Genomic DNA, 57671 nt, shown 5'->3' on the forward strand with positions numbered 1-57671 from the left:
GCGGTCAGAAGTGGGGCCGGTTTATCAGGAGATCGACATGGGCGATGGAAAATTAATATTTTTCGTCCGGGGAAATGAACCGAACCAAATGATTCATGCGGAGTATGCCAAAAGGACATGGAAAGGGTGGAAGTGGGGCTACGGTGGAGGCCATTCACTCCCTGATGGGAAAAACCCGTATATCGAGCATCATTGGTCCTCCCAATACTTTTACAGTACGAAGGATACTCCATTTGACTCGCCTTTCCCTATGCTGTTCGGAGCCATCGACGATTCAGCGATTCAATCCATTCATATTGAGAGTGGCTTGACAAGAGATAAGTTCCAAGCCCATGTCATCGAGAATCCGAAGTTTCCCTTTCGTGTATGGTATTTGCTGATTCCCGTGGAACAAGGGGTAAACTTTACACTATCAGCGCGCACGAATGAGAATAAGATCGTTCATGTAAAAGAAGAAAGGAATGAACCCCTTTCTCCCTGACAGACTGATCGTACTTACGCCGCGAAGCCTTGCGTTTTCGTTTCAACATACGACGCAAGGCTCCATGTATTTCATTCTTCCTTTTTATTCGTCCAATTTCTTCTTAAACCCTACTTCTTCTCCGGATGGATACCCGAGCGATTCGTAAAAATGATGAGAGTCCGTACGGTCGGCCTCAGAAACGAGGATGACGTACTTGCAGCGGTTCTCCCTCCCGAACTGCTCCAGTTCATTCATGAGCCGCTTTCCAATTCCCTCTCCGTGATAGCTCTGGGCTACCACCACATTTTCAATCAGCATAAAGGGTCTGCCATCCCCGCACAAATCCCGGCAGATAATCCCCATCGCCGTACCCACTACCCTCTCCTGCTCACACGCGACAGCGACATAGTACTCCGGTCTTTTCGAGATCAGCTCGATCGTCTCTCGCATGGCAGTGATGTCAGATGGCGCGCCCGTAAACTCAACGAACAAATCGGACAGCTGGCTCGCATCTTCTTTCTCTGCTTTTCGGACCGTGACCTCCATGCTCGAAGCCTCCCTTTTTAGCGCGACTGGTATGGTTCTGACCACATCGTACAATCGCTTCGTCCAGGCAGCAAGCTCGAACAGGAGGAGAGCCTACCGCATTACTGCCTCATCATCTCGACAAAGTCGTCCAGCTTTTCGAGCGAAATGATGTTTTGGTTGCAGGTCCTGCTGTCCTGACAAATGTAATTCCCACGTTTGAGATAGGAGCCGTCACCCGAGCTCTTGATTTCGGAGATAAACATCCCCACTTCTTCAAAGCGGTTGCAGATCGCGCACATCCCTTTTTGATTCATCGGGGTAAAGGCCCCCTGAAATCCGACCAGCTTCCCTTGGTATTCCGCGATGAGGAATTTCTTTTGCGTTCCGTCATCCTGCCAGCTCACATAAGAGTGCTCTTGCAGATTCAAGTCATTGACCGACGGTGCTTTCAGCTTCTTCGCTTTCGGGAACAGCTTTTTGAGCGTCTGATCCGTGATCGCGGGAAACGGGATCACATAGGGAGCAAGCTCCGATAAATACCGTTTGACGTCCGCGTTTTCCGAGATGTCCGCGATGGGGTACAGCAGCTGCTTCTGCTCTTCACTCAAGGCTGGGAACAGTCCTGCAACGTTTTCTTTGGCGATGTCCTTGCGAGCCCGGTGGACACTCGCATCGCTGCTGGCAGACAGCCCGTTCAGCAAGATTTTGGTCTGCGCTTTTATATAATTGTATTGATAGCTTTTCAAAAAGGGATTCATTCTTCTCACTCCATTACCGCAAAATCAGATGTTGTTGTTCCTCTTTTAGGCTACACCTTTTGCGGTCGGGTCTAAAGGGAGAAGATGATTCGGAAATGATCTTGGCATACTATTTCGCCGGTCTCGAATAAATCTGTCGCCCCTCATGGGAAAACGTCCCCATTCGTTTCAGACCTGCAGCGGTGTATTCGATCGCGACCGTCTCGTTTCTCGGAGGCGTCAGCAGCTTGTGAGGAAACGGGAATGGCTGCCTGTTCAACATGTCCGCCACGATATGGGTATCGGTGTGGAACAGCTTGCCGGTCTGCCTCAGCTGCTTTAGCTCTTCAGGACGATCCATCTTGTAATGGAGTGTCGTGGTCGGCATGTCCTGCGCATTTATTTTTTGAAAGAAATAGCCGTCCTTCGTCTTTGAAACAGCAAGAAACTGTCCGTCACTCGTCTCCTTCAGAAAGGCGTACTTTTTGGAAACGAAAGCCCCTTTTTTGTCCATCAGCAAATAAAATTCATCCTGATCCTTTTTCCCGGATACGATGAATACGCCCGAATGAAAATTGGATTCCACCTTGTAGTTGCGTGATGGCTTCAATACGACTTTCCCTTCATGCGTGATGAAGTGCGTCATACCGCTTATTTTTACACGGTGCAAGCCTTCGCTGTACCCCATATATTCATCGAAAATCGGCGGGCAGGTTACTTTACCATTCATGTCTTTCAAACCGAGCTTGTAAGAAATGAGTGCCCCGTTGACCACGTTATTTTTTACAAATGGGTAATGTTGGGCATCGTAAGTGACTTTTCCTGTAAATTGGTCGGGAATGCTCCACCATTGTTCCTCACCGGCAAGCGGTTTGGAGGCTTTCGTGCGCGCATTGTAAAAGGTAGACTGTCCTACTTGCGGCTGAAACAAAAACCATTCGCCGTCCAATTGCGAGAAGGAATGATCGTACGAGGCCTTCTCCTGGATGTTCCCTTGCTTGTCGTAAATGACATACTCGCTGAATTTGAACTGAGTACCTGTTTGAAAGAAGCCGTATCCATTTCGAAACGGACTGATATAGCCTGGCCATTCCGAATATGTCTGATGGGACATCACTTTTCCCGCTGGAGAAACGAGTGCGAAAGATGGGAACGGTTTGCGGAATTTATCCCAGTCCTGATTCGGTAGCATGAAAGGAACAAAGAACGGCTCCGTCAAGCCAGGAGGGACTTGAATTTCTCTATCTTTTGGGATGGCGTCACTTTGCGGGGCGCTCTGTTGCTCGGCTTGCACGGCGTGCGGCATAAACAGCAAAGCCAGACACAAAGTGAGAATGGTGTGAAACGGTTTTGCAAGTCTCATCGGTTGCTCCTCTTTCTTCCTATCGTTTGGGGGTTCCTCCTATAGACGATTGGAAGGAGCTGACAGTTACATATATTTTTCCAAAGCTCCTCAAACCAAGCAAAAAGCACTGTGAGCGTCTATGGCTTACAGTGCTTCTATCGTTGTCTTCATCATTTTGTATACACGATTTTCTTGATCGTCTCCACGGAAAGGCAATGGTCGATCGCCAACTGATCGATCGATACGCCGCGCTTGAAAGATGCTTTCATGGCGCGATTGCGGTCGTCAATCATCTTCCTCGTTCCAGAGCGCGTCCCCCATTTCTGGTAGGTGGTCTCCGGTTTGGGAATATAGATGGTCTCGCCTTGCACATATTTCTGGATTTCTTCGATCAGCGCTTCTGGTAAAATCGCGGTTGCATTCACGTATTTCATTTTCGCCAGCCCCTTATTTTGAATGAAAAAAATAAGGTCTGCAAAGCCAAATGAAAGGGATATGCAATACGCTCATGGGCGATAGATTATCTGATTGTCCGCCCCATGCAAAGTATCGCCTCTACCCGTTTCGGCTTTGCATGAGTGGCTGCAGTATCTGGCAAACAAACGTAATTTGCCATAAATTCACCTCCAGAACTCTGTAAGAGAACTGCCTTTTCGCAAGGAATAGGAAACCTAGGCCATGACCAGCCCGGGTTGCGCTACTACCTTCCGTTAGTATAAAACAAACACAGCCATTTTGCATCTTGTTCCTTTTTTCCTATTTCATTTCCATTCCCAGGCTGGATTCCTACCCGAGACAGGCGAGGTCGAAGCAGGACTGTTTGGCCAAGGAAAAGAGCAATTGAAGCATGAAAAAAGCACCCCACGAATGGAGTGCTTTTCCTTTTGCCAATCAGGCGTTTCGGAACGTATTGGTCAGCTGCCCCAGCTTTTCGATCTCCACCGTCACCACATCGCCGTCCTTGAGCCAGACCTGCTGTTCGGCAGGGAAGCCGGTAATCACTCCCTCCGGCGTTCCCGTCAGGATCACGTCCCCAGGGTTCAGGGTCATGTGCTGGGAGATATAGCTGATGATCTCCGGGCACGAGAAGATCATGTCCGATGTGTTGGAGTTTTGGCGCAGCTCCCCGTTGACATAGGTCCGAACCTGGAGCTGATCCGGATCGCCTACTTCCTCCGCACTGACGAGATAGGGGCCGATCGGGCAAAACTTGTCGCACGTCTTGCCCAACAGCCACTGCGAGGTCGTAAATTGCAGATCCCGGGCGGATACATCATTGGCGCTGCAGTATCCGTAGACGTACGATAGCGCCTCTTCTTTTGATACGCTGCTCGCTGTTTGGCCGATCACAATGGCAAGCTCTGCCTCGTAGTCGACCTTCTGGGACGCTGCCGGTATCGGAACGTCCTCCTGATGTCCCGCCAGCGCATTGGCAAACTTGCTGAACAGGATAGGAGTAGCCGGATAGGCCATGTTGCATTCGTCCGCGTGCTTTTTGTAGTTCAGCCCGACGCAGATGATCTTGGAGGGCGCGGGGACTGCAGGAGCAAACGCCAGCTCTTCTTCCGGATGAAACAGGCTATCTTCACCGTACACGGCGTCCGTCAGTCTCGCGAGCAGCTGCCTGCTTTCTACTCCCCCTGCAAGGAGTGCTTCGACAGTTGCAGGAACGCCTCTCCACTCCGAATCCTTTGCAGCTGCTGCCTGCACGTCGAGAATGCCTTTGTTCGTCTTGACGCCAAGAGCGATTCTATCCTGCTTGTGAAATGCAACGGTAATCATGGTCTTCCTCCTACTGGTTAAGGCTTGATAAAGACTGTTTTGATTGACGTGAAAAATTCGATGGCCGCTTGCCCTTGCTCGCGCGAGTGGGAGCTGGACTGCTTCATGCCTCCAAACGGCGCCTGAAGCTCTACACCGGCTGATTCGGCGTTGATTCTCACAAGTCCTGCTTCGATTTCACCCACGAAAGAAAGAATGTTCGCAATGTTTTTGGTGAAAATCGATGCGCTCAAGCCGTATTGCACATCGTTGGCCAATTCAATCGCCTGCTCCAATGTGTCCACCCGGATCAAAGCCAGAACGGGCCCAAAAATCTCTTCTTGGGAAATGACCATATCGCTCGTGACGTCCTCGAAAATCGTAGGTTCCACGAAAAAGCCCCGATCCAAACCGTTTGCCGTGAGGCGGGAGCCGCCGTAAAGGAGCGTGGCCCCTTCCGCTTTGCCTTTTTCGATGTAGGACAGCACGGTTTTCAATTGATTCTCGCTCGCGCATGGCCCCATCCAGGTCGTGCTCTGCATGCCATCACCAATGGATAGCTGAGCCACTCTGGCCAGCAGCTTTTGTTTGAATGCCTCGTACACCCCGCCCTGGATCAGGACGCGGCTCGTGGCGGTGCACTTTTGCCCGGTAGAGCGAAGCCCCCCGCTGATGGTCGCTTCCACGGCAAGATCCAGGTCGGCATCGTCTGCGACAATCACCGGGTTTTTGCCGCCCATCTCCAGCTGATATTTCGCACCTCGAGCAAGCGCCCCGAGCCCGACTCGTTTGCCTACCGTATCTGAGCCGGTAAAGGTAATCCCGTTGATGTCCGGGTGGTCGATGATCCCCTGACCAATGACAGAGCCTGGTCCGGTTACCAGATTGACCACGCCCGCCGGCAGTCCTGCAGCATCCATGCACTCGATGATCTTGGCGGCTGTCACCGCCACCTCCTGCGCTGGCTTGAAGACGACCACGTTCCCATACACGAGAGCGGGAGCCATTTTCCAGATCGGGATGGCGACAGGAAAGTTCCATGGTGTGATGACACCGACGACTCCGAGTGGTGCGCGAGTGGTAAACATCAACCCTTCGCTGTCGGTGGAAGGAATGACGTCTCCGACCTTGCGCATGCCCTCGCCTGCGTAGTAGCGCAGAATCGCGATTCCCCGGGCCGTTTCCCCTTTGGCTTCTGCGAACGTTTTGCCCATTTCCCGGGTCATGGTTTCCGCAATCTCATCGAGACGTTTTTCCATGGCATTGGCCACTTGGTAGAGAAACTCTCCCCTGGCTGGAGCGGACAGCTTGCGCCACGCCTGTTGTGCCTGCTTGGCAGCGGTGACCGCTTTCTCCAAATCACCCGCTCCCGATTTCTGCACGTACCCGACGATGTCTTCCTTGTTCGCGGGATTGATGCTCGCTTCCACGACATTGTCCAAAGACGGGACCCACTCTCCATTCACGTAGTTCAAATACGTTTTCACTTCCGTTTTGACAGTCATGTTCTCTCTCCTTTTTCTTAGAATGTCGGTCCGATGCGCCATATCCCGAAGTCATGCTGCCCCAGAATTTCCGCTTTGGTCATTTTTCCGGAAGCGACGAGCCCTACTTCGTCAAAAAGCCGGCGCCCGACAGACTGGATGGATTCCGTTCCGTCGATGATCGTACCCGCATTGATGTCGATGTTGTCACCCATCTTTTCAAAAATGGCGGAGTTGGTTGCGATTTTGATCACGGGTGCAATCGGTGAGCCTGTGGGCGTCCCCCTGCCAGTGGTAAACAGAACCACCTGCGCTCCCCCCGCTACCATTCCCGTCAGCTGCTCGATGTCATGCCCGGGCGTATCCATCCAGACCAGCCCTTTTTTAGTCGGAGTCTGCGCATAATCGATCAGCTCCTGCAAGGGCCTGCTTCCCGCTTTGTTAGCCGCACCGAGCGATTTTTCTTCCAGGGAGCTGAGACCGCCCTTGATATTTCCCGGACTCGGATTGCCTGTGCGAATATCCACTCCCATCAAAAAGGCGCGGTCTTCCATGGCCTTGATGACTTCGTAGACTCGCTTGGCTACCTTCTCATCGGCTGCCCGATCCGCCAGCAAATGCTCCGCCCCGATCAGCTCCGTCGTCTCCGCCAGGATAGAGGTGCCTCCATAGTCGACGATCAGATCACTGACGACGCCGACTGCCGGATTTGCAGACAGACCCGAGCAAGCGTCGGAGCCTCCGCATTCCGTCCCGATGATCAGCTCGCTGAAATCACACAGTTCCCTGCGCTGCATGGAAGCATCCTGCACCATTTTGGCAGCGATCTTGGCTCCCTGCGCTATCGTGAACAGCGTCCCACCGTGATCCTGAATCGAGACCACTTCCACTGGCTTTCCCGTCTTGGCGATTTCTCCCGCCACGCTCCTCGCCTGATGGGTCTCGCAGCCGAGTCCGAGAACGACCACGCCGTATACGTTGGGGTTCGCCCCCATGCCCACGTACGTGCGAAAGGTTTGCTCGTAATCCACACCGACCTGCGCGCAGCCATGCTGATGGATGAACGATACGGTCCCTTTCACCAGCTCCGTGATTTGCTTGGCCGCCTGTGTGGCGCATGTGATGGTTGGAAGGATCAGCACGTGGTTGCGCACTCCGACCCGCCCGTCCGGACTCCGGTAGCCCCAGAATTTCCCGCTATCTTGCTTCGACAATGCGATCGCCCCTTCCCCGTTTGCCTTCGAGATTGTGGATGTGGACATGCTCCCCTGGCTGAATCGCCTGCGTCGCCACGCCAATCACCTCGCCGTATTTGAGGATGTCCTCCCCCTGTCCGATAGCGGAGACAGCAAATTTGTGGCCAAACTCAATCGAATCGCGCAGCGTAACCCGGGTGGCGCGATCCTCGCAATTGACGGTGACCGTCGCTCCTGCGGGAATCGTTTCAAGAGCTACCGCCACTTTGTCCTGAGGCTTCATCATGACCGTCTTGTACTCACCTTCCACGCCTGTTCCCTCCTCTACAAATCGCCCTTATCTAGCCGTCAATCCGCCGTCGGCCACGTAGTTGCTTCCGGTAATGAACGAAGCCTCGTCACTTGCGAGAAAGCAGACCAGATGGGCAATCTCCTCCGGGGTGCCCATACGCCCGATCGGCTGGCGCTGCTCCATCTGACTTCTGGCAACCTCCGGCTCCGGCTGACCTGCCAATATTTTTTGAATCCAAGGGGAGTCGACTGTACCCGGCGATATGGCGTTCACCCGGATGCCCGCCTCCGCAAAATCCGAAGCGACCGATTTGGTCAGGCCCACGATAGCCGCTTTCGAAGCGCAATAGCCAGCGCGGTTCAGCACGCCGACCATCCCCGCTACAGATGCGATATTGATGATACTGCCACGGTCTTTTTGCATCAGCATTTGCCTGACGGCGTACTTGCACCCGAAAAACGCCCCCTTGGCATTGACGCTCATCATCGCATCCCATTCTGCTTCTGTCTGCTCCAGCACCGTTCCAGCCTTGCCTATGCCCGCATTATTCACCATAATGTCAATTTTCTGATAACGATCGGCAATCTCCTGCAGGACGCTTCGCACTTGCTCCTCCTGGCTGACATCGAGAGAGAAAAACTGTGCTCCGCTCTCCTCCTGTTCCAATGCAGCCGCGACTTCAGGTCCTCTGTGCCCGTCGAGGTCACAAACCGCTACGAATGCCCCCTCTCTTACTAGGCGACGGGCAATCGCTTCCCCGATGCCAGAAGCTGCCCCAGTGACGACAGCTACCTTTCCCGCCAACCGCGTCATACCGGGATGCTCCCAGCGACCTGGCTTTTCACAGGGTTGGACAGTACGCCGATCCCTTCAATCTCGATCTCGACGCGATCCCCATCCAGCAGGGTAAATTCATCCGGCGGCACGATGCAGGTGCCAGTCAGCAAAACCGTTCCATCAAAAATGGTGTTGTCTCGCAGCAAATAGGAAACGAGCTCATCGAGTTTTCGTTTCAGCTGCCCCGTGCTAGCGGAACCTTCGACCACTTTTTCACCCTCCCGGAAAATGCGGCAGACGATCTGGAACGAGTAAGGATCCTCTACCGTTTCGACGAGGCGAATGGCTGGGCCGATCGAGCACGAGCCTTTCCACATTTTCGCTTGCGGCAAATAGAGCGGATTTTCTCCTTCAATATCGCGGCAGCTCATGTCGTTGCCGACCGTGTAGCCGACGATTCGCCCCTCCCGTGAAAGCACCAGTCCCAGCTCGGGCTCGGGGATTTGCCAATTGGAATCGCTTCGCAGGTACAGATCCCTGCCCGGTCCCACCGTACGTGCCGCCGTGGACTTGAAGAAGATCTCCGGACGCTGGGCCTCGTACACTTTATCGTAGAAGGTGGAAGCATCGAGCTTGCCGCCTGTCGCTTCGTAATTGCGTGCGTCCCTGCTGCGTTCGTAGGTCACGCCGCAGGCCCATACCTCAGCTGCTTCCAAAGGTACGACCAGTTCAAGCTCTTCCAGCATTTCGGGGATCGGCTCCCCGCTGGAAATGATGCCCTGGATCCATGCCAGAGGAGTTTTCCCCTCCTCATCCGCCTCCCTGACTAGCTCCATGAAATCGTTTTGCGGCAATCGATAGACGCGAGAATCGTCTGTAACAGCCGCTAAGATAGGCGTACCGCCGCTTTGCAAAAATCGAATGATTCGCATAGGTCATCCTCCACAGTTTTATATTATAGAACCTCGTTCTGTATTCTCGTCGTACATAACGCATAGAAGTATGGCAGCTTCAATGGTTTCTTGCGGCGATTCCGTAGCCCATCTGCTCGGACATCTCATCCGCAGCCCCTTTTAGCAAATGGAGAAATTGCTCCAGCTGCTGATCATCGACACGGGATAGCAACGTGGAAATGCTGACAGCTGCAATCACCTGCGCCTGATGGTTGCGGATCGGTACAGCAATGCAGCGCACCCCCGCTTCGTTCTCCTGATTGTCGACTGCATACCCCTGCTCACGAACTTTTTGCAGCTCTGCCCGCAGCTCTTGTTCGTTGGCAATCGTCTTGGGCGTCTGCGGCACATAGCGATAGTCCTTCAATACATTTTGCAGCTCTTTTTCGCTTTTCCATGCGAGGAGAGCCTTCCCTACACCGCTGGAGTGAACGGGAATCCTCCTGCCGATTCGCGAGTACAGAATCGTCGCCTGCGGTCCCTCTACTTTGTCGATATAGACGCCCTCTTTGTCATCGAGAATCACGAGATGAGTGGTCTGCCCCGTCTTCATCGACAGGTCCACGAGATATCTCTTTGCTACTTTCCGAATATCCAAACCATGGATGACAAAGTTTCCTCGCTCGAATAGTTTCATTCCCAGCCGGTATTTGCCGTTCTCCGGGTTTTGGTCGATATATCCATGCACCTGCAGTGTTTTTAAGAGGGAATGAACCGTGCTTTTGTGCAACTGCATTCGCTCACTGATGTCTGTGATCTTCAATTCCTGCTCTTGTTCGTCAAAGAGATCGAGAATCTTCAGCGCGCGCTCCACAGCTTGAATAATTGGCATTTTATCCATCCTTTTACGTCGTAATTACGGAATGATTTGGTGTTATCTTACCATAGAATTACGACGTTTGAATCATCTTTCGCATCCGCTTTCATTGCCTGCGCGACGCGCTTCGCGAACCAGCTCCACGTACGTTTTGGCCGTTTTTTCCAAAGCTCCAAAGTCGCCTGCTTCGATCAGCTTCCGGTCCAGCAAGGTTCCGCCGATTCCCAGCGCCGCTGCTCCCGCCTGGATGAACGAGGAGGCATTTTGCTCGTCGATTCCGCCGGTCGGGATGATCGGAATGTGTGGGAAGGGAGCTTTGACAGCCTGCAGATAAGCGGGCCCAAAGCTGGCTGCCGGGAACAGCTTCACCAGATCAGCCCCCCACTCGATGGCCGTGATCATTTCCGTAGGTGTCAGGACGCCCGGCACGCAGATCTTGCCGTGACGGGCAGCTACCCGGATCACTTCGTGGTGCAGGCTGGGACTGAACAGAAAGTCCGCTCCACTCTGGATGGCCATCGCTGCCGCTTCTGCATCGATCACCGTACCCGCCCCGACGATGGCTACGCCCCTCAGCTGTCGACTGAGTCTGGCGATGGATGAAAAGGCATCCTCTGAATCCACCGTGATCTCTAGAGCCGTGACCCCTCCCCTCACCAGACTTTCCGCCACGCGGTCGATCTTCTCCGTGGGAATCCTGCGAACCACGGCGATCACACCGCTCTCCACCAGCTTTTCCAGCAGCATTGTTTTCGGTAGCAATTGCTTCTTCCTCCTTTTTCTCCATCTCCGTCCGGGCTACCGCATGACCTCCTCCCGACCGCCCATCACCTGTGACCAGAACGGGTAGCCTTCTACATCCCCCGCTACAGTCAGGGCATAGGCACCGATGCGGTTGCCCAGCCGGACGGCATCCCGATACGACCAGCCTCTGAGGAGCCCCGACAAAAAACCGGCGGCAAAGCCGTCGCCCGCCCCAATCGGATCGACAATCTCCTCGACGGAAAAACCGGATACGTACTCACTCTCAGCCCCCGTCGCATAGTACGCACCGCGTTCCCCCAGCTTGATGACGACTGCTTTTGACCCTTTTTGCAGCAGACGCTCCGCGATCCGCTCCGGACTGTCTTCCCCCGTGAGAAGGCAGCCCTCTTCCCAGCCTGGGAGAACGATGTCACACCTGCTGGCGATATCGGCGAGTACGGCGCGCGCCTCTTCCTTTTTCCAGAGCTTCAGCCGGACATTGGGATCAAACACTACAGTGACTTGATTCCGCTTTGCCTTGTCGATGGCTTGATAAAGCGCCTCCCTGCATGACGGGCTGAGTGCTGGTGTGATTCCCGTCACGTGTAAGAATTTCGCCCCTGCGATCAGCTCCTCGCTGATGTCCTCTGGCCCGAGGCGGCTTGCTGCCGAATCTTTGCGATAGTAATAAACCTTGGGCTCTTTTCCGTGCTGCCTTTCTTTGAAGAACACGGCGGTCGGGTGATCGGGGTCGAATACCACATGGGAGGTGTCCACCCCTTCGCCGCGGATGAAATTGCGGATGAAAAGCCCGAATTCATCATCGCCCAGCCGGCTCACCCAGCTCACCTGATGACCGAGGCGAGCCAGCCCGATGGCGACATTGGATTCCGCACCGCCTATCGTTTTCTCAAACTGGGCGGCGAACCGGAGCGGCCCCACCGATACCGGATGGAAAAGCACCATCGTCTCGCCAAAGGTCACTACGTCCATACGCGTTCCTCTTGGACAGGGAGAGCAGGGACAGCCAGGCCGATTGCGCCTTTTTGCGACGTAGTCAGCTCAGGAGCGTAGCGCGAAATCATATCCAGTCCGATGCGAGCGCGGCGGACTCGCTCCCTGCACAGACTGATGGACGTCTGCTCCAGGTGGGTACCCGATGGATAAATGTTCGGTGAATTGCGCAGGCCGAACTTGATGTATACCGGAGCTGCGACCCGGATGATTTCCGGTATCTCGTAATGGCGGATGAACCCCCCGATGTCGTCTGGGGCCTCTACGTAAATATCAATCGGGATATCGATGGCTTGCCGGATGGCTGCCAGGCGTGCCAGCGTCAGGTCTGTCGGGACGTTGTACGTGCCGGCGCCGATTTGCTCGATCAGCCGGATCGATACGGGATTCGCCTGCGCCATTTGCACGGAAACTTTGACGAGCAGGTCATCCGGGAGCTCTCCCGTTTTCTTGAACTCGTTTACCAGCCACAGCAGCCCTTCATCCGCTACCAGAATGCTGCGGATTCCCATACGGCAGGCACGTTTGACGTCTTCGATGGCATAGACGAGCTGATCCATGCCTTGCGAGCGGAGTCCGGTGATTTTTCCCGCGCTGGCCCATGACATCGGGGTGATATCCCAGGTCCCCCGCGGTCCCACGAACAAGCTCACTTCGAGATTCTCCCGCTGCCCGATGGCCGCCATCTGCCCCAGCTCCTCATCGGTGAGCAGCATGATTCCACTGCCTTGGGAGATCCGGTGAATCGTCACACCGTACGTCTGGCATGCCTCCACTACCGCTTCGAAGGAGGCCGGCCCCTCGACGCTGGGGATTTCGACGCGGTACTGTGCGCCGTCCGGGAATCGCTTGGTCGAGGTAGGCAGATCATGGCAATCACTTGCCGGAAAGCCCAGTTTTTCGATCAACTCACGCGTTTGCTTCAACACCTTTTCCCCCTTTGCTTCCCTGTGTGGGTAAGATGACATCTACTTGATAGTCCATCTGTGCTTCCTCCCAGACGCTGAGCGGCACGACGCCGTTCGCCGCATCCGTATGTCCCGTCATGCGGTTGCTCGCTGCGACCAGCCGCTGCCTAGAGCGGATCGCGGACAGTCTCTTCGCGGCCAATTCGGAACGCTGCGACTGGACATCGACAAATGAAAAGGCGATGTGGCCTTGGCGAAACTGCTCCTCATCCAGGAATTGAATCTGCCTCTCGCGCAGGTCCAGATAGAGCAGATCACCCGTCTGCAGGTACAAGATCCCTCCGCCTTCGGACGCTTCTGGCGTCATGTGACCGATGGCGGCCCCGTATGTCACACCGGAGTAACGTCCGTCGCTGATGAGCGTAGCCAGTCGCTTGAGGTTGCGGTTCGCGTTGATGTGCTGCATCGGCGTAAACATCTCCGGCATGCCGAAAGCCACCGGCCCCTGCCCGGAGATGACGACGGAGATCTTCAATACGCCATGCTCCACCATGCGATCAAACAGCGAATCGTACTCGAGTGCGTGCCAGTCCTCGCAGCGCTCCGGGGCATTTTGCCTGAGCATCGCCAGCAGGTTTTCCTGTGCAAAGCTTTTGCTCTCCTTCAGCTTCTCCAAGAGCTGCGAGTCCAGGAGACTGCGGTTCGCGTCGTCTTCATTTTCGTAGTAGAGGACAAACGCCGCTTTTTTATCGAACTCATCCAGCTGCTTCGAGGTCATCCCGCTGATTTTCACCACGGCGCTCTCAAAGAAATTGCCTGTCAGCACATCCACGCCACTGAACGGCCGGCGCGGAGACGAGAGGATGATCGGATTTTCTTTCACATGCGTCGCAGAGAGGCTCACCTGATTCGCCAAACGCTCCCGCCAGGTCCCCCCTGTGACCGTCGGCGCATCCACGTCCATGGGTACGCCGTTTTGCAAAAGCTCGTGGAACAGCGTCTCCATCCCCCGGCTGTTGCCGCTGCAGCATTGGATCGCGAGGGCAAAAATATCTCGCCCCTGCGTCAGACTGTAATCAAACAGATCTGGAACGGGATGCGCATGATGGATCCGATCCAGCTCCCACAGGCTGAAGCGATAGCCGCCGTACAGCATTGCTGCCACCATGTGCATCATCAGGTTGGTCGAGCCGCCAGAGGCACTGTGGATGCGGATGGCATTGCGGATGTTGGCCGCCATCACATTGGCCGCACCAAAAGCTGGTTCATTGATCATCGCAGCCAAGCTGTCCACTGCCTGATTCACCTGCTCCTGGGTAGGAGGGGCCGTCAGCAGCTCGACTGCGGGGTGAACCAAGCCGAGACCCGCCACCAGATGCCGGGAGCTGTTGCCCGTACCATTGAAGGCGCAGACGCCTCCTTTTCCATCACAGGTGGCAACCGCCAGACGCTGTTCGTACTCTTTATGTGCCTCTTTGCTGATGATTCCGCGATCGACCGCCCGCTCCAGCACCCCTTGAAACGCGGTATTGGAAGAGCACTGCAGGATGTACGCCATGGCATCGCGCAAATCATCGGCAATATCTGGCGCTCCCTTGCCCTCTGCCGACTTTGCCACCTGCTCGAGCTCATCCATGAGCGCGGGCGGGATCGTCCCTCCCTGCAGCACGTGCGCAGGGGCAAAGGTAGCGAAAAAGGGAGCCTCTCCACGGTATTGGCGAATCCGGTCCAGGTGGGCCAGCGCGCTGACCACTCCCAGCGGCTGCTTGTCGCAGCCCTGTATGACGAACGCACCGTGATAGCTGTGCGATTCCAGCTGGTTGATCACCATCTGCGCGACGGCATTGCGGCTCTGCAGGGAATAGCTCATCCCTTGGTTGCTCTGGGCCGTGCCATCGCACATGACCGGAGTGGAAAAATAGAAGGGGACTCCTCCGTTTTGCCAGATCCGTATGGCCGCACGACTCGACGTCTGAAAGTCCATGATATGGGCCGGATGGTCGGGTGATCCGCCGATGATGGCGATGCGCGGCGCATTTTCCTCCAGCCGTATGTAGATTTCGTCCAGCGTCCAGTCTGGAGCAGGGCCCTCGTAGGTGGAGCCGAGTATTTGCTTGGCTCGATCGAGCAGACCCGCTACGCAAATGGGTTCATTCGCTTTTCCCTGAACATTGTCGCGATACGGATTGATCCGGTTGTGGATCGACGGAAAACGTTTGGACATGGGCTCGCAATCTCCTTTTCCTATTGTAAAAGCTTACGTTCCTACCACTCAGCCACGCTGCCATCCTCATGGCGCCACACCGGATTCCTCCAGTCGTGTCCCTTTGCTGCGGCCTGCTCCACCGCCTCCTCGTTGATCTCAATCCCCAGGCCTGGACGGGATGGAATGGCGACATGACCGTCCTGATAGGCAAACACCGAAGGATCTGCGAGGTAATCGAGCAGGTCGCTCCCCTGGTTGTAGTGGATGCCGAGGCTCTGCTCCTGCAGGATGGCGTTTGGCGTGCAGGCATCGACCTGCAAGGAGGCCGCCAGTGCGATCGGCCCGAGCGGACAATGCGGAGCCACCGCCACATCAAACGCTTCTGCCATCGCTGCGATCTTTTTCACCTCGAGAATGCCACCCGCGTGAGACAGGTCGGGCTGGATGATGTCCACATAGCCATCAATCAAAATCTGCTTGAATCCCCAGCGCGTGTACTGCCGCTCTCCTGTTGCAATCGGCGCAGTCGTATAACGGGCAATTTCCCGCAGCGCTTCATTGTTTTCCGGCAGCACAGGCTCCTCTAAAAACATCGGGCGGTACGGATCCAGCTCTCTGGCCAGCTGCTTCGCCATCGCTTTGTGGACGCGGCCGTGAAAGTCGATGCCGATCCCGACATCCTTCCCGACAGCCTCACGCACAGCAGCGATTCGCTCGATGACAGCCTCCACCTTGGAGTGCGCATCGATGTAATTCAGCTCCTCCGTCGCGTTCATTTTGACAGCCGTGTAGCCCGCGTCTACCTTTTCCTTGGCAGCTGCCGCTACATCATGTGGCCGGTCTCCGCCGATCCACGAGTAGACGCGTATTTTCTCCCGCGCCGCTCCTCCGAGCATTTGCCAGACGGGAAGGTTAACATATTTTCCAGTGATGTCCCACAGCGCCTGCTCGATTCCCGACAGGGCACTCGTCAAAATCGGTCCGCCCCGGTAAAAGCCCCCTCTGTACAATGTCTGCCAGTGATCCTCGATCGTCAGCGGAGATTTGCCGATCAAGTATTCGCTGAGCTCCCGGACGCACGCTTCCACCGTCCCCGCTCTGCCTTCCACGATCGGCTCCCCCCAGCCCGCGATTCCTTCATCGGTTTCGATTTTGAGGAACAGCCAGCGGGGCGCCACCCGATACAGCTTGAAAGCCGTCATCTTCATCCTCTCACCCGCCCCTTTCGCTCGAATGGGAAAAACTCATGACCGCAGCCTCGGTCAGCACCTCGACATCCTCCCGTTCTCTCGCCTCAGGGAGCAGGCTTTCCGAGATCCAGATGTCTCGCACATGGAGTGTATTTTCGATGCGCACGAGCCGGACCCGGCCGAGATCAAAGGCGTTGCAGGTTTTGATCGCAGCTTTTACGGCCAGATCTCCCGTTTCCAGAAACATCGGCAGCTTGACGGTGCCTACGACGGTGCTGGTCAAGGCATTCGCGTACCCCTTTACCCAATCGATCTCTTCAAAAACCTGTTTCGTTGTAATATCCGCCAGCCCGATCCCGTTGGCATTTCCATGTGTTTTTTCCGTCAGGCCGAGCACGACCGTCCTAGCAGCTTCCACTCCCCCTGAAGCGTACGGAGTGGCGAAGCGCCCCGTAATATTCGGATCCATCCCATCCCCCGATATGTCCTTGCCGATCTCGTCGACCACCAGTACGTCGAGTGGGTTGAACAGGATTTTCGGCATCAGTGCCTTCGCTTCGAGCAGCAGCTTCGGCTCTTCCTCAGCGAGGCGTTCAGCCGGGATCGCGACAGCTTTCGCAGGGCGATCGAACGCATTTTCAATCGTCCCCACTCCGAAAATAATCGGCGTATGCTCAATCATCACCTTGGCCATCTCTTGCACGTGCTCGGCCATGTACTTGAAGCTGTAGGCATGAGCAGCTTCGGCTCCTCGCTGTTTGCCTAGACCGATCGTAATCATTTTCATCAGTCCGCTCTCGACGGGTCCGCGAAATGCCGTATGCGGCTTGATCCGATTGATGACGATGACCTTGTCGGCATGATGGGCGTTGTGGTCCATGTAGATGGGCAGTCCGTTCGGCAGTCTGCCCACCTCCACGACCTCCATCGTGGAGTGAATGGGCGCTTCGATGAATGCCTCCGTGACCCCCAAGGATTCCAGCACTTCTTTTTGCCCCTCGGCTGTTGCTCCCCCGTGGCTTCCCATGGCAGGTACGATGAACGGCTCGCCGCCAGCCGCTTTGACCATCCTCACGACTTCCCTTGTAATGACGGGTATCTCGGCAACGCCTCTGCTTCCGACCGCGATCGCCACCCGATCTGCCGGAGCGATCCGCGAAAGCACGCCTGCATCGCTAACTGCCTGTCGAACGGCAGCTGCCACATCGGGCAGCTGCGGGGCGTGAAAATGCTGCCTCACCTTGGCCATCCGCGGGATTTCTATACTGCGGAGCAGCTCTTCGATCACCTGCATGCTTTGCCCCCCTTTACTTGCGCACCTTGGCTACCTCGTCGTACATCTCCTTGACCAGATCCTCCCCGATTTCCTTTGCAAACTTGTCGATGACCGGCTTGATCGCTTCTTGCATGCGTGCCTTTTCCTCCGCCGACACTTCATTGACCTCCATGCCTGCGGCCTTCAGTTCATCCTGCGCTTTCTTGTTTTCCGTCAGGTTCAAATCACGCTGGTACTTTCCTGCCTCTACAGCCGCATCCCGCAAAATCTGCTGCTCCTCGGCAGAAAGCTTATCCCAGAACTTTTTGCTGACGAGGAACACAAAAGGGGTATAGACGTGCTTGGTGACACTGAGGTATTTCTGCACCTCGTTGTACTTGTTCGATTTGATCGTAGCGAGCGGGTTCTCCTGGCCGTCGACCGTGTGGCTTTCCAATGCACTGAATACTTCGGAGAATGCCATCGGGGAAGGGTTGGCTCCCAGTGCCTGGAACGCTTCCAGGTGAACCTGGTTTTGCATCGTACGAATCTTCAGGCCTTTGAAGTCTTCCGCTTTTGTCACTGGATGCTTGTCGTTGGTCAAATTGCGGAATCCATTTTCCCAATAGCCGAGGCCGATCAGATTATGGGCAGGCAGCTTTTCCAGCAGCTTTTGACCCAGCGGCCCGTCGAGTACGGCATGCGCCTCTTTTTCTTCATTAAATACAAACGGAAAGTCGAAGATGGCGTATTCCTTGATATCACCCACCAGCGGGGACGTGGACGGAATCGTGATTTCCTGCAGTCCGGCTTGCAGGGCTTCCGTCATTTTCTTGTCGTCTCCGAGCTGTGCGGCGTAATACGGAGTGACTTTCATTTTCCCTCCGCTCTTCTCGCTGACGATCTCTGCAAATTTCTTCAGCCCCTGTCCTTCGGGGTGATCTTCATTCAGGCCGATTCCCGCTTTGATCGTTCTCTCCTGGATACCTGTCGCAGCAGCTGGTGCCGACGTATTCGCTGCATTCCCGCCGCCTGCTCCGCAGCCTGCCAAGACCAGCAGGGCTGGAATGGTACACCCAATCACCCAATTTTGCATCCACTTTTTCATAACCGCTCCCCCTTCTTTCTTTGAGCCTATGGATTACACAAGTGCCGCGTAGCGTTCTGCGGAAATGCTCTCCCTCAGACGAACGCGTTCCATTACTTCCTTGTTGACCAAATACTTGGGAAATTCCCCATGCAGCAGCACATCGGCGACCCCCATCGCAGCCTTCGCTCTCATCTCCGCCGCTGCTTCCTCGGAGTACCATGCCACATGCGGCGTAAGAATGACGTTGTCCATCCCGACTAGCGGACTTTCCGGCGTAATCGGCTCTTGCTCCACCACATCCAATGCCGCTCCGGCAATCTTTCCGGACTGCAGGGCGTAAATCAGCGCCTGTTCGTCAATGACGGGTCCGCGTGACGTATTGATGATGATGGCTTCTTTTTTCATAGCTGCAAATTGCCTTGCCCCCATCATGCCTTTCGTCGAGTCGGTCAGCGGAGCATGGACCGAAACGATATCAGCCCGCTCGCAGAGCTCTTCGAGTGTGGCCAGCTGTACTCCCAGCTCCGCAGCTACCGATTGGGGAACATACGGATCATGAGCGATCACATTCAGCCCGAGCGGTTTTACTTTTTGCGCCAGCGCCTGCGGGATCTTCCCGAAGCCGACCAGCCCGAGCGTCCTGCCTCGCAGCCTCGTGATCGGCTGCGTCACCTTGAAATCCCAATTTCCGTTTTGGACCGCTTGATGGGCAACGACGATTTTGCGCGTCCATGCCAGCAGGAGGGCAAGGGCGTGGTCCGCCACTTCATCCATGCAGTAATCCGGCACATTCGCCACACAGATGCCCTTTTCCGTAGCTGCCTGCAGATCGACCGTATTGACCCCCACCCCGTAGCGGGTAATCACCTGGCATCTTTCCAGGCCCTCGATGACCCTTCGACTGAGCGGCGCGTACTGGTTGATCACCGCGTCAGCGTCCCAGCAGGCAGCGATCACTTCTTCCTCCGTGCGGCACTGGGCAGGTACCAGAGTGATCCGCTCGTTTTCCAGCACCTGCTCCTCATACCGCAAATCCGTGTACTCCCAATCGGTCACGACCACTTTCCATTTCCTGTCCATGTTTTTTCCTCCTTACGTCAGCCATCCGAGCGGAACCGTCACGATTCCCGGGAACAAGATCAGCAGAATGAGAACAATCACTTCGACCAAGAGGAACGGCCATATCCCCTTCATGATGTCTTCCATTCCGATTTTTCCGACGCCGCACGCCACATTGAGCACAGTCCCGACTGGCGGTGTCAGCAAGCCAATGCAATTGTTCAGGATAAACAAAACGCCAAAGTAGATCGGATCGATGCCGGCCTTGTCGATGATCGGCATCAGGACCGGCGTCATGATCAGGATGGTCGGCGTCAAGTCCATCGCGGTGCCCACCAAAAGGATGATCGCATTGATCACAATCAGCAGGAGCAGTGGATTTTCCACCAGCGGTCCCAACAGACTCGTCAGCTGATCAGGAATGTTTGCCACCGTAATCAGCCAGGCGGACACCATCGCAGCCGCTGCGAGAAACATCACGACGCTCGTCGTCTTGGCTGAGGCGACGAGGATGTGATAAAGCTGAGAGATTTTCAACTCCCGATAGACGGCGATTCCGACGAGCAAGGCATAAAAGGCAGCTACCACCGCCGCTTCCGTCGGCGTGAACACCCCTCCGCGAAGACCGGCGATGATGATGATCGGCAAAAGCAGCGCCCAGACCGCGCCCTTCGACGCCGCCCAAATCTCCTTGAGCGACTTGCGCGGATACGCTTCATAGTCACCTTTTCGCGTGATGATCGCCCAAGTCACCATCAGACCGACGCCGATCATGAGACCGGGAACGATGCCAGCCATGAACAGCTTGGTAATGGACACCCCGCTGGTCACACCGAAGATGATCATCGGGATGCTGGGAGGGATGATGGGAGCGATGATTCCACCTGCCGCAATCAAGCCGGTTGAGCGGTTGCGGTCGTAGCCCGCTCGCACCATCATCGGGATCAAAATCGCGCCGAGCGCCGCCGTATCCGCCACGGCTGAACCGGAGAGGCCGGCGAACAGAATACTGCCGAGAATGGCTACATACCCGAGTCCTCCACGGATGTGCCCCACGAGCGCCATGGCAAACGTGATAATGCGCTTGGAGATCCCCCCAGCATTCATCAATTCCCCTGCCAGGATGAAAAAAGGGATCGCCATCAACGGGAAGTTGTCCGCCCCGCTGATCAGGTTTTGTGCGATAATCTGGCTGTCAAAAATGTCCATGTACACCATCAGGGCTACGCCGCTGAAGAGCAGGGCAAACGCGATGGGCATGCCAAGCGCCATGACACCCAGAAGCGAGCCGACAAAGATACCGAGCGTCATTTACCTACCACCGCCCTGCGCGATTTGCTGCCCTTCGGCCGGCACCAGCAATTCTTCTTCGGATTCCTTCATTCGAATAAAGTCGTCGATGGATTCTCTGCCAAACAAAACACGATACAGCTTGGTCAGAATCACAAGCGCCATACAAATGCTCATGACGATTCCGATGCCGTACACATAGCCGAGCGGCAAACCAGTGGCCGGCGCCTTGCTGTCCATATTGATCAGCGTCATTTTCCAGCTGCCATCCAAAACCAGCCAAAGCACGTACAGAACCAGTCCGTTGGTCACGGCGAATACGACTTTCTTCATGATCGGCGATAGCTTTTTGACCAGCATGTCTACACCGAGATGCTCGTTATCCTTCAATGCGCCGATCGCCCCCAAAAAGATCAGCCAGATGAACAGAAAACGCGACATTTCCTCCGACCAGGTAATTCCTGAATTAAACAAATACCGCAACACGACGTTGCCAAATACGAGAACAGCCATGAACGCCAAGGATATCGCCATCACCGCATCCAGTGACGAGTTCAACGCTTTTGAGAGTTTCCCCACGGTCTTTCACCACCATTTGCTTTATTTGCCCTCTGCTTTGATCTTTTCTACCATTTCCTTTGCCCAAGGATAGGTTTGGTAGATTTCTTCATACAGCGGTTGTGCCGCCGTCTCCATCGCTTGCTGGAACGACTCATCCGGTGCCGTAAACTTGATGCCGTGTTCCATGAGAAACTTCTTGTCGTCCTCGTAGCTCTTTTCGAGCAGCTCCCATTCGTAATCGGCTGAAGCCTTCGCCGCTTCCTCGAGGATTTTTTGCTGCTCAGGCGTAAGCTGGCTCCAAAGCTTGCCGTTGATGATGTACAGGTTGGGGCTGAACATGTGCTTGGATTCCAATACATCGGATTGAACCTCATACCAGGCCGAAGCCTTTAGTGTCGCGATCGGGTTGTCTTGCCCATCGACGACTTTTTGCTCGAGGGCCGTGAAGACTTCCGAGATCGGCATCGGAGTGATGTTGGCTCCCAGCAATTGGCCCAGCTTGATGTAGTTGGGGATATTGGGCATCCGGACGCGCAAGCCTTTGAAGTCTTCGAGGCTGGCGATGGTCCTGTTGCTGGAAAACATCCGGAAGCCGTTGGCGCTCCAGGCCAGAGCATGCACGTCGTGCTTCGCTTCCATCTCGTCCGTCATCTCTTTGCCGATAGGGCCTTGCAAGACTTTCTTGGCGTGCTCGAAATCTTTGAATAAAAACGGCCATTCTCCTACTGCCATCTTGGGCACATCCGCCTGCATGATCAGTCCCGGGATCCCCATTTCGATCGTTCCGTTGCGCACCCCGTCGTAAAATTCCTTTTCTGCTCCCAGCTTGCTGTTGTCATAGATTTGCACCTGCAGGGAGCCGTCGGATTTTTCTTCCACGATCTTTTTAAACTTCTCCCTGAGCGCTACGTTCTGCGGATGGTCCGTCGCGAAGTAGTTGGCTACCTTCAGGACATGGGGCTTGCCCGCCGCAGCCCCGCTGCCCGCGCCGGATGCCGTGCTGCCTGTGCTGCTGCCTCCCCCGCACCCTGAAAGAACCACAGTGGCCGTGAGGAGCAGGCCTGAGAGGATTGCTAGACTCTTTTTTTTCACCTTGCATGCCTCCAATCGATATACAGGTTTTCGCTCTTCTTCCAGCGGGCTTACCCTTGAAGCTCAGGGATCAGATCAGGAGGCTGCTCTCCTTTCACAGCCGCCACCAGATTTTGCGCGGCTCTCATCGCCATATCGAAGCGCGTCTGATTTGTCGCGGATCCGATGTGCGGCAGAGTCACTACTTGCGGCATATAGAGCAAAGGATTGTCAGGAGAAACCGGCTCCTCGGCAAACACATCGAGCCCCGCCCCCCAAATGCGTCCCTCCTGCAAGGCCGCGATCAATGCTTCTTCATCAACGGTTTTTCCGCGGGATGTATTGATGAAGATCGCGGATTCCTTCATGAGCGCAAACTGCTCTCTCCCCATGAAGTGGGTGGTCTCTTCGCTGAGCGGGATCATCAAAACGACAAAGTCGGATTGTCGCAACAGGCCTTCCAGCGGGCTGTAGGTTACGCCCAGCCGCTGCTCCGTTTCCGGTTTGGGCCTGCGGTTGTAATAGAGTACCTCCATGCCAAAGCCGTACTTTCCCCTCCTGGCGATCGCTTCGCCGATTCTGCCCATCCCGATGATTCCGAGCGTCTTGTGATGCACATCGACTCCGAAAAAAGACTTGTCGCTGCCCTTCTCCCATTTCCCCTCCTTGACGTGCCGATCCAGCTCAGGCACTCTTCGCGCAGCTGCCAGGATCAGGGCAAAGGCGAGGTCCGCGACCGTCTCATCGAGTACGTACGGCGTATTTGTTCCCATCACTCCCCGGGACATGAGTGCCGAGCATTCCATGTTGTTGTATCCGACCGAAATATTGCTGACCACCTTCAAATGCGGGGCATGGTCGAGCAGCTCTTCATTGATTTGTCCCCCTACTGTCAGCAAGCCTTCTGCGCGGGCGACCTCCTCCAGCAACCGTGACCGGGGGATCGGTTCTTCTCCCTCCCACTTCCGATACTCACAATGCTCTGCGATATACGCCTCCACTTCTGAAGGGATTGATGTGGCGATGTAGACGTATGGTTTCATGCTTTTGCCTCCTCAATCGGGTTCTTGACGATGAACCAGTAGCAGAGAGCCGCGCAGCCGGCAATGATGCCTCCGGAGACGAACGCAAGCAGGTAGGAGCCAGTCGTATCGACGATGATTCCGGCCACTACCGGAGAGAAGGCTCCGCCGAAATAACCCCCGAAGTTCTGAATGGAACCTACGGATGCGACCAGAGCGGGAGGAGCAATATCGCCGGCCAATGCCCACGCGCTTCCCGTGATCGCCGAAATAAAGGCCAGTGCGAGAGTGAGCAGTGTAAGCGTTATCACAATACCTTGAACAAATGGAATGAGGATGACGACGATCGCTGCGCCGATCGCGCAAATGCTGATCAATAGCCGCTTGGCATGAATCGGGGTGCTCCTGCCTTTATCGACCATTATTTTGGTGATGTAGCCTCCAAAGATGTTGCCGAAGATGCCGCCAATCCATGGGATGCTCGCATAGATGCCCAGCTGAGCCAGCGTGATGTGATGGACTTCCACCAGATACAGCGGGAGGAAAATGAGGAAGATGTTCCAAATCCAGATCGTGCAGAAAAATCCGAGAATCATGCCCCACACGCTCCGGTACGTGAACAGCGTTCGCCACTTGATGCTCGTTTGCTGCAAGCCTTGCTCGGATCCGGAGCCATCCGCCTGAATGTACGCCCTCTCCTCCGCTGAAAGCTTGCTGCTTTTGTCGGGATTGCGATAGAAAATGATGAATAAGATTGCGAATACTATGCCGACAATTCCGGTGATGTAGAACAACGATCTCCACCCAAAGCTCACCAGGATCAATACCAGAATGGGAGGCGCAATCGCAGGTCCCCATTTGGAGGAAGAATCCCAGAAGCCCGTCGCCAGGCCCCGCTCCTTTTTCGGAAACCAGCTTGCCGTGATCTTGGCAGCAGTCGGAAAACAAGGAGCTTCTCCGACGCCCAGCAGCAGCCTGGCGGCAATGAAGGAGGACATCTTGCTGACTGCCCCCGTCAGGAACGTGGCGAGACTCCACCAGATGACGGCTACAGAGTATACTTTCTTCGCACCAAAGCGGTCAATCAACCATCCTGAAGGCAGCTGCATGAGCGCATAGGACCAGGAAAATACGGTGCCCAAAAGACCGATGTCCGTCTTTGTGAGACCTAGTTCTTTCATCATTTCCGGAGCGGCGATGGATAGATTGGCACGATCCAGATAGTTGATGATCCCCCCGATCAAAAGCCAAATGACTACAGTCCAGCGGAAGTTCTTCTTCGTTTCCAATGGGAGACTTTCTTTTTGCGGTACCGAAGGCGCACTCATGGGACAACCTCCTTTTGCGGGTTTTGTTTTACATTATCAAACACAGTTTTATAAAAATGACTTAAAAAAACGACGACAAGCTCACTCTCTGAAAGCGTTGTCACATTTTCCGCTTAAAAAAGGAGTCTGCACACTGGTCACCTCCATTTGTTTTATAATATAAAACTACGTTCTGATATTGCTTGTTTTTAAATGCGCACTTCCAAAAGGCGTGCGCCAGAGTAATTTTCATTCAATTCCATCTATTCTGTTAACAACTATACTAGCGGGTGCTCGAAATCATGTCAACGAAAAATATTCCAGATTCTTCCCCTATTAGGCCCACCTGAAAGACAGGAAAATATACCCTACAACATTCGTACAAGGTTCCCTATAATGGTCTGCAAAACGAAACCACTGACTTATGAGGAGAAGCCATGAAGAAGAGTACTCGCAAGGCAGCCATCATCATCGCCATGCTGCTATCCACCTCTATCCCCCGCTGGGAGCATGCTCAAGCCGTTTCAACGGACAATGCCGTCGTACTGGCCACATCGTTGAATGTCCGCAGCGAGCCTGCCCAGAAGTCAACCATCGTTGGATCACTTTCCTACGGCACGATCGTTTCTGTCTCCGGTGACGCATATGGATGGTCTAAAGTAAGCTCGGGCAAGGTCTCCGGCTGGGTCGCCGGCCATTATTTGAAGCAAACGAATGCAGCCCCAAAAGCCAATGTCTCCTCTTCCGGTAACCAGGGATCGAGCAGCAGCACTTCGATCGGAACCGTACAAGCCGATGCCTTGCGCATGCGAAAAGGACCGGGATTGGACCAAGGAATCGTGCGCGTACTGCCTATGAATACAGCTGTGGAAATCATCGGTCAGCAAAATGACTGGCTTCGGATTCGCACTTCATCCGGTGAGATCGGGTGGGTGTCTGGCACTTATATCGGGAAGCAAAAGGCGGGATCGGTTATTTCCGCTTCCAAAGCCATCGGCTCCAAACCATCTGGAAAGCCCTGCTTGAAAGGAAAGCTCATCGTCGTGGATGCCGGACACGGCGGGGGTGACGTCGGTGCCATCGGCAGCAAGTACGGCACATTGGAAAAGACCGTGAACTTGCAAACTGCCAACAAACTGGCTCAAAAGCTTCGTCAGCGCGGAGCCGTGGTCGTCATGACCCGCACCGGAGCCGATGAAAATCCTGCCTTGCACGATCGGGTCGAGATCAGTGAGGCACGGAATGCAGACGCTTTTATCAGCATTCACTACAATTCCTCGCCGAAGAATGTAAACGGTACCTTGACCTTCTTTTATTCAGAGAACAAAGACAAGCCGCTGGCTCAAGCCATCGAAGCCAGGCTCGGCAAAGTCTACGGGACCAAAAGCAACGGCGTTTCCTTTGGAGACTACCACGTGCTGCGGGAAAATGACCAGCCGTCCGTACTCCTCGAGCTCGGTTTTTTGACGGCTGCCAAGGATGAAGGACTCGCGAGGACGGCTGATTATCAGCAGCGCTCGGCAGATGCGATCGTAAAAGGATTGGCGGATTACTTTGGGGAATAGGGAAAACGAAGAGAAAAGAGAGCATGAAACTCCTCACGCTCTCTTTTTTGAATGGGTTTATTTATGGAGTTATGGAGTTACCGTTTCGTTGCTTGCTGGCAGTGCGGCTTGCTGTTCCCCAGCCGCATCGCCGCTCGCGGTTCCATCCTGCTGACCAGCTTCTGTGCTAGTAGTTCCGTCTTGCTGACCTGCTTCTGTGCCCGCAGTTCCGTCCGGCTGACCTGCCTCTGTGCCCGTAGTTCCGTCCGGCTGACCATCCTCGATGATGATGAGGTCTCCCTCCTCCTGGTAGCCTACTTTTGCGTTCAGCTGTTCACCGATAAATCGCAGCGGCAAAAAGACACGCCCGTTCTTCAGCACTGGGGCCGTCTCCAGCTTCACCTTGGTGCCGTTCACGTCAGCTTCGTTGGAATCCAGATAAAGCGTGATCTTGGTTTCTCCCCGCACGACTTCCACCGTACGATTTTCTCCGTCCCATTTCACGTCAGCTTTCAAGGAAGCGCTGATGGCGCGGACTGGAACCAGGGCACGCCCTTTTTCGATGAACGGTGCGACATCCATCGCGACCTCTGCCCCGTTTACATATGTTTTCAGCGATTCGTCCCCTGCTTTTTCGTAGAGTTCTCCCAGTTTTTCATACAACTCGGTATCCCCTGGTTTGTAAAAGCGACCCAGCAGCTCCTTTTGAACTTCCAATGCTTGCGAAAGCTCTGTTTGCTTTTCCAGCTGCTCGGTCAGCGCTTCGTATTTCGCTTTGAGCTCCTCTGTGATCTCCGTCGCATGCTTCAACTGCTGGCGCAGCTCGATCATCTCTTTTTTCGTCCGGACAGCCTCTTTTACAGCTTCCTTTTTGGTCAGCTCCTGCTGAGTGTCAGGATCTGCGGTTGCAGTCCCATCAGGATTCGTTTGAGTGGCTGTATCTGTGTTTCTGCCGCTTCCCTTGCCTGGCTTGTCCACTCCTTTGCCATGACCCCTCGAGCCCGATTGTTGATCGTCTGCATTGCCATCATCGGAATCATCGATGTCGCCAGAAGCGTCGCCTGAGTCATTGGCGTTATCGGAATCGCCGTCAACGCCGCCTTGATCATCATCGTCATCATCTTGTTTATCCTCTTTACCATCGCGGCCTTTTTTATCGCCTTTGCCTTTGCCTTCTCCGCCCTTGCCTTCCCCGCCTTTGCCTTTCCCTGCTTCCTTCACCGGTTTCTCAGCTTGCACCACACCTACGGGTACGCTAGCCAAGATAGCCAAAACGAGACTGGTCGTCAAAAGTTTCTTCACACTGCATCCCTCCATGCTGTCTTAGTTGTAAGGCTTATAATGGATGTATCGGAAATGGCGAAAAATAAATGAATATAAATATTCTTCGATGTGAAATAAAAAAGCCACTCTGCACTTTTTTCCGCTTGCAATCAGGATAGCTGCGAATCCTTTTGATTCAACGGCAGCCCCAGCTCCAGCTTGCCAAACATTTCGCCCAGGTGGTCCATATTGAAGGTAATGTGCATGGACGAAGCCTGTACGTCCCTCCAGTAGCGCTGCAGGGGATTGGCTTCGAACATGCTGCCCGCACCGCTGGAATCCATCATGGTTTTGACTGCTTGATTGCATAGTCTCGCTGTGAATCCGTAATTGCGGCGCAAACGCAAACGTTCATACGTATCGATCGGCTGATCGGCAGCGAGTCTAGCCAACGATTTTTCAAAAAGGGCCTGAGCTGCCTCGAGGGTAGCAGACACTTCAGCCACGCGGATCTGCTGATGGGTAAAATCGGCAACTCTCGCATTTCGCACGGTCGCTTTGCCCTTGATCCCTTCTCTCCACAGCTCGTATGCATCGAGACTGGCGCCGAGCAGAGCGGAGGCGAGACTGACCGGAATCACCGCGTACAAAGGATACTGGTACAAGACATTTCCAGTCAAATGGCTTCCGGGCCCTTCCCCTTTTTGGCACCATGCGACCATATCGATTGTCCGGTGCTCCGGAACGAACGCCCGACTCACTCGCAGATGATTACTCCCCGTTCCTCTCTGTGCGATGGTATTCCACGTCGGGACGATCGTAAAATCCCTTTTCGGGACGAGCAGCATCATGGGTCTCTGCGAATCTATGCCATTTCCTGCTCCTGCAGCTGCATGGGCAAAAATCATCGCCCAGTCGCTATGGTCGATTCCAGACGAAAAGCCCCACTCTCCCTCTACCAAATAGCCTCCGTCTACTCTCGTGACCTGATTGGCAGGCGATCCGCCAAAGGAAGAAGCGATGCAGGCATCCGGCTCCTCGCCCCAGACCTCTCGCTGGGCTTCTTCGGAATAATAGGCCAGCATCCAGGAATGCAGCACCAAGAGCCCGTAGCACCAGCCCGCTGAAGGATCGGCTTTTGCCAGCTCGACAGTCGTCTCGTACATGGTCTGGATCCCCAGCTCCGCACCGCCCCAGCGCTTGGGCATGAGGGCCCGGATCAGTCCGGCATTGCGAAAGGCTTGGATCGTTTCCTTTGGCTGGCAGCGGAGCTCTTCCGTCAGAGCGGCGCGTGACCGAATGGCCGGGACCATCTCGCGGATGAGCTCCATCGCTTTGTCGTGAGTAAGTGGTTGTATGCTTTGGCTTTGCATCATCGATTCCTCCCTGGCATGTGATCTTATGGATCATGGTACACCCAGATGTCAGCTGGATTGAAATACCGGGATATGATATCGGTAATAAGCTCTCCTTATTACGATCTCTCTTTTCCTCACTTGCATGTTATGATGAAAAAACAGCCTATCGCTGCAGATCGAATGTCAGGAGGCCCTTTATGGACGTTCGCCAACTCCGGTACTTTATCGCGGTCGCAGAGCACTTGAATTTTACCGAAGCTGCCCGCGCCCTGTTTGTCGCTCAACCCGCCGTTAGCCAGCAGATCGCTCATTTGGAAAAAAGCCTCGGTGTCCAGCTGTTTATCCGAAGCAAGCATTCGGTGGAATTGACGCATGCCGGAGCCATATTTCTCAAGGATGCCCGGGAAATTGTGAAGCGATTGGAAGAGTCGATAGAGACGGTCCAGCTGGCCGAGGAAGGCAAGGTAGGTAATATCAAGATCGGTCTGCTGAGTGTCTCCGTGCGCACCTTCCTCCCATTGGTCGTAAGAGCGTTCCGTAAAAAGCATCCCTCTATCCGCATCCACTTTGCCTTTTATAACGTCGGGGAAATGAACCATAAGCTGGAAAAGGATGAAATTGACCTCGCGTTTACCCTCTCTCACGGATTGGGCAAGCTAGGCAGCATCGCATCAAAAAAACTGTGGACGCAGCGCTACTGTGTCATCTTGCCCCATGATCACCCGCTGGCAGCCAGCCCCTCCCTGCGGCTCGAACAGCTGGCCCAGGAGCCCTTTGTCATGCTGGACCGTGCTCAATCTCCCCAAGGCTATGATCACATCCTGTCGCTCTGCGCGAAGAGGGGGTTCTCCCCTGATATCGTCAGTCATGCTTCCCGGATCGATGCCGTCATGCTCATGGTCGATGCAGGTATCGGCATTACCGTTCAAACCAAGCATGTGCACTTGTATGCCACTCCTACTCTCCGATTAATTGAGCTGGAAGGGGAGGAATACGAGGTGGATGTCGTCACATCCTGGAAGGAGCAAACAACCAATCGCTCCGTTGCCTTGTTCCTGGAGGAAGTCGAGTTGTGGTTGGGGAATACTGTAGGTGCTTTATAAAGGGTACGAATATTATGAGTACGATACAATCAAAAAGGAGACAATCACACATGGAGCTGTCCATTTCCAATGAGTCGACCCCATCGGACAAAGCCTATGTCCGGCAAAAGATGTATGAGTTCAACTCGGCCCATTTTCCCGCCGAGCTGAAAGGGAGATATCAGGAGGTCAATCTGTTTGTAAAAGATGCCGAGGGTCAATTGTTCGGCGGCATCCTGACCGAAATCGCCTGGAACTGGATGGAGGTCCACTATCTGTATGTGAGCGAAGAGCTCCGCAAAGCAGGCTATGGCTCCAAGCTGATGGCAGAAGCGGAAAGAATCGCCCGCGAGAACAAGTGCGATTTCATCAAGCTCGATACGTTAAGCTTTCAAGCACTGGAGTTCTATCGGAGGCTTGGCTTTGAAGTGTACGGACAAATCGAAAATGCCGGCGGATTTACCCACTACTATTTGAAAAAAAATCTGTAGACTCCCACTGCAGGGAACCAAAAAAAGAGCGAGGGGCCTATGCCCCCTGCTCTTTATTCATGCTTACCGCTCTTAGTCGGCCAAAATGACAGTCGACATCTGCGTCATATCAGCAATCGCCTGCTCGTTCACCGCAAGTCCGAGGCCCGGGCGATCCGGCAGCTTGATGGTTTTGTTCTCGTACGGGAACGGCGCTACGTCGCGGGAGATCATCAGCGGACCTACCAGCTCGTTGGAGATGATCGCTTTTTTGGCCGCTGACAAATGGGCTCCGGCAGCCGTCGCTATCGCTGATTCGACCATGGAGCCCACCTGACACTCCATCCCGGCCATCTCTGCCTGTGCTACCAGCTTCAGCGCCGGATAAATTCCGCCTGCTTTCATCAGCTTGATGTTCAGTTTGTCTGCGGCTTGCTTGATAATCGTCTCCCGCATTTCACGATCACCGTGCACACCTTCATCAATCATGACGGGAATAGGCGTCTGCCTTCGGATTTCCGCAAGGGCTGTAATGTCGTCTGCCAAGACTGGCTGCTCGATCCAGTCAATCCTGCAATCCTTCACCTGCTCCAGCACCCACATGCTGAGTGCGCGGTTCTTCCACCCCTGATTGGCGTCGACGCGAAGCTGCACGTCATGCCCGATCGCCTTTCGCACAGCGCGGATACGCTCTACGTCCAGAGCTGGATTGGAGCCTACCTTGATCTTGATCGTCGCGTATCCGTCCCGAAGCGCCTGCACAGCTTCTTCCGCCATGACGCTTGGCTCCAATATGCTGACGACGTATGGCACAGGCATCACTTCATGGTAGCGCCCGCCCAAAAGATTGTAGACCGGTTGTCCCGTCGCTTTTCCCATGATGTCATAGCAGGCCAGATCAATGGCGGCTTTGGCTGAGGGAGATCCGTAAACAGTGGCGCCCATCCGTTCATGAATTCGCTCGATCGCAAACGGGTCCTCTCCCATCACGAGTGGAGCCAGGTGATGGACCAGCATGCTGTACGTACTCTCCCATGTCTCTCCCGTCACATGCTGATCAGGTGTAGCCTCTCCGTAGCCTGTGATTCCTGCATCCGTCTCCATCTTGATGATCAGAGTCGGCATGTCGTAGTACGCATCATACGCGACGATAAATGGCCGGATGAGAGGGAGTTTGATACCCGATACGGTAATCGAAGTGATTTTCACAGCAGATCCACCCTTCTTGTTCAGGTAAAGGTCCTTACTGATAGCCAATCAAGTGTGCAATGGTCACGAAGATGGCCCCGAGCAAATAGTGACCGATGATCAACGGCAATATCCACTTGGCCCATTTCACCCAGGATACGCCCGCCAAAGCCAAACCCGCCATGAAATATCCCGATGTCGGTGTGAAAATGTTGGAGATTCCGTCCCCCAACTGAAACGCCAGCACAGCCGTTTGGCGAGTCACACCGACCAGGTCTCCCAGCGGGGCCATGATCGGCATGGTCACCGCCGCTTGCCCGCTGCCTGACGGAATGATGTAACTAATCAGACATTGGACGATATACATTCCGATCGCGGTCAGACCGGATGGAAGTGATCCCACCGCATTTGCCAGGCCGTACAGGATCGTATCCATGATCTTGCCATCTTGCAGAATCACCAGAATCCCTCTCGCCACGCCAACAACCAATGCTCCCATCACCAACGTACGGCAGCCTTCGATGAATGCTTCCGCGATGTTGTTCAGTGAGATCTTGGAAACGATCCCCATCAGCACACCCATCAAGAGGAACAATCCCGCAATCTCCGTCAAGTACCAGCCTAGCTTGGATACCCCGATGGCCAAAACGACAAGCGTAGCCAGCAGGATGACCAAGACCAGCTTTTGTCTTCCCGTCAAGCCCGTGAACTGCTCCGCTTGCGGTTGCTTTTCTATCATCGTCAGATCCGAATCGTAGGTAATGCTGCTCTTCGGATCCTTTTTCACTTTATCTGCATAGCGCATGACAAACCAGATGCTGACACCGACAAATACGACCCACATCACGAGGCGCAGCCCCAATCCAGAGAACACCGGAATCTGTGCAATCCCTTGTGCGACACCGACCGTAAACGGGTTCATGAATGCCGACGCAAATCCTGCTGATGTTCCGAGCAGCACGACAGCTGCCCCTGTCATCGAGTCAAAGCCGAGCCTCAGCATGAGCGGCACCAGAATCGTGATGTACGGAATGGTCTCCTCTGCCAAGCCGAGCATGGCTCCCCCGAGGGCAAAGAAGATCATCAAGACGGGAATGATCAGCTTCTCGCGACCCGCCATTCGCTGCGAAATGCTTCCGACTGCGCCTTCGATCACATTCGTCGAACGCAGGATTCCAAAAGAACCACCTACGATAAAAATGTAAAAGATGATGTCCGCAGCTTCGGTCATTCCTGTATAAATGGACTGGAAGACGTCCATGAAGCCTGCATGTTCGGCTTCGACCGGATGGTAGCTGCCATCCACGGCAATCATACGGCCATTGGCGTCCTCTGCGCGATCGTACTCACCAGGGGTAACCACGTAAGTAGCAATGGCCGCTAGTAAAATGACGGAAAACAAGATGACAAATACGTGAGGCACTCTTGAAGCCATGTCTGAACCCTCCCTCGTTAAAGATTACCGACAGATGTCGCTATCATGTCGTAAATTTATAAAAATTAATATAAGGGAATATTCATACGGTCGTCAAGAAATTTTCTAAAAATTGCTGCGATATACAGCCCTCGGCCTTCCCTGTTTGTACGGCTGCTCTTCTCCCACCGACTCGACAAAATGCTGCTCGATCATTTTCTTCAAAATCCGTTCGGCACTTCTCCTGCTCAGCTGTAAATATTCGGAAAGATCCGTTGCCGTAAAACGGTTCTCGCGGCGCAGCTTAATAAAGCTGGACAGCTTGCTGACCGTAGCGATGCTAAGCCCGGTCAATTCGGCTATATGCAAGAGCTCCCGATCTTCGCTTTTCAAATGGTAGGCTTTGTTGGCTGCGCCGAGTGGCCCAATCACTTCTTTCTCATGCGTAACCAGAAATGCACTGCTCTCTTTTTGCTTCCGTGCGTGAAACAGCCCGATGCGTGCATGAGCTTCCGCTTCCTTGGCCGTCATGCCAAACCCAAATCCCATGCTGATGGTCACGCCAAACAAATGCTCCATGCTTCCCATCACAGGCATCCGTGTGAAATGATCGGTCATTTGTTCAATGCTGCCTCTCGTCCCATACAGGATGAACTGATCCAATCCAAGCTGCTGGATGGAAGCATCCGTCTCCTTGCCCAATTCAAGCAGCAATTGCTGCAGCATGATTCCTGCATCAGGCTTTGCCCCTTCGCCGTCCCCATCGAGCTGATTGATGGCGGCCAGGCCTACGGCAATCTGCGCATTTTCACTGATCATCAGCTGTCCGATATGGGCAGCTCTGGCGACTGTTTCCCGGATGCTCTTCTCCGGCACGATCATATTGATACAAGGAATTCCTAGCAATTTCAATTGTTCATAGACATAATCCACACTGGTCAATACCAGGTTGCACCTGCCACTCTGATAGTTTTCCCGATGAAAATGGAAGATTTGCTCCGGATCAAACACCGTTCCCGCTCCGTCGATGATCTGGCTGTAATCAGTCACGCACCACTGCGAGCTGTCCAGCTCCCATTCCGCGACGGCTTGCTCCAAGTAGGATCGCTTTGGAGTATCCACGGACAGGGCGCGCAGACCCTCGCTGCGATTCAGCAGAATGTGCCCGAGATTGAGGGTCAGGGTGTATTCGTCAGATGGAATGTACACAGATGGCAAGCGTTTCCCCGATTTTCTTTGATTGGCAAAGTAATAAGGCAGCGGACCGGCAAATAGCAGTACGTCGCACCCTTGGATTTGCTCTACCAATGCACCACACTCCATCGGATTTCGATAGAGGTACGCCTGAAATTTGATCTGGTCAAAATGTTCTGCGTGCGCCGTAATACGTGGGGCAAAATCTTCGGGCGTGATCACGGCTACTCGTATCAGCATGAACGTCCTCTCCTTTCATCCAGCCTTTTGGAATTCCTGCTCCCTGCTATTTTGAATCATACCAGAAAAGTCCGATGATTCACACATCTCCGGTTAGCAATCGCGCATGGATCGTTGTCCCGATGCCTAGCCAAGGCCTCAAACAATCAGCCACAAAACTACCATTCTTTCGAACAGGAGCTCTGTGGCTGCATCCCTCATTTTCTCATGTTCTTTTTCGTAGCCAATTCCGTGTAATACGCGGTTTCCCGGTTGACATCCTGATTGAACTCGGTGCTGTTGGCATAGTCATTTTCCACTTGAATATCCGTCAGCTTCTTGACGAACGCAGGGTCCTGCTCCATTTTGGCGATCGACTCCTGCCATTTGGCGATGACGTAGTCCGGGGTTCCTTTGGCGAAGGACACACCCGTCCACCAGAAAACCGTCAGACCTTTGATCCCGAGCTCTTCCGCTGTCGGCACGTCTGGAAGAAAAGGACTGCGCTCTTGGCCGGATACCGCGAGAATCTTGACCTTCCCTGCCTGCAGCATCGGCATGATTTCCCCGATCGTATGAACAGCCAGAACCGCATGACCCCCAGCGACCTTAGGAACAGAATCGGAAGCGCCTTTCGTCACGATCATTCTCGTCTTGGAGAAATCCGCGCCGATCGCATCGAGCCATTCCGCTACGCCAAATGCAGAAAATCCGGCAGGTCCGACAGACGTCCAGGTCAATTGCTCCGGATGCGCCTTCACCCATTGAGAAAATTCCGCGAAGTCCTTCCAGGGAGCGTCTGCCTTGACGGCGAATGCCAAGGTCCCTTTGCCAATGCGTGACGTGTAAATTTGATCCTCATTTTTCACTGGGGAATTCAGCATGCCTGCGGTGAGCATCGTCGTATTGGAGACGTTGACAGCCAATGCGGTATATCCATCTGGTTTTGCCTGCTTCAGGGCATATTCCGCTCCTACCGCACCGCCGCCTCCTGCTTTGTTGACGACGACGATCGGCTGTCCCCATTCCTTGCTCAAATAGTCTGCGGTAGCGCGTGCGACCAGATCCACTCCACCCCCGGCCGAATAGGGGACGATATACTCGATCTGTTTGGTCGGATATTCCGGAGCCGGTTCACTTGGCGCAGGCTGAGCGGATGTCGGAGCGCCCTGAGTGGTCGCTGGCGTGTCTTTGGCTCCGCATGCACTGACTGAGACTGCCATCAAAAAAGACATCATGAGTGTTGCCCATTGCTTATACCCTTTCAACTTTGACTCCTCCTGTTTTACGTGACTACGCGACATCCATTCCCCGTTCCCGCTCTTCCTTCACCCGCTGATTCGTACGTCTGTTCAGCAGGATGGAGATGACCAATAGGGCTGCCGCCGCAATGAGAAGAACCAGTGAAATCGGTCGACTCCACACGATGGAGATGTCTCCTGCCCCCATCGCCATGGTATGGATAAAGGATTCCTCCAGCATGGGTCCCAAGATAAAGCACAGGACGAGTGGAACGACCGGCCATTTGTATTTGTGAAACAGATAGCCAAGCCCGCCAAAGAGAAACGCGACCAGGACATCAAACATGCTGTTGCGAACGCTGTAAGCCCCGATCGTGCAAAACATCAGGATAATCGGCGCCATGATGCCATAGGGAACGCGCGTCAGCTTGACCCATACCCAGACCATCGGAAGGTTCAGCACCAGCAGCATCGCATTCCCGACGAACATCGACGCGATGACCGTCCACACAAACGGCGCGTGCTGCTCAAACAGAACCGGCCCCGGCGTCAAGCCATAGATCATCAAACCGGCGAGCAGGATGGCGAGCGGAGGTGAGGATGGGATTCCCAAGGAAAACAAGGGGATGAAGCCTGCACTGCTCGTCGCATTATTGGCCGCCTCTGGCGCGGCGACTCCTTCGATCGCACCATTGCCGAACTTCTCAGGCTGCCGGGATACTTTTTTCTCCAGATCATAGGCGAGGAAGGCAGTGATCGCAGCGGAACAGCCAGGAAGCAAGCCGAGAAAAAAACCGACGAGCCCTCCTCTGAGCATGGGAGCGGCGCTCTTTTTCAAGTCTTCTTTTCCCGGATACACGCTGCCGGTCTTGGCGATGACGGCACCCGCCCGACGCTCCTCTATTCCTTTCAATACTTCGGTCACGGCAAAAAGACCGATAATGATGCTGATCATGTCAAATCCCCCCATCAGCTGGGAGACGCCATAATCAAATCGGGGCATGCCTGACGAGGGTCCCAGGCCGACCAATGCCAACGTATAACCAAATGCCCCCATCAAAAACGACTTGATTAAAGAACCTCCAGACAAACTGACCATGAGAGTAAGCGCGAGCAGCATGAGAGCAAAATACTCGGGAGGACCGAACTTGAGTGCCTGGTCAGCCAAAATCGGTGCAAAAAACACGAGACCGATGACACCAAGCACACCTGCACCAAATGAAGCGAGCGCGGAAATCCCCAGCGCGGGGCCACCCTTCCCCTTCTTGGCTAGAGGGTAGCCATCCAGGCAAGTCGGAACGGACGAGAGCTCTCCGGGAATGTTGAGCAAAATGGCGGTGGTCGAGCCTCCGTACATCGCCCCGTAGTAAATCCCCGCGAGCATAATGATGCCCTGAGTCGGCTCCAGTACCCCAGTCAGAGGCAGCAAAATCGCAATGGCCGAAGTCGGACCGAGGCCGGGCAGCACACCTACGAAGGTTCCCACCAATGCACCCACCGCAGCCATGAGCAGATTTTCCAGCGTTAGCGCCGAAGAGAACCCATCCATCAAAAGCTGAATGGTATCCATGGCTCCCCCCTCCTTTCAATCGAACAAGGATCCACTCGAAAAGGTAATTTGCAGCCAAACGATAAACACCGCATACAAGCATCCAGTGAGGACAATGGAAAAGAAAAGAGAAGTCAGCCATCGATAGAAACCGATCAAGCGAAACAAAACGAGAGAAGTCAGCAGCGTAGCCAGCACGTACCCCAACCAATCCAGCAGCCACACATAGAGAAATAGGGTGACAAAGCAAAAGATCAACCGTGATCTTTCACTGTTCCCTGCCGCTGACTCCGGGTCTTCGGCCGCAGCTTCTCCCTCTGCTTTCCTTGAGCGAAAGGATTGGAACAGCAAGGCCGCGCCCAATGCGATAAACACGATGGCCAGGATGAAAGGAAGCGTATGGTCACCGACATACGTGGAGCCCGAATAGCTCTGAAGCCGATAAGCCTCCCCGCTCACGATGAAGCCTAACCCTATGCACAAGAGCGCCCCGATCAGGTCAGGCAAATTTCTCAGGCGTATCACCTCATCACCTCTTTGACTAGAAAACTTGACTGCACCAAGCTTTTTGCACCCAAAGGGCACAAGTCTCGCCTTCAAAAGCTATCAACAGCCTATGGCACAAATGCCTATTGTGTGCGTTGACCATGCCCAGACAGAAAAACCGCCCGGGTGCGCTGCCCGGGCGGTCCAATCAAAAATCGGCTATTTTTCACCCAACACGTAATCCATCCCATGTGACAGGAGGACGCACAATCCAAACCACAAGGCCAGCTTGGGACGCCCAGCCGAGTACAGCGCCGCTGCGGCCAAACCAAAGATGATCACCTTCATACCGATGCACAGCGCCTGTGGAATCTCGACGCTTGCATTCGGAGAAAGAAACAGCCCCCAGACCACAATGACTGCTGCCGGGATGCCGACGCCGAGCACCCACTTCACCAAGGCAGAGGATGGAACATGGAACCCCCAATAACCATAGGCGATGATGGCAGCTACCTCTGAGAGAAACACCAGCAGCAAGAAAAATCCATGGATCATGCTCGTCACGTAAGCCCCACTCCTTTACGCACCCGCTTTCTCCTTATCATCCCAAGGCTCGAGGTCATTTGTAAAGATCTTCCTCAAAAAAGCCGCTACCGTCCGTCTTTCCTCGGAAAGATGCGGCCGGCAGCAGCTTTGCTTTGCAGGTCCCTCGTTTTCTTTTCCTATTCCATCGTCAAAACAACGCGCCCGTTGATTTGCCCTTTTTCCATCCGCTCGAACACTTCATTGATCTTGTCGAGCGGCTGCGTTTCGATGATCGCCCGCACTTTGCCGCGAGCCGCGAAGTCGAGAGCTTCCTGCATATCCTTTCTCGTGCCGACGATCGATCCTTTGACCGTCACGCCGTTTAAAACGGTATCGAAAATCGGAATCGGCAGCTCTGCATTGGGCAGTCCCACGACGACGAGAGAGCCTCCGCGTCTCACTGATTGGTATGCTTGCTCAAATGCCTTTTTCGTAACCGCTACACTGATCGCCCCGTGTACGCCGCCCACCTGCTCCTGAATCGCGGCTACCGGATCGACTTCGCTGCCGTTCACGGTGACATCTGCCCCCAGTTCTTTCGCCAGCTCCAGCTTTTCATTGTGGATGTCCACGGCCACCACGTTGTAGCCCATTGCTTTCGCGTACTGGAGAGCTACGTGACCCAAACCGCCGATGCCGTAGATGGCTACCCACTCTCCTGGTTTTACGTTGGCTACCTTCAGCGCTTTGTAGGTCGTCACGCCCGCGCAAAGGATCGGAGCAGCGTCCACGTCACTGAGTTCATTCGGGATGCGAGCTACGTAAGCAGCCGGTGCCACGCAATATTCCGCATAAGCGCCATCTACTGAATAGCCGCCGTTCACTTGCTTTTGGCAAAGGGTTTCCCAGCCGCTCAGGCAGTAATCGCACTCGCCGCATGCGGAGAACAGCCATGGAATCCCTACCCGATCTCCCAGCTTCAATGATGTCACGCCTTCGCCCAGCTTTTCGACGACCCCTACCCCTTCATGCCCGGGAATCAGCGGCAGCTTTGGCTTGACCGGCCAATCCCCGTGAGCGGCATGCAGGTCAGTATGACATACCCCGCACGTCTTGATTTTGACCAAGACTTCTCCATAGCCTACTTCCGGTACCGGTACTTCCTTTACCTCCAGTTTCTTTTGGAATTCTCCTACAACCGCTGCCTTCATCTCTATTTCCTCCCTTTTGTCCCACTTTCGGCGCATGCCGCATGGTTTTGTATGGATGCTGTTTTTCTATAGCAAGCAGCGTGCCAAGTTGAAAGCGCTTTATTGCAGCGCGTTTGCCTGCAATCTGTCCGATTCGGGCCGTCCATTCGGCCCTATCAGCCGAAAAAACGGCCCGTCTGCCAACCTTTTGGCCGGAAGAGGGATTTCCTCCCCGGCTGCGGTATTACTAGATAGTGGAAGAAGGGGGTCGCATGCATGCAAATTTCGAAATTCATGACACCGGAGATCATTTTTGGCAATCAGTCCATTGCCCAGATCGGAGAAAGCCTGCGCAGACTCGGAGCGACTCGCGTCTTTCTCGTCAGCGATCCGGGAGTCGTAGGTGCCGGCTGGGTGGAGAAAATCATCCAATACCTCTTGCAGCAAAGACTCGACTACCATCTGTGGACCCATGTCACAGCCAACCCAAAGGACTACGAAATCCATGCGGGCGTAGCGGAATATCGTGCCCATGAATGCAATGCGATCCTCGGTGTAGGCGGAGGCAGTGCCATCGATGCGGCGAAAGCGATCGCTCTGCTCGGGACCAATGAAGGAAGCATCGTCGATTATGAAGGCGTAGACAAAATCGCGCATCCTCTCCCTCCGATGGTCATGGTCCCGACCACTGCTGGCTCCGGCTCCGAGGTTTCGCAATTTTCCATCATTGTTGACAGCGCCCGCAAAGTAAAGATGGCCATCATCTCCAAGTCACTCATTCCGGATATCGCCATCATCGATCCGCAGACCTTGATGACCAAAGACAAGCAGCTCACTGCCAATACCGGCATGGACGTCCTCACGCATGCCATCGAATCCTACATTTCTCTCGCTGCCACTCCCCTGACGGAGGTGCACTCGCTGCAGGCGATGCGGCTGATTGCGAGGCACTTGCGACCGTCTGCCGCCAGTCAGTACAACGCAGAAGCCAAGGGAGCCATGGCGATGGCCAGCCTCCAGGCAGGGATTGCTTTTTCCAACGCCATTCTCGGGGCCGTGCATGCCATGTCCCATCAGCTGGGGGGCTACCTGGATGCACCGCACGGGGAAGTGAATGCGATCCTGCTCCCTCACGTTCTCGAATACAACTATATCGCCGCCCCTGAAAAATACAGGCACATCGCCGAATGCTTGGGGGAAAACACGGCTGGTTTAAGTGCGCGGGAATCCTCCCGGCTCGCCCTGAAAGCCGTGAAGGAGCTGTCTCGCGATCTGGATTGTCCGGAATCCCTGTCCGCCATCGGGCTCGTTCCCGAACAGATTGAACTGCTGAGCGCGCATGCTTTGCTGGACGTCTGCATGACGACCAATCCACGCGACATGAGCGCCCAAGACGTCGCTGCCCTTTTCCGCCAGGCCTTGTAAGACTCGTAGGAGGTCCCATATGCAGAGCAAACAGGAAATACTCGAAAAGCTGACCGGCATCCAATCCTCCCGGAAAAGCTATTACACCGAGCTGAATTACCTCGTGGAGGAAATGAAGAAGAAAAACAGGCAGCTGGCCGTCATCAACCAGCTGACGCAAATCCAGATCAACGCCTCCTGGCCGGAGATAAGCATCTACATCGCGAGCCAGCTTTCGCAGATCCTCCCGTTTGATCATTTTATCCTCACGCTGGTAAAGGGAGGGCAGCTCACCTCCTATTTGGCGAAAGGCGGAGAGGAAGAGTGGCAATGTCACACACTTCGGCAGGCCAGCGCACCGGATCAGGCGTCCCTCTCCATTCTGAATTTGCTGCATCAGTCTTTGACAGAGCGTTTTCCGGACCATCACGCGCGATCCGTTCCACTGCGCAGCCAGTTCAATCAGACATTTGGCTTTCTCACCTTGCTGCAGGGGATCCGCCCTGCCTCAGTCGGCGAAGAGGCAGAACTGTTTTCCCTCATCGCCAGTCATGTCGCCGTCTCTGTCGAAAATATCCTGCTCTTTCAGGATGTCAGCGAAAAGATCAACATCGAGGCCCAGCTGGTGCAATCCGCGAAAATGGCTGCGATCGGGGAAATGGCAGCCGGCATCGCGCATGAGCTGAACAGCCCGCTGACGGCTATACTCGGGAATTCGCAGCTGCTCCTGAGAGAAATGAAAGAGAGCCCGGCTGCTCCCCTGATGAACGATATCTACCAATGCGGCGTGCGCTGCAAGAAGATCATTCAAAACCTGCTCACCTTTTCTAGGCAGGAAGAGTACCTGTTCTCTACCATCTCAATCAACGAAGTCGTAGAGGATGCACTTAGCCTCATCGGCTACCAGCTCTCCGTTTCCGGTCTGACCGTGACCAAAGAGCTGGCCGACCCTCCGCTGCTCTTTCACGGGAGCCGCCACCAAATCGAGCAGATTGTCATCAACCTTTTGCTCAATGCGAGGGATGCCCTCGTCGGCCGAGAAGATCCTTTCATTGAAATCCGGTCTTTACTGGTAGAAGAAGACGACGGGGATGCCTATGTCGGGCTTTCCGTTCACGACAACGGAGAAGGGATCGCTGCCGATTCGCTGCGGCAAATCTTTCAGCCGTTTTATTCCACCAAGGAGCGGTCAAAAGGGACGGGTCTTGGCTTGTCCGTCAGTCTGGGAATTGCAGAAGCGCATGGAGGGAAGCTTCTCGCGGAAAGTGAGGAAAATCAGTACAGCCGCTTCACGTTGCTTTTGCCGCTTTTACGAGAGGAGATTCGCCATGGAGAGAAAACGAATGCTGATCGTGGATGATGAAACAGAAGTGACTTCTTTTTTCACCTATTTTCTCAGGCAAAAAAACTGCGAGGTAGTCGTGGCGAACACAGGAAAAGACGTGGATCGCCTGCTTGCCTCCGGGGCGGAGGGCTTCCATGCTGCCCTGGTCGATTTGAAGCTGCCCGATGCCAATGGCTTGGACCTGCTCAAGCGAATCAAAGCGGTCCACCCCTCCTGCGAGGTCTTGATCATGACCGGCTACAGCACGATCAAGTCCGCCGTGACTGCTGTGCAATGGGGGGCCAAGGACTACCTGGAAAAGCCGTTTGACGATCTGGACAGTCTGGAGCGCATCATTGACGCCGTCCTGGAATCGTCGGCCCAAGAGGAGGACGAGCTGTCCCGAGAGGCAGCCAGGTACGGCATCCTCTACGCTCCGGGCAGCCCGATGGCCAAGGTCGCTGCCATCGCCAAGAAGCTGGCGAAAAAGGCGATTCATATTCTCGTGGAAGGTGAGACCGGAACCGGAAAAGAGCTGATGGCCCGCTTTCTGCACGGGGCCAGCTCCCGGTCCCAGCAGCCTTTTGTCGCCTTTAACTGCGGAGCCGTTCCTGAATCCTTGCTGGAAAGCGAGCTGTTTGGCTACGAGAAAGGGGCCTTTACCGGAGCGTTGAAAGCACGCAAAGGCTTTTTCGAGCTCGCTCACAACGGCACCCTGTTTCTCGATGAAATCGGGGAAGCCCCTGCTTCGATCCAAGTGAAGCTGCTGCGCACACTGGAGACGGGGGAGTTCATGCGCATCGGTGCGGAACAAGTCGGCCAAAGCAACATTCGCTTCATTTCCGCCACCAACCGCGATCTGGAGTACGAAGTCGAGATGAATCGCTTTCGCAGGGATTTGCTCTACCGCCTCGAAGGGATCAAGCTGTCCATTCCTCCCCTGCGGGAACGAAGCCAGGACATACCTGTGATCGCCCAGGCATATCTCCAGAAAAGAATCGGAAGCGCCTGCGAATTTGATCCGGACGCGATGGAGCTGCTCCAGCAGTACCATTGGCCGGGCAATGTACGCCAGCTGATCAACGTGCTGAATCAGACCCTCGCCCTGCACGACTCCGAGAGAATACGTGCGGAGCACCTGCCTCTCAGCCTGCGCGAGAGGGAGATGCAAAGCGCCGCGACTCCCCAGCTCGCAGATCAGCTGACAATCTCCCAGCAGATCGATCGCGAATGCGAGCGCTTTGTCCAAGCGATTACCCGGAGCGTCCCGTCCATTGACGGATTCGATTTCGACTATTTGATCAAGCGCATCAAGCAGCTGGAGGGCGAGGTCGGCCGAACCATCATTGAAAAGGGCCTGTCCGAAACAAAGGGAGACCGCCAGCTGCTGAGCAAAAAGCTGAATATCACCAAACGTACGATCCGCTACATTTTAAATGAAAAGGGTTCGGGCACAACCTCAGTCTGACCCTCATCAGGAGGCATTTTCGTGGTTTCTTCCAATCAGCGCTGGTCGTTTTCTTCGATCAAAAACATTCCGGCCGATTTTTCTGTCTCAGCTCTCATCGTGGGCCTGATCGCCACCATGGTTTCATACGCAGGCCCGCTCTTGATCGTCTTTCAGGCAGCCAAGGCAGCCAGTCTGAGCGACGCCTTGCTGTCTTCCTGGATTTGGGCCATTTCCATCGGAAGCGGTGTGACTGCCATCGTGCTCAGTATCCGCTATCGCACGCCGGTCATCACAGCTTGGTCGACTCCGGGTGCGGTTCTGCTGGTCACCAGCCTGTCCGTCTACTCGTACGGGGATGCGATCGGCGCCTATCTCTTTTCAGCCGTCGTAATTACACTGCTCGGTGTTTCCGGACTTTTTTCGACGATCATGCGGTACGTTCCTCCAGCGATTACCACTGCCATGCTGGCTGGAATCCTGCTTTCCTTTGGCGTCCAGGTATTTGTCTCCATGCAGCAGCTCCCGGCGCTCGCTCTCCCGATGATGATCAGCTACTTGCTGGCGAAGCGCTGGTCTCCGCGATACGCTGTCGTGCTGTCCTTGCTGGTGGGTCTGCTGACTGCCTTTTTGCTGAATCGCTTTGAGCTCGCCGGCATCCAGATAGCGATCGTCGAACCCGTCTTTACCATGCCTGCCTTTTCTCTCGATGCCATCATCGGGCTCGGCATACCCCTGTGCATCGTGACCATGGCCTCTCAAAACGCGCCGGGAATCGGTGTCCTTCAGGCTGATGGCTATGATACGCCGACCAGCCCGTTGATTACGACAACTGGGGCAGCATCCCTCTTGCTCGCTCCCTTTGGCGCCCACGGAATTAATCTGGCCGCGATTACAGCAGCGATCTGCACGGGCAAGGAAGCGCATCCGGATCCCGCCAAGCGTTATATCGCAGGGATTGCGTGCGGAGCCTTTTACCTCGTGTTCGGGATGTTCGGCGCCACCATCGCTTCGGTGTTCTCCGCCTTCCCAAAGGAGCTGATCGCAGTCATCGCAGGACTCGCCCTGTTCGGCTCGCTCGGCTCCAGTCTGGCATCTGCGATGAGTGAAGCCACGCAAAGAGAGAGTGCGCTCATTACGTTTCTCGTCACGATATCGGGCATTACCATCGGAGGGATCGGCTCGGCGTTTTGGGGATTGGTTGCCGGGGTGATCACGAATGCGCTGCTTGCGGGGGATGTTCGGAGGTGGTTGGGCCGGAACAGAAGACAGCCTTCGTAGATTGATTTCTATTTCTCATACAATAAGGAGGTCCTATGAAAAAGATTCGTTTCTTCCTGCTTTTCATCCTATTATTCGGTATGATTGGCCAATCAGCATTGGCGGCAAGCGCTCCTATCTCCTCAACGCTTGTCATTGACGAAAAATCCACGTTAGTTTCAGGGGAAAAGGTGTATGTAGAAGTCACCACAGAGGATCACGGGGAGATTATCTTAACGCAATTAAACTATCAGGAAAAGAAAGAAGAAACGAAAGCGAAAACACTATCGAGGATCAAAACCATCAGGAGGGGCAGCAAGTACATGACAACCGGTGTATTTACTCCCAAAAATCCAGCAGACTATCATATCTCTTTCCTTATGTGGATGAAGGACAAGGACGGGAAAATTACTTCAAGCGTAGCTGCAAAGACGATTACCGTCTCACCGAAGGAAAAGATCGAAGTATCCATCAGCCCGCTCACCTCAACCATCAGTGTAAACGACGTTCTTTTGATAGACTTCAAGTACAAAGGACCAAGCAAAAGCTATTCATTCGATTACAGCCATGAAGATGTGCTGAAGAGTGTAAATCTGCAGGAATATCCCCGTGAGTGGGAGCCTGATGGATACACGCACAATTACTATATTTTCAGGCCGAACAAGAAAGGAAAAATCACCCTGAAAATTACCGTCAACGCGCTTCGTGACGATGGTTCCATCTCTCTATCAAATACAGCCAGCACAACCATTACAGTAAAGTAGCTCTGCCGCTGCAGAGCTACTCTTTTTTTTCAAAGCTCGATCCCGAGATGCTCGCGCAGACCTAGCGGATGGCAGGACTGGATACGCCGATGATTTTGGATTGAAAATCAAGACCATACCGCTTCTTTGCTCTCCGTTGCGGTGCGGGCCACTTCATTTCGATGGTATAGGAGCTGTCATGACCGGGAATGCTCCCTTTTTCGATTTCTATTTTTATGGTCTCTGCAAATCGAGAGGAGTCGGCCTCGTCCATTCCAGGAAGAAGAATGGCAAATTCATCGCCGCCATGTCGGCCAAAAACATCGTCTGCACGCAGATGCCGCGATATTCTCTCCGTCAAATCCTGCAGCACGCGATCCCCTGTATAATGCCCGTGCGTATCGTTGATGGTCTTGAAGTGATCGACGTCAAACAACAGCAGCGTGAGGGGAACTCTTTCCATGCTCAGCAGCCTGCAGGAAAGATTCCTGAATTAGTTGATTTTGCATCAGACTGGATCATCGGTGAAAAAGAAAAACAACCTCTCAGACCTCCATTCCGCGGAGATTTGAAAGGTCGTTTTTATCTCAAGCTGTGAACATGGACTCCTGGCTCTACAGCCCCTGTTCCTTTGCGTAATTCCCCCAGTGCGGGCGGCTGCCGTCCTTGTCGGTAAACGGATACTCCTCAGACAAGCCCCATGTGCTGAAAGCTTTTCCTGATTTGCTCGCAATCGCGGGGTCGCTTGCTAATGCTGCGACTGCCCTGCCGATATAGGTAGGGGTCTCTGACATGATAAAATGCGGATCTTTTTTGGCCGCCTCTCTCCACGTCTCCTCCGTCACGCCAAAGTGCTCCAGCATTTCTTCCGACCGCAAGAAGCCTGGTGTCAGTGCAAGCGCAGTCACGCCATGTGGACGCAATTCTTCGGCCATCGCCTGTGCCAAATGAATGACCGATGTCTTCGCGAGGCTGTAGTACAGATTCCCCCGGTACCGGTAATCCACGCCGTCCGTGATCTCGATGATCAGTCCGCTTTTCTGTTTTACCATCAACGGCGCTGCATAATGGCTCGTGATCAGATGGGTATGGATCGCACGCTTCTGCATGAGCAGCCCTTTTTCCAGCGACCCTTCCCAGAATGCCTTGCCCCATTCTGTCAGCGATTCGCCTCCCCATATGTCGTTGACCAACAGATCCAGCTGTCCATCCCGTTCTTCCCCGATCCGCTCGAACAGAGCACGGACCTCTTGCTCCTGCGTATGATCAACGCGCACCGCGATTCCCTCACCGCCTGCTGCTGTCACCATTTCCGCCGTTTCCTCGATGGTCTCTGCTCTCCCCAAGTCGGATGGTTGACCTCTGACACTGCGGCCAGTCACGTAAACCGTTGCCCCTGCTTCCCCGAGCATGACCGCGATTCCTCTCCCGGCGCCTCGCGTTCCGCCAGCCACTACCGCCACTTTTCCCTGTAAAGGCTTCATCCTGCTTTGCCACTCCTTTGGATCTGAAATGGTACTGCTATTTCAAGTGTAACGCTCTCAATATGACAACTGCTGTCATATTCGCTAAGATACGATGTAAGGAGATTCGGACAGAAAAGAGGAGGCTTGGCTTATGCGTGCTGATCGGTTGGTCTCGATATTGCTGTTGCTGCAAAATCACGGACGGATGACGGCCAAGGAGCTGGCAGAAAGGCTGGAGGTATCGGAGCGCACGATTCACCGTGACATGGAGGCTCTCGGCATGGCGGGCGTTCCTGTATTTGCCGAGCGTGGAACGAATGGAGGCTGGGCGCTGACCGAGGGCTACCGCACAGACCTGACGGGGCTAAAACCGAGTGAGCTTCAGTCGCTGCTGCTCGTTTCCCCAACCATGCAGCTACAAGATCTGGGCATGCGCGACAGCTTTGAGGCGGCCTGGCAAAAGCTCCTGGCTGCCTCCCCCGCGGCAACCCGCCAAAATGCGGAGCACGCCCGACAACGCCTTCATATCGACGGTGCTGGTTGGCATCAAGTCGCAGAGACGTTTCCCTGCCTGCCTATCGTGCAGGAAGCTGTCTGGCAGGAGCGCGCCCTTTTTATCCGCTATCAGCGGGGAGAAGATTTGGTCGAGAGAACCGTCCTTCCTCTTGGGCTGGTAGCGAAGCGCAGCACCTGGTATTTCGTCGCCCAGGTGGAGAGCGACCTGCGCACCTACCGGCTATCCCGGTTGAAAGAGGCACGCATGCTGGAGGAGTCCTTTATCCGCCCTGAAGGTTTCGATCTCGCCAGCTACTGGGAGCAGTCGACAGCCGACTTCCAATCGAGCCTGCCTCGCTATCCCGCGATGATCCGCGTCAGGGAAAAAGGTCTCGCTCGACTCCAGCAGGAGAGATACCTCCAAATAAAAACCACCCATCCCGCAGAAAGCGAATGGGTGGCAGCTCATGTGGAGTTTCAAACACTGGGCTCCGCTTGTGAGATCGTCCTTTCCTACGGCTCCCTGATTCAAGTGATCGAGCCACAGGAGCTGCGCACGAGTGTGATCGAAGCAGCAACAGCGATCCTCGATGGATACAGATGATGCTGTTACGCGGGGCTCGGCTCTCGCCTGTCCCGCGTTTCTTTTCCGACCACCAGCAGAACGATCGTCCCTATGAGCAGGACAGCCGTAAACATGCCGAAAATAAACGTATAGCTGTAATGCAGCGAAGAGTAATGACCGACCAGATAAGGCGCGATGACGCTACCAATTCGCCCTACGCCGGAAGCAAAGCCAGAGCCAGTCGCACGCAAAGGTGTCGGATAGTTTTCCGGCGTGTACGCGTACAGTGCGCCCCAAGCCCCCAGGTTAAAGAAAGAGAGCAAGGCGCCAGTCATGAGAAGTCCTCCTGTCCCGGTGCTGTTGCCAAACGCAAAGGCCATTACTCCTGTCATGAACAAGAACGTCGCCAGTGTCTGCTTCCTTCCCCATTTTTCAACCAGGTAGGCCGCAGCGAAGTACCCTGGGAGCTGAGCCAGCGTCATGATCAGGACGTATTGGAAGCTTTTGATCATCGTAAATCCTTTGTCCACCAGCACAGATGGCATCCAGAGAAACATGCCGTAGTAGGAAAACGTAATGGCAAACCAGACAATCCACAGCGTTATCGTCTCTCTTTTGTGTGCGGTCAGCAATTCTTTTAGCGGAACGCGTTGGTCACGCTGCTGAAACTTCGGGGACTCCGGTATGTTTCGTCGGATAAACAGCGCGTATACCAGCGGAAGTGCCCCTATAATGACGGCGATGCGCCAGCCATAGGCTGGAATGATGAAGTAGGAAATGACTGCTGCCAAAATCCAGCCGACGGCCCAAAAGCTTTCCAGCAGCACGACCGTGCGTCCTCTTTTTTCCGGAGGAGCGAACTCGTTGACCAAGGTAGAGGCGACAGGCAGCTCAGCCCCGAGTCCCAAGCCAATGAGGAATCGGAACAGCAGCATGATCGCAAAGCCTGTTGCGAACGAACTGGCCAGGCTCGCCGCGCCAAACAGCACGAGCGTCAGCATGAATACCGGTTTGCGGCCAATCCGATCTGCCAAATATCCACCGGCAACAGCCCCGATTGCCATCCCGATGGTATTGCTGGTCCCGAGCAGCCCTGCCTGTTCCCCGGACAAGCCCCATTCCTGCCGCAGCGCTACCATGATAAAAGATAAAAGTGCCACATCCATCGCGTCGAACATCCAGCCAAAACCGGATGCCCAAAACACTTTCTTGTATGTCGCAGACATTGTTTTCCCTGCTTTCTTGACTCCCTTATTTCTCGTTACTTTCCGGTAGGTTTTCCCAATTGCTTATCTTGCATTCGCGACAGCAATCGCTTCGATCTCGATGAAAAACTCTTCCTTGATCAGCTTTCTCACTTCGACAGCCGAGCTGGCAGGCGGATTCTCTGTATTCACATACGCGTCCCGAATCTCCCGCACCGTTTGCATCTGCGTGATGTCAGTCACAAAGAACGTCAGCTTGACTACATCGTCAAAGCTCGCTTCCGCTGCAGTCAATGCTGCCTTCACATTTTCAAAGACTTGCTTCGTTTGGGCGGCTAGGTCACCTTCTCCCACGATTCTCCCTTCGCGATCCAAAGGCACCTGTCCCGAAATATAGATCGTTCTGCCGCCAATCGCTTCTACTACATGGGAATAGCCGAAGCCTTTTGGCATGGTCTCTGGATGGATAACGGTCACTTGTTTTTCATTCGACATGGGTACTACCTCCTCTATTCGTGCAAGTTTTGGCAACAGGGAATAATTACACATCCGGCACGGGATTCCTTCCTTGTAAGTGTACACCGGGGAAACGGCGCGTATGGACTCGGGTTCAATTCACACAATATTAATTCATTTGTACTAAACAAAAAAATCAGTATAATGATATTAGTTCGTCTTTATAGATAGATCTGAATGGCCATCCACCGAAGAAACCGATTCTATTGTGGGGTTAGGTGAAGAGAAGAGTTCGTTAGTAACGATGGTACAATTTTATCGTAGTGGGGGAACGTCTATGAAAAGTATTCTGGCAAAAGTAAGTAAAGTAAGTCTGGTAAAGCAAATTATCATAGGCTTGATTATTGGTATTATCCTGGCTATTACAATCCCTGAAGCAGCAAAACCTGTAGTCATTTTAGGTTCTTTATTTGTAGGTGCTTTGAAAGCGATTGCACCTGTGTTGGTACTCTTTTTGGTTATGTCGGCCATTGCTCAACATAAAAACGGTCAACGAACGAATATGAAATCCATTATCGTCCTCTACCTTTTAGGAACCTTCTTAGCTGGAACCATCGCAGTTATCGCAAGCTTTATTTTCCCTGTAGGCTTAACACTTGCAAATGGAGCTGAGGGTGTGACGCCTCCTGGCGGTGTTGCAGAGGTTCTCAAGACTTTGCTGCTAAATGTGGTGGATAACCCCGTTAACGCGATTGTCAAAGCGAATTATATCGGGATCTTGGCTTGGGCAGTGCTTCTTGGTCTGGCTTTGAGAAATGCCGTTGATACGACGAAAACGATGATCAGTAATTTTTCCGATGCAGTTTCGAAGTTGGTTGGCTGGGTCATTAAGTTTGCACCTTTGGGAATCATGGGTCTCGTATTTGAGTCGATTACCACAAATGGATTGGGTGCGTTGCTAGGCTATGCGAAATTGCTCGCTGTATTGATTGGTTGCATGCTTTTCGTGGCATTGGTTGTCAATCCAATCATGGTATTTGCAGCCATAAGACAAAACCCTTACCCGCTTGTTTTCAAGTGCTTGAAGGAAAGCGGCATTACAGCGTTCTTTACAAGAAGCTCAGCTTCGAATATTCCTGTAAATATGAAATTGTGCGAAAATCTGGGTTTGAATAAAGATAGTTATTCCGTATCGATTCCATTAGGGGCAACCATCAATATGGCTGGAGCAGCTGTTACGATTTCTGTTTTGACCCTGGCAGCGGTTCATACTCTTGGCATTCAAGTGGATATCCCTACTGCTATCCTCCTTAGCGTCGTATCCGCTATATGTGCTTGCGGTGCTTCTGGGGTGGCTGGAGGATCTTTATTACTGATTCCTCTCGCATGCAGCTTATTCGGCATTCCAAATGAACTCGCGATGCAGGTAGTCGGAGTCGGCTTTATTATCGGTGTGTTACAAGACTCTTTCGAAACGTCACTCAACTCCTCTTCAGACGTTCTCTTCACAGCAGCAGCTGAGTTTAAAGAGTGGCGAAAAGAAGGAAAGAAAATAACTATCTCCAAAGCAGCATAAGGAAGAAATCTTCTTATTCGGCATTTGAACTGCCCCCTATCGTTAGGCTGGACTAACGATGGGGGGTATTTGCTTAAGCCCACCTTCATTAACAGAAAAGAAAGCCCAATCATGCCGGGCTTTCTCTATCACTCATTTCGAGCATTCTCTTTTCAGTTCGCCGCATTGGCGAGCTTGCTGCGCTCTGCCTTCCACGTTAGCTCTTGCACCAGCTGTCTGACGGAATCCTGCAAACGCTGTGCAGCCTCCTCTTCCAGCTCGCTCGTTCCGTCCTCTTTCTTTTTCACCAGCGAATCCAGAATGAAGGCGCCAGCCAGCACGTGTCTCGCGCCCAATGCAGACAGGACCGGCTTCAGCGCATAATCGATGGCTAGCAGATGTGCGATTGTGCCCCCGATTGCTACCGGCAAAATGAGCTTTCCATCCAGCCCCTTTTGCGGGAGCAGGTCCAAAAATGCTTTCAGGACTCCTGAATACGCTGCTTTGTAGATCGGCGTCGCAATCACGACGGCATCTGCCTCCGCGATCCGTTCATTGGCCTGCACGATCGCGGGACTGTCAAAGCGGACGTGAAGCAAATCCTCAGCCGGCAGGTCACGCACATGAATCCGCCCGGTCTGATGCCCCTCTTCCTGCAGCAAACGTTCTGTATGGGCCAGCACGCTGTCCAGTCTGGAGCCTTGATAAGGACTGCCTGATACAATCACGATTCTTGCCATGGTATCTCTCTCCTCTTTTCTTCTATTTCGTGAGCAGCTGAGCTCCTGCCTGGCGTGAAATGCGGTCGATCTCCTGAACTTCTTCTGAGCTCAACCGCTCGTCGATGAACCGCAACGATTCTGTTACATGAGCGGAACGCGATGCTCCCAGAATGGCGGAGGTCACCGTTTGATTGCCCAGCACCCAGGCGAGAGCCAGCTGAGGCAATGTCCAGCCGCGCTGCTCTGCTAAAGGCTTTAATCCCTCCACGATGTGATGATGCCGCTCCTGCTCCAGCAGCGCGAGCAGCCGTTGTTCGCCCGCAGCGCCCCTGCTGCCCTGTGGAGGTGCTTCGCCCTGACGGTATTTGCCGGTCAACAGCCCTCTGCCGAGCGGACTGTACACGATGACGCCGACAGACTCCGACTCTGCAAAAGGAAGCAGCTCCTGCTCGATATGGCGAGTGATGACGCTGTACTCCGGTTGAATGCTCTCGAAGCGATGCAGCTGGAGACGCTCGCTGACGCCATGTGCTTTGGCTAGCTGCCATGCCGCAAAATTGGAAGCGCCGATATAGCGCACTTTTCCTTGATGCACGAGGTCATCCAGTGCGCGGAGCGTTTCTTCCAACGGCGTGTTGGGATCAAAGCGATGCACCTGATACAGATCGATGTGATCGGTCCGCAATCTGCGCAAGCTGTTCTCTACCGCTCGGATGATGTGGTAACGGCTGAGACCCGCATCATTGACGCCATTTCCTACACGACCGTTCACTTTCGTGGCCAGCACGACCTGATCTCTTTTCCCCTGCAAAAGTCTGCCCAGGATTTCTTCTGATTCTCCGGTCAGCAGCGGATTGTTCAGATCCATTCCTCTGCCGTAGACGTCTGCCGTATCGATCAGGTTGATTCCCGCATCCAGCGCCGCTTCAAGCACCTCCGCCGATTCGGACTCCCCGATCCAGCGCCCAAAAGCCATCGTGCCTAGACTCACCTCGGACACCTTCAAGCCCATCCTGCCCAGCCTACGATAACGCATGCCACTCGCCTCCCCTTCCTTTTTCCCGGCATTTATCCATTGTAATTGTCACGCCATTTCAGCCATCTTTTTTCCAAGAAGCGCACCAGTGAATCCGTTGCCTTGCCGACCAGCGCAAAAATCACGATCCCCACAAACACGATGGCTGTCTGGGAAAACTGGCGGGCGTCCATTATCAGATAGCCGACTCCTTCACTCGATCCCATCAGCTCTGCCACGACGAGCCCCAGCCAGGCAGCGCCCAGAGACAGTCTGACTCCAAGCAAAATATTCGGGAGCGCCGCCGGGAGAATCAGCTGGGTAATTTGCTTCCATTTGCTGAATTGAAGCACTCTGGCCACGTCAAAAAGCTTGGCATCGACATTGCGTATCCCCAGGAATGTATTCACATAGAGGGGGAAAAATGCCCCTTTGGCAATCAGCAGCACCTTGGAAAACTCACCGAATCCAAACCACAAAATAAACAGCGGAGTCACAGCCAAATGGGGGATCGTCCGCAGCATTTGAACGGATGGGTCCAGCGTATGCTCCACGCGATTGGAGAAGCCTACTGCCAGCCCTGCCAGAAGGCCGATGGCTCCCCCCAGCAAAAAGCCAATCGCGGCCCGCGAGATGCTGATCTGCAAATGCCCGAGCAGCTCCCCGCTCAAAAGAAGCTCCAGTGCCGCCATTAGAATTTGCACCGGCGTCGGGAGCATCGTCTCGGATACCCACCCCAGCTCGCCTGCCAGCTGCCAAATGAGCAGGATAGCGGCAGGCAGGATGAGACCTTTCAACCAGATGATGCTTCTGGGCTCGTTACCCGCTTTCGCCTTTCCTTTGGTTTTCACCACCGGCCCCGCAGAAGCCGCAGGCGTTGCGGCTGCAGGAATTCCCTCCGCTTGATTGCTCATCACTCACTCACCTCCGTTAAATACCCGATCGATCGACCAGTTCCAGCTCTTCTACCTTTTCAAACTCGCTGAGAACGAGATGGCGCAGCTCCTGAAAGGAACGGTTTGCCTTTTTGCGTGGGTATGGCAAATCGATGGATACGATCCGCTTGATGGAGCCAGGACGCGCATTCATGATGACGACCCGATTTGCCAGGTAGATCGCTTCATCGATATCATGCGTCACAAACATCATCGTCGTCTTGTTCTCCTGCCAGATGTCGAGCAAGACTTCTTGCATATGTGAACGCGTAAAAGCGTCGAGTGCCCCGAACGGTTCGTCCAGCAGCAGCACCTTTGGCCGGCGCAAGAGAGCGCGGGCGATTGCCACACGCTGCGCCATTCCACCCGACAGCTCGCGAGGATACGACTTCTCAAAGCCCTCGAGACGAACCAGTCGAATCAGCTCCTGGACGCGCTGGCGAATCGTCGCATCCTTCAGCGACAGATTGGCAGCGATGTTCCCTTCGACAGTCAGCCAGGGAAACAGCCGCGGCTCTTGAAAGATAAAGCCTTTATCGATGCCTGGTCCGCTCACCTGCTCCTGGGCCAATTTGACGACTCCCTCGTGCTGCGTATCAAGTCCGGCGATAATTTTCAGCAGCGTGCTCTTCCCGCAGCCGCTCGGTCCGATGACTGTGATGAATTCGCCTTCTTTCACGGATAGGCGAATGTCCTTGAGTGCCTGGGTCACTCCTTTTGGCGTTTCAAACGATTTATCGAGCTGCGCGATTTCCAGAAGAGCTGTCATCCTCGCACTCCCTCCGCCTGCTGTCTCTCCTCCAGCTTCCTTTTGACTGCCGGCAGCAAAAGCTCACCTGTAATCGCCGCCTCCTCGAGATGAGGGTACCCCGACAAAATAAAGGACGAGATGCCGAGGTCCACGTATTCGAGAATGCGGTCGGATACTTGATCAGGCGTGCCTACCAGCAGGACCGCCCCGCCTCCCCGCACCGTCGACAGACCGGTCCACAGATTGGGGCCGATGACGAAATTGTTCGTCCGAGAACCTTCCCGCAGCTCGTTTTGCCGTTTCTGGTTCGTCGCATCCGTCTGGGAGAAACGCTGGCTTGATTGCAGGAGCGCTTTCGGATCAACTTTGCTGATGATTTCCCACGCCTCCTTCCACGCTTCCTCCTCTGTCTCACGCACCATCACCTGAGCCCGAAGACCATAGCGCAGCTCTCGGTCTCTGCCGATCTCCCGCTTTAGTCCCTCCACTTCCGCGATCTGCTCGCGAATCCATTCCAGCGGCTCCGCCCACATCAGATACACATCGGCGGTCTCCGCTGCTACTCGCTTGCCTACTGGTGAACTGCCGCCAAAGTAAAGCGGGGGATGCGGGTTTTGAACAGGCGCTGGGAGGCTTGCCCCTCCCTTGACCTCAAAGTATCGGCCAGAGTAGTGAACGGGCAGCTTTCCTTGCTGATCGGTCTGGTTGCTTGCCAAAAATTTAGCCGGCTGACTGTGAGAGTTCGTCCATACCCCTTTGACAATCTCCAGAAATTCTCTCGTGCGCTCGTAGCGACCGTCATGATCATGAGCGAGCGGGTCTCCCGTCGCAATCAAATCCTGGGGACTGCCACCCGTCACTACATTGATCAGTGCTCTGCCGCCCGTTACCTGGTCGAGTGAAGCGGCCATCCGCGCTGCAAGTACAGGAGCAATCAGTCCCGGCCGCATCGCGACCAGCGGCTTTAGCGTCTGCGTATGGGCAGCAATCGTGGAGCCGACAATCCATGAATCTACGCAAGCTCCCCCGGTCGGAATCAGAGCAAACGTAAAGCCTGCTCGTTCAGCCGTCTGAGCCACTTGAATCATATAGTCTGCAGTCGACTCTCGCTCCGGCTCGACGCCGATGTGCTTGCCATCTCCAGTCGTCGGAATAAACCACCCGAATTCTACCTCTCGCGCCAATTTCCCCATCTGTTTTCCACTCCTCGCTTTACCTTGAATAAAAAAAGAGGCACAGTTCTGTAGCAGCTACAGACTGTGCCTCCAGTTGACTGGTTGGCAGCAAAATGCTAAATCATATTAATTTAGTCGGTATTGAGCGCAATGATATCATCGCTTTCCAATCATTGTCAATAGAACCTTTTGCCCTATCACGATCCTCCATTTTCCCGGTTGACTCCTTTTCCATTTGTTGCTATCATCCATTTCATACTTATTTACTTGGATTTACACTCTACGCCGACCGGACCACTGGAGGCCTCTTCCTGCCGCACATAGATGCGCTGGGAGTGGGGCCTTTTTGTCGTCCTGATTTACCACTTACTTTTATTATGAGGTGATCAGACATGGGCAATCAGAAACGCACTCTTCATTTGAACCTGTTCGTGGCGAGCATGGGCCATCACGAGGCAGCATGGCGCCACCCTTCCTCCAATGTAGAGGAAATCATCGACTTTTCCCACTTGCAGCGCATCGCGCAAAAAGCGGAGCAGGCCAAGCTGGACTCTCTCTTTCTCGCCGATCGCTATGCCACCTCGCGAAAAGCAGTGAAATACGGTGCGATCAGCGGGCTGGAGCCCCTCACTCTTTTGTCCGCCCTGGCAGTCGTGACCAAACGAATCGGGCTGATCGCCACCGTCTCAACCAGCTTCAACGAGCCTTTCAACATCGCTCGGCGCTTTGCTTCCCTCGACCATCTCAGCCAGGGCCGGGCAGGCTGGAATATCATCACCTCCGGAACCGATGGGGAGGCGCAGAATTTCAACCATGACAGAATCCCCGACCACCACGTGCGATACGAACGCGCGCACGAATTTCTCGACGTAACCCTCAAGCTGTGGGACAGCTGGGAGGCAGATGCGCTCATCGCAGATAAAGCGACAGGTATTTACGCGGATAACAGCAAGGTCCATGAGCTCAACCATCGAGGCAAGCATTTCGCTGTTCGCGGCCCTCTGAACCTGTCGCGTTCTCCCCAAGGAAGGCCACTCCTCGTCCAGGCCGGATCCTCCGAGGACGGCAAAGCATTTGCCGCACAGTATGCCGAAGCCATTTTTACCGCTCAGCAATCATTGGCTGATGCCCATGCCTTTTATGCAGACGTCAAGGCGCGTGCCGCCCAGCACGGACGCTCCCCCGAGCAGGTCATCATCCTGCCAGGCATTTGCCCGATCATCGGTGAGAGCGAGGCAGATGCAAAGGAAAAAGAAGCACAGCTTCACGAGCTTACTCATCCCGCCTACAGCTTGCTCCAGCTATCCAATCGGATCGGCTTCGACCTGTCCGGTTATCCACTGGATGGTCCACTGCCCGA

The 57671-nt window shown here is 54.2% G+C and carries 55 protein-coding genes (2 of these 55 running past the window's edge); 12 read left to right on the forward strand and 43 right to left on the reverse strand.

Translation table 11 applies throughout. The features are described from left to right. A protein-coding gene (locus JNE38_RS24825; protein ID WP_203353762.1) for a hypothetical protein crosses the window boundary here: on the forward strand, positions 1-481 show its 3' portion. It extends 110 nt beyond the left edge of the window; only the last 481 of its 591 coding nucleotides appear in the window; its start codon lies off the left edge, out of view; the stop codon is at positions 479-481. Positions 482-565: 84 nt separating this feature from the next. On the opposite strand, the gene JNE38_RS24830 is transcribed toward JNE38_RS24825, so the two are convergent. The 24 genes from JNE38_RS24830 to JNE38_RS24945 form a co-directional block, all read right to left on the reverse strand. Next, positions 566-1009, reverse strand: coding sequence for a GNAT family N-acetyltransferase (locus tag JNE38_RS24830; RefSeq protein WP_203353763.1), 444 nt, complete (start codon positions 1007-1009; stop codon positions 566-568). A gap of 101 nt (positions 1010-1110) precedes the next feature. After that, positions 1111-1749, reverse strand: coding sequence for a FusB/FusC family EF-G-binding protein (locus JNE38_RS24835; protein ID WP_203353764.1), 639 nt, complete (start codon positions 1747-1749; stop codon positions 1111-1113). Between the two features lie 109 nt (positions 1750-1858). Then, positions 1859-3091, reverse strand: coding sequence for a hypothetical protein (locus JNE38_RS24840; protein ID WP_203353765.1), 1233 nt, complete (start codon positions 3089-3091; stop codon positions 1859-1861). A 152-nt stretch (positions 3092-3243) separates the two neighbouring features. Then, on the reverse strand, positions 3244-3507 hold the full coding sequence (locus tag JNE38_RS24845) for a CD3324 family protein (protein WP_203353766.1): 264 nt from the start codon (positions 3505-3507) through the stop codon (positions 3244-3246). A 457-nt stretch (positions 3508-3964) separates the two neighbouring features. After that, positions 3965-4855: a fumarylacetoacetate hydrolase family protein gene (locus JNE38_RS24850; RefSeq protein WP_203353767.1), complete on the reverse strand. Its 891-nt coding sequence runs from the start codon at positions 4853-4855 to the stop codon at positions 3965-3967. Between the two features lie 17 nt (positions 4856-4872). Then, positions 4873-6339, reverse strand: a complete 1467-nt coding sequence (gucD, locus tag JNE38_RS24855; RefSeq protein WP_203353768.1) for an alpha-ketoglutaric semialdehyde dehydrogenase GucD — start codon at positions 6337-6339, stop codon at positions 4873-4875. A gap of 17 nt (positions 6340-6356) precedes the next feature. Beyond that, the gene (locus JNE38_RS24860) at positions 6357-7532 is read right to left on the reverse strand and encodes a UxaA family hydrolase (RefSeq protein ID WP_238933454.1); all 1176 of its coding nucleotides are present in this window, start codon (positions 7530-7532) and stop codon (positions 6357-6359) included. Then, the gene (locus JNE38_RS24865; protein WP_238933455.1) at positions 7516-7824 is read right to left on the reverse strand and encodes a UxaA family hydrolase; all 309 of its coding nucleotides are present in this window, start codon (positions 7822-7824) and stop codon (positions 7516-7518) included. Before JNE38_RS24865 ends, JNE38_RS24860 begins: the two co-directional genes overlap by 17 nt. Before the next feature lie 27 nt (positions 7825-7851). After that, positions 7852-8619: an SDR family NAD(P)-dependent oxidoreductase gene (locus JNE38_RS24870; protein ID WP_203353770.1), complete on the reverse strand. Its 768-nt coding sequence runs from the start codon at positions 8617-8619 to the stop codon at positions 7852-7854. Then, positions 8616-9515, reverse strand: a complete 900-nt coding sequence (locus JNE38_RS24875) for a fumarylacetoacetate hydrolase family protein (protein WP_203353771.1) — start codon at positions 9513-9515, stop codon at positions 8616-8618. Before JNE38_RS24875 ends, JNE38_RS24870 begins: the two co-directional genes overlap by 4 nt. 79 nt (positions 9516-9594) lie before the next feature. After that, positions 9595-10368 carry an IclR family transcriptional regulator gene (locus JNE38_RS24880; protein WP_203353772.1) on the reverse strand — a complete coding sequence of 258 codons (774 nt, stop codon included), beginning with the start codon at positions 10366-10368 and terminating at the stop codon, positions 9595-9597. 72 nt (positions 10369-10440) lie between these two features. After that, entirely contained in the window at positions 10441-11115 is a 675-nt protein-coding gene (locus JNE38_RS24885; RefSeq protein ID WP_203353773.1) for a bifunctional 4-hydroxy-2-oxoglutarate aldolase/2-dehydro-3-deoxy-phosphogluconate aldolase, read from the reverse strand. 36 nt (positions 11116-11151) lie between these two features. Then, a complete protein-coding gene (locus tag JNE38_RS24890; RefSeq protein WP_203353774.1) occupies positions 11152-12090 on the reverse strand; it encodes a sugar kinase in 939 nt (312 codons plus the stop codon). Continuing rightward, positions 12081-13037, reverse strand: a complete 957-nt coding sequence (locus tag JNE38_RS24895) for a U32 family peptidase (protein ID WP_203357734.1) — start codon at positions 13035-13037, stop codon at positions 12081-12083. Before JNE38_RS24895 ends, JNE38_RS24890 begins: the two co-directional genes overlap by 10 nt. Continuing rightward, positions 13021-15243 (reverse strand): dihydroxy-acid dehydratase domain-containing protein, encoded by a 2223-nt coding sequence (locus tag JNE38_RS24900; protein WP_203353775.1) that lies wholly within the window; start codon positions 15241-15243, stop codon positions 13021-13023. Before JNE38_RS24900 ends, JNE38_RS24895 begins: the two co-directional genes overlap by 17 nt. Before the next feature lie 41 nt (positions 15244-15284). Then, complete coding sequence (gene dgoD / locus JNE38_RS24905) at positions 15285-16433, reverse strand: galactonate dehydratase (protein WP_203353776.1); 1149 nt, start codon at positions 16431-16433, stop codon at positions 15285-15287. A 4-nt stretch (positions 16434-16437) separates the two neighbouring features. Next, entirely contained in the window at positions 16438-17709 is a 1272-nt protein-coding gene (locus tag JNE38_RS24910) for a nickel pincer cofactor-dependent isomerase, group 22 (protein ID WP_203353777.1), read from the reverse strand. A 13-nt stretch (positions 17710-17722) separates the two neighbouring features. Continuing rightward, entirely contained in the window at positions 17723-18778 is a 1056-nt protein-coding gene (locus JNE38_RS24915; protein ID WP_203353778.1) for a TRAP transporter substrate-binding protein, read from the reverse strand. A 33-nt stretch (positions 18779-18811) separates the two neighbouring features. After that, positions 18812-19840, reverse strand: a complete 1029-nt coding sequence (locus JNE38_RS24920; protein WP_203353779.1) for a C-terminal binding protein — start codon at positions 19838-19840, stop codon at positions 18812-18814. Positions 19841-19852: 12 nt separating this feature from the next. Then, on the reverse strand, positions 19853-21130 hold the full coding sequence (locus tag JNE38_RS24925; protein ID WP_203353780.1) for a TRAP transporter large permease: 1278 nt from the start codon (positions 21128-21130) through the stop codon (positions 19853-19855). Beyond that, the gene (locus JNE38_RS24930; RefSeq protein ID WP_428993676.1) at positions 21131-21688 is read right to left on the reverse strand and encodes a TRAP transporter small permease; all 558 of its coding nucleotides are present in this window, start codon (positions 21686-21688) and stop codon (positions 21131-21133) included. It abuts the gene before it with no gap. Between the two features lie 21 nt (positions 21689-21709). Further along, entirely contained in the window at positions 21710-22762 is a 1053-nt protein-coding gene (locus JNE38_RS24935; RefSeq protein ID WP_238933456.1) for a TRAP transporter substrate-binding protein, read from the reverse strand. A gap of 50 nt (positions 22763-22812) precedes the next feature. After that, the gene (locus JNE38_RS24940; RefSeq protein ID WP_203353781.1) at positions 22813-23784 is read right to left on the reverse strand and encodes a 2-hydroxyacid dehydrogenase; all 972 of its coding nucleotides are present in this window, start codon (positions 23782-23784) and stop codon (positions 22813-22815) included. Next, positions 23781-25091, reverse strand: coding sequence for an MFS transporter (locus tag JNE38_RS24945; RefSeq protein ID WP_203353782.1), 1311 nt, complete (start codon positions 25089-25091; stop codon positions 23781-23783). Before JNE38_RS24945 ends, JNE38_RS24940 begins: the two co-directional genes overlap by 4 nt. A gap of 416 nt (positions 25092-25507) precedes the next feature. On the opposite strand from JNE38_RS24945, the gene JNE38_RS24950 reads away from it, so the two are divergent. Further along, complete coding sequence (locus JNE38_RS24950; RefSeq protein ID WP_203353783.1) at positions 25508-26635, forward strand: N-acetylmuramoyl-L-alanine amidase family protein; 1128 nt, start codon at positions 25508-25510, stop codon at positions 26633-26635. 69 nt (positions 26636-26704) lie between these two features. On the opposite strand, the gene JNE38_RS30830 is transcribed toward JNE38_RS24950, so the two are convergent. Together JNE38_RS30830 and JNE38_RS24960 are read right to left on the reverse strand one after the other, a co-directional pair. Beyond that, positions 26705-27916: a copper amine oxidase N-terminal domain-containing protein gene (locus tag JNE38_RS30830; protein ID WP_238933457.1), complete on the reverse strand. Its 1212-nt coding sequence runs from the start codon at positions 27914-27916 to the stop codon at positions 26705-26707. Positions 27917-28047: 131 nt separating this feature from the next. Beyond that, a complete protein-coding gene (locus JNE38_RS24960; protein WP_203353784.1) occupies positions 28048-29253 on the reverse strand; it encodes an acyl-CoA dehydrogenase family protein in 1206 nt (401 codons plus the stop codon). A 179-nt stretch (positions 29254-29432) separates the two neighbouring features. Here JNE38_RS24960 and JNE38_RS24965 point away from each other — a divergent pair, with 179 nt between their 5' ends. Both JNE38_RS24965 and JNE38_RS24970 read left to right on the forward strand, forming a co-directional pair. Further along, positions 29433-30338, forward strand: coding sequence for a LysR family transcriptional regulator (locus tag JNE38_RS24965; protein ID WP_203353785.1), 906 nt, complete (start codon positions 29433-29435; stop codon positions 30336-30338). A gap of 50 nt (positions 30339-30388) precedes the next feature. Next, the gene (locus JNE38_RS24970) at positions 30389-30808 is read left to right on the forward strand and encodes a GNAT family N-acetyltransferase (protein ID WP_203353786.1); all 420 of its coding nucleotides are present in this window, start codon (positions 30389-30391) and stop codon (positions 30806-30808) included. A 72-nt stretch (positions 30809-30880) separates the two neighbouring features. On the opposite strand, the gene JNE38_RS24975 is transcribed toward JNE38_RS24970, so the two are convergent. The 8 genes from JNE38_RS24975 to adhP all read right to left on the reverse strand — a co-directional run bounded on the left by JNE38_RS24975 (position 30881) and on the right by adhP (position 39814). Continuing rightward, the gene (locus tag JNE38_RS24975; protein WP_203353787.1) at positions 30881-31996 is read right to left on the reverse strand and encodes a mandelate racemase/muconate lactonizing enzyme family protein; all 1116 of its coding nucleotides are present in this window, start codon (positions 31994-31996) and stop codon (positions 30881-30883) included. Positions 31997-32030: 34 nt separating this feature from the next. Continuing rightward, positions 32031-33410, reverse strand: a complete 1380-nt coding sequence (locus tag JNE38_RS24980; RefSeq protein ID WP_203353788.1) for a YfcC family protein — start codon at positions 33408-33410, stop codon at positions 32031-32033. Positions 33411-33515: 105 nt separating this feature from the next. Continuing rightward, positions 33516-34823: a transcriptional regulator gene (locus tag JNE38_RS24985; protein ID WP_203353789.1), complete on the reverse strand. Its 1308-nt coding sequence runs from the start codon at positions 34821-34823 to the stop codon at positions 33516-33518. Positions 34824-35020: 197 nt separating this feature from the next. Further along, on the reverse strand, positions 35021-36040 hold the full coding sequence (locus JNE38_RS24990) for a tripartite tricarboxylate transporter substrate binding protein (RefSeq protein WP_428993739.1): 1020 nt from the start codon (positions 36038-36040) through the stop codon (positions 35021-35023). Between the two features lie 55 nt (positions 36041-36095). Then, on the reverse strand, positions 36096-37613 hold the full coding sequence (locus JNE38_RS24995; RefSeq protein ID WP_203353791.1) for a tripartite tricarboxylate transporter permease: 1518 nt from the start codon (positions 37611-37613) through the stop codon (positions 36096-36098). Between the two features lie 15 nt (positions 37614-37628). Then, positions 37629-38117 (reverse strand): tripartite tricarboxylate transporter TctB family protein, encoded by a 489-nt coding sequence (locus tag JNE38_RS25000; RefSeq protein WP_203353792.1) that lies wholly within the window; start codon positions 38115-38117, stop codon positions 37629-37631. Positions 38118-38297: 180 nt separating this feature from the next. Then, positions 38298-38633: a YrdB family protein gene (locus JNE38_RS25005; RefSeq protein WP_238933752.1), complete on the reverse strand. Its 336-nt coding sequence runs from the start codon at positions 38631-38633 to the stop codon at positions 38298-38300. Between the two features lie 167 nt (positions 38634-38800). Further along, positions 38801-39814, reverse strand: a complete 1014-nt coding sequence (gene adhP, locus JNE38_RS25010) for an alcohol dehydrogenase AdhP (protein ID WP_203353794.1) — start codon at positions 39812-39814, stop codon at positions 38801-38803. A gap of 255 nt (positions 39815-40069) precedes the next feature. On the opposite strand from adhP, the gene JNE38_RS25015 reads away from it, so the two are divergent. From JNE38_RS25015 to JNE38_RS25035, 5 genes are read left to right on the forward strand one after another with little or no spacing between them, the layout of a single operon-like run. Next, the gene (locus JNE38_RS25015; protein ID WP_203353795.1) at positions 40070-41218 is read left to right on the forward strand and encodes an iron-containing alcohol dehydrogenase; all 1149 of its coding nucleotides are present in this window, start codon (positions 40070-40072) and stop codon (positions 41216-41218) included. 19 nt (positions 41219-41237) lie between these two features. Beyond that, positions 41238-42557 (forward strand): sensor histidine kinase, encoded by a 1320-nt coding sequence (locus JNE38_RS25020; protein ID WP_203353796.1) that lies wholly within the window; start codon positions 41238-41240, stop codon positions 42555-42557. Beyond that, the gene (locus JNE38_RS25025; protein WP_203353797.1) at positions 42526-43989 is read left to right on the forward strand and encodes a sigma-54-dependent transcriptional regulator; all 1464 of its coding nucleotides are present in this window, start codon (positions 42526-42528) and stop codon (positions 43987-43989) included. The genes JNE38_RS25020 and JNE38_RS25025 overlap by 32 nt, the downstream gene beginning before the upstream one ends. A gap of 21 nt (positions 43990-44010) precedes the next feature. Next, entirely contained in the window at positions 44011-45249 is a 1239-nt protein-coding gene (locus JNE38_RS25030; RefSeq protein ID WP_203353798.1) for a benzoate/H(+) symporter BenE family transporter, read from the forward strand. 35 nt (positions 45250-45284) lie between these two features. Continuing rightward, the gene (locus JNE38_RS25035; RefSeq protein ID WP_203353799.1) at positions 45285-45992 is read left to right on the forward strand and encodes a hypothetical protein; all 708 of its coding nucleotides are present in this window, start codon (positions 45285-45287) and stop codon (positions 45990-45992) included. 61 nt (positions 45993-46053) lie between these two features. Here the strand turns inward: JNE38_RS25035 and JNE38_RS25040 are convergent, their stop codons facing one another. After that, on the reverse strand, positions 46054-46434 hold the full coding sequence (locus JNE38_RS25040) for a GGDEF domain-containing protein (protein WP_203353800.1): 381 nt from the start codon (positions 46432-46434) through the stop codon (positions 46054-46056). Between the two features lie 151 nt (positions 46435-46585). Further along, positions 46586-47455, reverse strand: a complete 870-nt coding sequence (locus JNE38_RS25045) for an SDR family oxidoreductase (RefSeq protein ID WP_203353801.1) — start codon at positions 47453-47455, stop codon at positions 46586-46588. A gap of 133 nt (positions 47456-47588) precedes the next feature. Here JNE38_RS25045 and JNE38_RS25050 point away from each other — a divergent pair, with 133 nt between their 5' ends. Further along, positions 47589-48536, forward strand: a complete 948-nt coding sequence (locus tag JNE38_RS25050; RefSeq protein ID WP_203353802.1) for a helix-turn-helix transcriptional regulator — start codon at positions 47589-47591, stop codon at positions 48534-48536. 5 nt (positions 48537-48541) lie between these two features. Here the strand turns inward: JNE38_RS25050 and JNE38_RS25055 are convergent, their stop codons facing one another. Both JNE38_RS25055 and JNE38_RS25060 read right to left on the reverse strand, forming a co-directional pair. Then, positions 48542-49723 carry an MFS transporter gene (locus tag JNE38_RS25055; protein ID WP_203353803.1) on the reverse strand — a complete coding sequence of 394 codons (1182 nt, stop codon included), beginning with the start codon at positions 49721-49723 and terminating at the stop codon, positions 48542-48544. A 63-nt stretch (positions 49724-49786) separates the two neighbouring features. After that, positions 49787-50197, reverse strand: coding sequence for a RidA family protein (locus tag JNE38_RS25060; protein ID WP_203353804.1), 411 nt, complete (start codon positions 50195-50197; stop codon positions 49787-49789). A gap of 298 nt (positions 50198-50495) precedes the next feature. Between JNE38_RS25060 and sstT the strand changes: the two genes are divergently transcribed. Then, positions 50496-51734, forward strand: a complete 1239-nt coding sequence (gene sstT / locus JNE38_RS25065; protein ID WP_203353805.1) for a serine/threonine transporter SstT — start codon at positions 50496-50498, stop codon at positions 51732-51734. Between the two features lie 152 nt (positions 51735-51886). On the opposite strand, the gene ssuE is transcribed toward sstT, so the two are convergent. From ssuE to JNE38_RS25090, 5 genes are read right to left on the reverse strand one after another with little or no spacing between them, the layout of a single operon-like run. Continuing rightward, on the reverse strand, positions 51887-52453 hold the full coding sequence (gene ssuE, locus JNE38_RS25070; protein ID WP_203353806.1) for an NADPH-dependent FMN reductase: 567 nt from the start codon (positions 52451-52453) through the stop codon (positions 51887-51889). Between the two features lie 22 nt (positions 52454-52475). Beyond that, entirely contained in the window at positions 52476-53471 is a 996-nt protein-coding gene (locus tag JNE38_RS25075; RefSeq protein WP_203353807.1) for an aldo/keto reductase, read from the reverse strand. 32 nt (positions 53472-53503) lie between these two features. Next, the gene (locus JNE38_RS25080) at positions 53504-54364 is read right to left on the reverse strand and encodes an ABC transporter permease (RefSeq protein ID WP_203353808.1); all 861 of its coding nucleotides are present in this window, start codon (positions 54362-54364) and stop codon (positions 53504-53506) included. A gap of 16 nt (positions 54365-54380) precedes the next feature. Next, positions 54381-55154: an ABC transporter ATP-binding protein gene (locus tag JNE38_RS25085; protein WP_203353809.1), complete on the reverse strand. Its 774-nt coding sequence runs from the start codon at positions 55152-55154 to the stop codon at positions 54381-54383. After that, entirely contained in the window at positions 55151-56329 is a 1179-nt protein-coding gene (locus JNE38_RS25090; protein WP_203353810.1) for an LLM class flavin-dependent oxidoreductase, read from the reverse strand. Before JNE38_RS25090 ends, JNE38_RS25085 begins: the two co-directional genes overlap by 4 nt. 374 nt (positions 56330-56703) lie before the next feature. Between JNE38_RS25090 and JNE38_RS25095 the strand changes: the two genes are divergently transcribed. After that, positions 56704-57671 carry the 5' portion of an LLM class flavin-dependent oxidoreductase gene (locus JNE38_RS25095; RefSeq protein ID WP_203353811.1) on the forward strand. It continues 376 nt past the right edge of the window, so the window shows 968 of its 1344 coding nt (coding positions 1-968); its start codon is at positions 56704-56706; the stop codon falls past the right edge of the window.

It is taken from the genome of Brevibacillus choshinensis (assembly GCF_016811915.1).
Lineage (GTDB): Bacteria > Bacillota > Bacilli > Brevibacillales > Brevibacillaceae > Brevibacillus > Brevibacillus choshinensis_A.

Bases quoted from the DNA above. Each gene is read 5' to 3' on its own strand.
- JNE38_RS24830 (WP_203353763.1), bottom strand. From the start codon at position 1,009: ATGGAGGTCACGGTCCGAAAAGCAGAGAAAGAAGATGCGAGCCAGCTG.
- JNE38_RS25040 (WP_203353800.1), bottom strand. From the start codon at position 46,434: ATGGAAAGAGTTCCCCTCACGCTGCTGTTGTTTGACGTCGATCACTTC.
- JNE38_RS25060 (WP_203353804.1), bottom strand. From the start codon at position 50,197: ATGTCGAATGAAAAACAAGTGACCGTTATCCATCCAGAGACCATGCCA.
- JNE38_RS25035 (WP_203353799.1), top strand. From the start codon at position 45,285: ATGAAAAAGATTCGTTTCTTCCTGCTTTTCATCCTATTATTCGGTATG.
- JNE38_RS24985 (WP_203353789.1), bottom strand. From the start codon at position 34,823: ATGCTGATACGAGTAGCCGTGATCACGCCCGAAGATTTTGCCCCACGT.
- JNE38_RS25090 (WP_203353810.1), bottom strand. From the start codon at position 56,329: ATGGGGAAATTGGCGCGAGAGGTAGAATTCGGGTGGTTTATTCCGACG.
- JNE38_RS24890 (WP_203353774.1), bottom strand. From the start codon at position 12,090: ATGGACGTAGTGACCTTTGGCGAGACGATGGTGCTTTTCCATCCGGTA.
- JNE38_RS25075 (WP_203353807.1), bottom strand. From the start codon at position 53,471: ATGCGTTATCGTAGGCTGGGCAGGATGGGCTTGAAGGTGTCCGAGGTG.
- JNE38_RS25045 (WP_203353801.1), bottom strand. From the start codon at position 47,455: ATGAAGCCTTTACAGGGAAAAGTGGCGGTAGTGGCTGGCGGAACGCGA.
- JNE38_RS25025 (WP_203353797.1), top strand. From the start codon at position 42,526: ATGGAGAGAAAACGAATGCTGATCGTGGATGATGAAACAGAAGTGACT.
- JNE38_RS24960 (WP_203353784.1), bottom strand. From the start codon at position 29,253: ATGATGCAAAGCCAAAGCATACAACCACTTACTCACGACAAAGCGATG.
- JNE38_RS24850 (WP_203353767.1), bottom strand. From the start codon at position 4,855: ATGATTACCGTTGCATTTCACAAGCAGGATAGAATCGCTCTTGGCGTC.
- JNE38_RS24950 (WP_203353783.1), top strand. From the start codon at position 25,508: ATGAAGAAGAGTACTCGCAAGGCAGCCATCATCATCGCCATGCTGCTA.
- JNE38_RS25080 (WP_203353808.1), bottom strand. From the start codon at position 54,364: ATGAGCAATCAAGCGGAGGGAATTCCTGCAGCCGCAACGCCTGCGGCT.
- JNE38_RS25050 (WP_203353802.1), top strand. From the start codon at position 47,589: ATGCGTGCTGATCGGTTGGTCTCGATATTGCTGTTGCTGCAAAATCAC.
- gucD (WP_203353768.1), bottom strand. From the start codon at position 6,339: ATGACTGTCAAAACGGAAGTGAAAACGTATTTGAACTACGTGAATGGA.
- ssuE (WP_203353806.1), bottom strand. From the start codon at position 52,453: ATGGCAAGAATCGTGATTGTATCAGGCAGTCCTTATCAAGGCTCCAGA.
- JNE38_RS24965 (WP_203353785.1), top strand. From the start codon at position 29,433: ATGGACGTTCGCCAACTCCGGTACTTTATCGCGGTCGCAGAGCACTTG.
- JNE38_RS24835 (WP_203353764.1), bottom strand. From the start codon at position 1,749: ATGAATCCCTTTTTGAAAAGCTATCAATACAATTATATAAAAGCGCAG.
- JNE38_RS24940 (WP_203353781.1), bottom strand. From the start codon at position 23,784: ATGAAACCATACGTCTACATCGCCACATCAATCCCTTCAGAAGTGGAG.
- JNE38_RS24880 (WP_203353772.1), bottom strand. From the start codon at position 10,368: ATGCCAATTATTCAAGCTGTGGAGCGCGCGCTGAAGATTCTCGATCTC.
- JNE38_RS24945 (WP_203353782.1), bottom strand. From the start codon at position 25,091: ATGAGTGCGCCTTCGGTACCGCAAAAAGAAAGTCTCCCATTGGAAACG.
- JNE38_RS24845 (WP_203353766.1), bottom strand. From the start codon at position 3,507: ATGAAATACGTGAATGCAACCGCGATTTTACCAGAAGCGCTGATCGAA.
- JNE38_RS24995 (WP_203353791.1), bottom strand. From the start codon at position 37,613: ATGGATACCATTCAGCTTTTGATGGATGGGTTCTCTTCGGCGCTAACG.
- JNE38_RS25015 (WP_203353795.1), top strand. From the start codon at position 40,070: ATGCAAATTTCGAAATTCATGACACCGGAGATCATTTTTGGCAATCAG.
- dgoD (WP_203353776.1), bottom strand. From the start codon at position 16,433: ATGAAGATGACGGCTTTCAAGCTGTATCGGGTGGCGCCCCGCTGGCTG.
- JNE38_RS24920 (WP_203353779.1), bottom strand. From the start codon at position 19,840: ATGGACAGGAAATGGAAAGTGGTCGTGACCGATTGGGAGTACACGGAT.
- JNE38_RS25055 (WP_203353803.1), bottom strand. From the start codon at position 49,723: ATGTCTGCGACATACAAGAAAGTGTTTTGGGCATCCGGTTTTGGCTGG.
- sstT (WP_203353805.1), top strand. From the start codon at position 50,496: ATGAAAAGTATTCTGGCAAAAGTAAGTAAAGTAAGTCTGGTAAAGCAA.
- JNE38_RS25005 (WP_238933752.1), bottom strand. From the start codon at position 38,633: ATGATCCATGGATTTTTCTTGCTGCTGGTGTTTCTCTCAGAGGTAGCT.
- JNE38_RS25085 (WP_203353809.1), bottom strand. From the start codon at position 55,154: ATGACAGCTCTTCTGGAAATCGCGCAGCTCGATAAATCGTTTGAAACG.
- JNE38_RS24875 (WP_203353771.1), bottom strand. From the start codon at position 9,515: ATGCGAATCATTCGATTTTTGCAAAGCGGCGGTACGCCTATCTTAGCG.
- JNE38_RS24980 (WP_203353788.1), bottom strand. From the start codon at position 33,410: ATGGCTTCAAGAGTGCCTCACGTATTTGTCATCTTGTTTTCCGTCATT.
- JNE38_RS24870 (WP_203353770.1), bottom strand. From the start codon at position 8,619: ATGACGCGGTTGGCGGGAAAGGTAGCTGTCGTCACTGGGGCAGCTTCT.
- adhP (WP_203353794.1), bottom strand. From the start codon at position 39,814: ATGAAGGCAGCGGTTGTAGGAGAATTCCAAAAGAAACTGGAGGTAAAG.
- JNE38_RS24925 (WP_203353780.1), bottom strand. From the start codon at position 21,130: ATGACGCTCGGTATCTTTGTCGGCTCGCTTCTGGGTGTCATGGCGCTT.
- JNE38_RS24910 (WP_203353777.1), bottom strand. From the start codon at position 17,709: ATGCAGGTGATCGAAGAGCTGCTCCGCAGTATAGAAATCCCGCGGATG.
- JNE38_RS24915 (WP_203353778.1), bottom strand. From the start codon at position 18,778: ATGAAAAAGTGGATGCAAAATTGGGTGATTGGGTGTACCATTCCAGCC.
- JNE38_RS24840 (WP_203353765.1), bottom strand. From the start codon at position 3,091: ATGAGACTTGCAAAACCGTTTCACACCATTCTCACTTTGTGTCTGGCT.
- JNE38_RS24900 (WP_203353775.1), bottom strand. From the start codon at position 15,243: ATGTCCAAACGTTTTCCGTCGATCCACAACCGGATCAATCCGTATCGC.
- JNE38_RS25020 (WP_203353796.1), top strand. From the start codon at position 41,238: ATGCAGAGCAAACAGGAAATACTCGAAAAGCTGACCGGCATCCAATCC.
- JNE38_RS24970 (WP_203353786.1), top strand. From the start codon at position 30,389: ATGGAGCTGTCCATTTCCAATGAGTCGACCCCATCGGACAAAGCCTAT.
- JNE38_RS24990 (WP_428993739.1), bottom strand. From the start codon at position 36,040: ATGATGTCTTTTTTGATGGCAGTCTCAGTCAGTGCATGCGGAGCCAAA.